The organism is Microbacterium sp. Soil_C_42 (assembly GCF_057656735.1).
Window position 1 is genome coordinate 57,672 of sequence record NZ_JBDGJU010000011.1, and the last position, 57,671, is coordinate 115,342.

A 57,671-nucleotide genomic window follows, 5' to 3' on the forward strand; every position below is an offset into this window, starting at 1 on the left:
CAGCGCGGCTGCGGCCGTTCCACCCCGCACGCGAGCGAGCCGGACGCCGACCTCCGCCACAACACGACCTGGCACCTCGTCGCCGACATCGAGCTGCTGCGCAAGAACCTCGGCATCGAGAGGTGGCAGGTGTTCGGCGGCTCGTGGGGGAGTGCGCTCGCTCTCGCCTACGCCGAAGCGCACCCGCAGGCCGTCACCGAGATCGTGCTGCGCGGTATCTTCACGTTGCGCCGCCACGAGCTGGAGTGGTTCTACGAGGGGGGCGCAGCATCCATCGTCCCGGATCTGTGGGAGGACTTCATCGCTCCCATCCCGATCCTCGAACGCTCGCAGCTCATGCAGGCCTACCACCGCCGCCTCGCGGATCCCGACCCCGCCGTGCACGTTCCCGCCGCGGTCGCGTGGTCGCGCTGGGAGGCCGCCAACCTCACGCTGCTCCCTGACGCCGAGCTCATCGAGGCGATGACGGAACCGCGCGCGGCGGTGGCGTTCGCCCGCATCGAGAACCACTACTTCCTTCACGGCGGCTGGTTCGAACCCGAGCAGCTGATCGCGAACGTCGGCCGCATCCGCGATATCCCCGCCGTCATCGTGCAGGGCCGATACGACGTCTGCACGCCCGCCATGACCGCGTGGGATCTTCACCGCGCGTGGCCCGAGGCCGACTTCGTCATGATCCCGGATGCTGCGCACGCCGCGTCCGAGCCGGGCATCGCGTCGGCCCTGCGCGCCGCGACCGACCGCTTCGCGGACCGGGCGCCGGAGGCGGCGGAAGCGCCCGCGGAAGAAGCGGAAGCGCCCGCGCAGGGGCACGAGGGTTCGGTGGACGAGCCTGAGTCGGACGCGGAGTCCTCCGTGCCCGAGGGTGACCTCGAGGCCGACGACCCCGAAGGCGACCCCGAAGGCGACCCCGATCCCGGGGCCGTCCCGCACGCCGAGCCGGAACTCCGCCGGGAGCGTGTCCGCAAGCGGTCGAAGAAGCGCAAGGACACCGCCGACCTCTGACCGCGGATGCAGAGGCGCTGGAACTCTCCCGCACCCACGAGGCGTTTCGTGCGCCTGACCTGTTCTCCGGTCGTTGAGCGAGCCTGCGGGTCGAAACGCCCCGGACCCCCCGACGACTCCGGCCGGGCAACGCCCAGGCACCCACTGGTAGGGTGGAAACCCTTGCAGCGCATTCTTGCGCTTCTCGCGTCGTAGAACGCTTCCCTCGCCGGCATCCGGACCCCGATCCGAAGAACCGCGCTGACATCTTTCGTACGGCGACCCGCGGGCGAGATACGCCCCGGCCACCGACAGGGCACTCGCGTGCCTGGAGAACATCCCTCATGACCGAAACCTCGTTCGGCGCGCTCGGCGTGCCGCAGCCCCTCGTCGACGTGCTCGCCGCGAACGGCAAGACCACCGCGTTCCCGATCCAGGTCGACACGCTCCCCGACACGCTCGCCGGCCGCGACGTGCTGGGCCGCGGCAAGACCGGCTCGGGCAAGACGCTCGCCTTCTCGATCCCCATGGCCGCGCGCCTGGGCGGCAAGCTCGCCGGCGGCACCCGCCGCAAGGGTCGTCCGCTCGGCCTCGTGCTCGCGCCGACGCGCGAGCTCGCGACGCAGATCGACGCGACCCTCGCCCCGCTCGCCAAGGCCTATGGCCTCACCACCACCACGATCTTCGGCGGCGTGAACCAGAACCGTCAGGTCAACGCCCTCAACGCGGGCGTCGACATCGTCGTGGCGTGCCCGGGCCGCCTCGAGGACCTCATGAAGCAGGGCTTCGTGCACCTCGACGCCGTCGAGGTCACCGTCATCGACGAGGCCGACCACATGGCCGACCTCGGCTTCCTGCCGGGCGTCACGCGCATCCTGAACGCGACGCCGGCCGGCGGTCAGCGCCTGCTCTTCAGCGCGACCCTCGACAACGGGGTCGACAAGCTCGTGAACCGCTTCCTGCAGAACGAGGTGCTGCACTCCGTCGACGAGGCGCACTCGCCCGTCGCGGCCATGACGCACCACGTCTTCACGCTCGCCGACGCCGACGCCAAGAAGGACGTCGTCACGGCCCTCGCCTCGGGTATGGGCCGCCGCATCCTGTTCATGCGCACCAAGCACCAGGCGAAGAAGCTCGCGAAGCAGCTCACCGGCCAGGGGATCCCGGCCGTCGACCTGCATGGCAACCTGTCGCAGGCGGCCCGTGACCGCAACCTCGCGGCGTTCTCGTCCGGCGCCGTCAAGGTGCTCGTGGCGACCGACGTCGCCGCCCGCGGCGTGCACGTCGACGACGTCGAGCTCGTCATCCACGTCGACCCGCCCATGGAGCACAAGGCGTACCTGCACCGCTCCGGCCGCACCGCTCGCGCGGGCGCCGAGGGTGCGGTCGTCACCCTCGTGCTCCCCGAGCAGCGCCGCGACGTGTCGCAGCTGCTGCGCAAGGCCGCCATCTCCGTCGAGCCGGTCGCCGTCACGGCGACCTCGCCCGAGGTCGTCGAGCTCGTCGGCAAGGTCGCCCCTTACGTCAAGCCGGTCCCCGTGGCCGAGACGCCGCGCGGCACCAGCCAGGGCGCGAATGCCCAGCGCAAGCGCGCGGCGCGTGACGCACGCGAGACGGATGCTGCCGCCACCGCGGGCCGCTCCGGCGGCGGCCGTCGCCGTCGCGGTTCGGGCCAGGGTGGTTCGGGCCAGGGTTCGGCGCAGGGCGCCGGGCGTCAGCAGGCCGCGGGCGGTCAGCGTCGCGACGCCGCCACCACGCACGACAAGGCCTCGCACCAGCGTCACGACCAGAGCGCGGGCCACTCGCGTTCGGCCCAGCCCGCCGGCAACCCCCGCACCCCGGGCCGTCGCGCCTCGTCGGGCGGCACCGGCAAGCTCATGGTCGGCTCGGTCGTCCGCCCCAACGGCACCAACCGCCGCGGCGGCCGCTGAGTCTGCGCACGTTCGAACCCCCTCCGCCCTCACCCGAGGGTGCGAGGGGGTTCGTCTTTCCGCGCGACACGTCCGTCACCCGACCGCCGGCCTCCCCGTCAACGCTGCGAAGTCCGGACTTCGCGGGTCTTGGAGCGTGGGATGCTGCGATACCCGGACGGGCGGGTGGGCGGGCCGCGACTGTTGCTGCGAAGTCCGGACTTCGCAGGTCTTGGAACGTGGGATGCTGCGATACCCGGACGGGTGCGCGTGGGCGGGTGGGCGGGCTGCGACTGTTTCTGCGAAGTCCGGACTTTGCAGGTCCTGGAGCGTGGGATGCTGCGAAACCCGGACGGGTGCGGGTGGGCGGGCTGCGACTGTTGCTGCGAAGTCCGGACTTCGCGTGTCTTGGAGCGTGGGATGCTGCGAAACCCGGACCTGAGACGACACCCGCGCCGACAGGACCGGCCGGAGGGGTGAGGTCAGACCCGGCGGCCGAGGATGAGGTCGGCCGCGACCTCGCCGATCACGATCGCGGGGGCGTTGGTGTGGCCGCGGATGACCGTGGGCATGATGGATGCGTCGGCCACGCGGAGTCCGGCGACCCCGCGGACGCGCAGCTCGGGATCGACGACCGACGCGGCATCCGTCCCCATCCGCGCCGTGCCGACCGGGTGATAGAGGGTGTGCGAGTAGCGGCGGAGCGACACCTCCGCGCGTTCGGCCGGGGTCATGCGCTCCCCGCCGTCGGGCTGCACCCAGCCGCCGGTCGTGAGGGCGCGGAGCGCCTCGGTGTCGATGAGGCGCTCGCACTCGGCGAGCCCCGCGAGCATGGTCTCGGCGTCGACGCCCTCGGGGTCCGACAGGTACGCGGGGTCGATGAGCGGCGCCGCCGAGGGGTCCGCCGACGCGAGCCGGATCGTGCCGCGGCTGCGTGGGCGCAGGAGGATCGCACCCACCGTCAGTCCGTGCGCCGGCGTCGGCACCAGCCCCTCGCCGACGTAGGGGACGGGCGCGAAGATGATCTCGATGTCGGGGAGCCCCGCCGGCGCGCCCGCGCGCTCGGCGACCTCGGTGCGCACGAACCCGTAGGCCTCGGCGACGTTGGAGGTCAGCATCCCCTTTCGGGTGGTGAGGTACCTCGCGAGCTCGGCGGGCTTCTCGGCGTCGAACAGCGTGCCGCCCTTCGCGGCCGGCGCGAGGCCTGCGACGAGATGATCCTGCAGGTTCGCGCCGACGTCGGGGGCATCGACGACGACACCGATCCCGTGCTCGGCGAGGTGGGCGGCGGGGCCGATGCCGCTGAGCATGAGCAGCTGCGGGGTGTTGATCGCGCCGCCCGACAGCACGATCTCGCGGCGTGCGCGCAGGTGCCGGGTGATCCCGTCGATATCGACGTACACGCCGGTGGCGCGGGGCTCCGCCCCGTCCTCGTCGGCAGCGGTGAACGTGATCCGGCGCACGTGAGCACCGGTCATCACGCGCAGGTTGCGCCGGCCTTTCGCGGGACGCAGGTACGCGTCGGCCGTCGAGGCGCGCGCGCCGCGGTGCTCGCTCACCATCGTCTGGGAGAAGCCCTGGCCCGTGGGCAGGTTCGCGGGGGTCACCGGGTGCCCCGCCTCCCGCGCCGCCGCCAGGAACGCGGCGGTGTGCGGCCGGGGGTCGCGCTGGTGCTCGACCGACTGGGGGCCGTGCGCGCCCTGTGTCGCGTCCGCCGGGTCGGACGTGCGCTCCACACGCCGGAAGTAGGGGACCAGGGCGTCCCACGACCACGTCGGGCCCGCGGCATCCGCCCATTCGTCGTAGTCGGCGGCGAAGCCGCGCACCCACATCATCGCGTTGAGCGACGACGATCCGCCCAGGGTCTTGCCGCGCGGCCAGTACACGGTGCGGCCCTCGAGGCCCGGTTGGGGGACGGTGTCGTAGTTCCAGTCATAGGCGCCGCGGAACAGCTTCGAGAAGGCCGCAGGCACGTGCAGCTCGAGCGCCTTGTCGGGGCCGCCGGCCTCGAGCAGCAGCACCGAGACGTCGGGGTCGTCGCTCAGCCGCGCCGCGAGAGCCGCTCCCGCCGAGCCCGCGCCGACCACGATGAGATCGGCTTCGAGCCCGTCGGAGCCGAAGCCGGCGGTCACGCCTGCATGGCCTTCGTGAGCGTCTTCACGAGCCCAGGAAGCCTGCCGTCGACGAGATAGCGCGTGAGCCCGGCGCTGACCTCGGCGCCGGTGCGGGAGCTCACGAACCACGGCGGCGTGGGCAGGATCGTGGATTTCGACCGGCTCAATCGCCGAAGCTGGTCGCCCACCGACCGGGGGAAGGGGCGGAACGGACCGCGCCCGACCGACCGCTCGACGCGATCCAGCAGCAGGGCGTTGTGCACGACGCCGATGCCGCTCGACACGTCGTCGAGCGTCGCCCCGGGGAACCCGCCCCACGTGAGGCGTGCGGTGAGGAAGTTGAAGGCCGTCCACGTGTTGATCGCGATGGCGCCGTAACGCAGGTCGGCGATCGCGCGCTCGAACCCTTCGCCGAGCGCCTCCTCGGTGGCGGGGTCGATGATCACGTTGGCGCCGAGGGTGCCGGTGAGCCTGTCGTTCGCGTGCGCGACGGCCGCGTCGAGGAACTCCTGGCCGGTGCCGCCCACCAGGGCGACCCCGAGGATGGGCGCGAAGTACTCCACCGTCTCGACAGGGTCGGTGTCGTCACCCTCACCGACCCCGACGATCGCGCGGGTGCGGTCGGCGCTCCACACGGCATCGGGATAGGCGGATGCTGCGGCCTCCAGCCGCTCTGCGCTGTGGGGGTACCAGACCGGGCGCTCCGGGGCCGCGGCGTACGCCGCGTGCAGCTCGCGCAGGAACTCGGCGCGCTGCGGCCAGTCCGAGCTGACGATGACGACCTGGCCCGCGATGCAGTTGTGTCCGGCGTTCACGAGGCGCATCGTCGCGACGTGCTCCGCCTGGTACTTCAGGTCGGCCGCCGACCACCTGCCCGGCACGACGATGATGGGCGAGACGCCGCCGAGCTCGGCGGTGATCGGAACCTGCAGCTTCGGGCTTCCCGACGCGCGTGCTGTCGCGGCATCCTCTCCGGTGCCCCACACGATCGCGTCGAACGTGACCGCCGACCCGGTGATGTGCACGTGCGCGAAGCGCGGGTGCGAGGTCAGGTAGGCGCCGGTCGCGGCTCCGCCGCGCACGATGCGCAGGAAGCCGGGCTCGATCAGCGGGGCGAGCGCGCGCTCGAACACCGGCACGAGCGCGTCCTGCGTCGGGTTGACCTTGAGCAGCGCCACGCGATTGTGCGCGAAGAGCTCGTACAGCACGTCGGCGACCGGGATGGAGCTCACGTTGCCCGCGCCCAGCACGAGGCCGACGCCACCGGACACGGTCGGGGTCAGCTGGGCGAGGCCCGCGGTGCGGGTCGCTTCGACCGCGGAGACACCCGGCTCGAACCACACCTCGCCGGTGAAGCCCGACAGCAGGAACTTCTCGGTGCCGTTCAGGGGGAAGGCGTTGGCGCGCAGGCGCCCGCCCGGAGCCTCGTCGAGCGTGACGCCGTCGAGCGGGCTGCGGCCCTTCGCGAGCGCCGCGAGCGTCTCGCGCAGCGCGTCGAGCAGTCCGATGACGGCGTAGGGCCCGCCGAGCCACTCTTCGCCCGACAACGGGTGCCCGGGCGCCAGGTCCTTCGACATCGTCGCCGCGTCGGCCCACTCCTGTGCGACGGCGCCGACGGCGTCGCGGACGCGGCCGATGAGGCGGGCCCGCTGGTCGAGGGTGAGCGCCACCCACACCTTCGCGCCCACCTCGAGCCGATCGATGTCGGCGTCGAGCGCCGCGCGCTCGTCGGCGGGAAGGTCCGACTTCGCCGCGCGCTTCGCCGGCGCCTTGCGCGGCTTCGCCGGCGCTGCGGACGAGGTGGGGGACATGTGTTCTCCTTCGAACTCGCGCGCGACTCCCGCTCGTGAGCACGTCACCGGGCATCCTATGTCACCGCGCCTGTGCGGCGGCACTCGGTCTCAGACGAGCTGCGACTCGGTGTCGTGGCGATCGATGTCGGCGCGGCGCAGCGGGTAGCGGGCGAGCGTGAGAAGGCTCAGCGCGATCAGCACGGCCGGTGCGAGGCTGAAGCTCAGGACGATGCCCGTGATCGCAGCATCCGGCTGCTCCACCACCTGTGTGCCCGTCGACGAGACGTATCCCGTCACGGCCAGGATCACCGCCAGCGTCGTCGCGCCGAGCGCGAAGCCCACCGTCTCACCGGCGGTCCACACGCCGCTGAACGACCCGGCGCGGCCGGGTCCGTGCGTGCGCTCGTCGTGGGAGATGACGTCGGGGAGCATCGCCATCGGCAGTGACTGCATGCCGGCGTACGCGACGCCCGCGATGCCGACCGGCACGTAGATCCAGTCGCCCGGCGCCCACAGCATGCCGAGGATCGACACCGCCGCGATCGCGAAGACGACGCTCGCGATCGTGAACGTCCGCTCCTTGCCGATGCGCCGCGCGACCACTCCCCACGCGGGGGCGGCGAGCAGTGCCGGCGCGATGAGGGCGACGAACAGAAGCTCGACCGCCGCCTGCGAGTGCAGCACCCAGGTCGCGACGTACTGGGCGCCCGCGAGCATCAGCCCGGTGGCCAGCGCCTGCAGCACGAACGTGCCCAGCAGCAACCGGAACGCCCTGCTGCGCCGGAGCGCACCGATCCCCTCGGCGAAGTGCTCCCGGATCCCGGCGGCCGTCGCATCCGTCGCTCCGTCCTCCGGCGAGAGTACAGCGGGTCGCCGAGACGCTGGTTCGTTCCCTGCCTCTCGGCGACCAGGTGCACTCTCGCGGATCGGCTGGGGGTGACGGATGCTGCGCGCTTGGCCACACCCGTGGCCACCAGCATCCCCAGTCCGATGACCACACCGCAGACCACGCCCATCACGACGTACTGGACGAACGGGTCCTCCGATACGCGACGCAGCGCCGGGCCCCCGGCGCCGAACAGCAGGATCGCGAGCGTGAGCACGACGACGCGCCACGTCAGCAGGCGCGTGCGCTCGTCGTAGCGCGGCGTGAGTTCGGCGGGAAGCGCGATGTAGGGCACCTGGAAGAGGCTGAACGCCGTCGCCGTGAGCGTGAACGTGAGCAGCACCCAGATGCCGGCGACCACCGGCCCGAGCGACGGCGGCACCGCGAACGTCAGCGCGAACAGCACCGGCAGTGCGAGCGCGCCGATCACCATCAGGCGCCGGCGGCTGCCGTGGCGGGCGAGGTCGCGGTCGGTGAGCGCGCCGATGATCGGGTCGATGACGACGTCCCACACCTTCGCGACCGTGATGACCGCGCCGGCCGCGAGCGCGGCGACCCCGAGCGAGTCGGTGAGGTAGTAGGTCAGCACCAGGCCGGGCAGGGTCGCGAACCCGCCCGTGCCGAGCGAACCGGTCGCGTAGCGCGCGATCGTGCCTCGGCTGAGACGGGCGGGGGAGACGGATGCCGGCGCCCCAACGGCCGGCGGAGCCTCGTTGCTCATCGCGCCAGTGTAGGTCAGGACTCGGCGCGGACTGCGGCCTCGACCGCCCGGAGGCCGGCGAGGGTCTCGGCGAAGGAGGTGGAGAGCGGGGAGAGGCCGATGCGGAGTCCGCCCGGATCGCGGTAGTCGGGGATGACGTCCTCGGTCCAGAGGCGAGCGGTGACCGCGCGCATCGACGGGTGCGACAGCGTCACGTGCCCGCCACGCTCGGCGGGATCCCGCGGCGACGCGACCGTGACCCCGAGCGGGGCGAGCAGCTCGTCGGCCACTCGCACGGCGAACTCCGTGAGTGCGATCGACTTCGCGCGCACGGCCTCGATGCCGACCTCCTCGAGCAGGTCGAGGGTGTCCTGCATCGCGAGCATGCCGACGATGGGCGGCGTGCCCGACAGGAAGCGCCGCATGCCGTCGGCCGGCCGGTACTCCGGACCCATCGCGAAGACGTCGGCCGTGCCCATCCACCCCTGGATGGGCTGGGCCAGCCGATCCTGCAGCCGCGCAGCGACGTAGGCGAACGCCGGCGAACCGGGACCGCCGCCCAGGTACTTGTACGTGCAGCCGACCGCGAGGTCGACGTCCCACGCGTCGGCCTCCACCGGCACGGAGCCCACGGAGTGGCACAGATCCCAGAGGATGAGAGCGCCGGCGTCGTGCGCGATGCGGGTGAGGGCCGCGGCATCCGTCAGATATCCCGACCGGTACGCCACGTGCGACAGCAGCACGACCGCCGTCTCGGGGCCGACCGCCGCGCGGAGCGCGTCAGCGGACACACCGCCGTCGAGCTCGACGTCGATCCACCTGATGCGTCCGCCCCGCTCCGCGGCGATGCCCTCGACCAGGTACCGGTCGGTGGGGAAGTTGTCACGGTCGACGACGATCTCGACGCGTGCCGGATCCGCGGCGGCGGCGGCGTCGAACGCCGCGCGCAGCAGCTTGTACAGCAGCACCGTGGTCGAGTCGCCGATCACCGTCTGGCTTGCCGCGGCGCCGATCGCCGCGCGCCCGACGGCGTCGCCGATGTCGAACGGCAGCTGCATCCACGACTCGTCCCAGCCGCGGATGAGGCGACCGCCCCATTCGTCCCGCACGAACGTGGCAAGCCTCTCGACGCTCGCGCGCAGGGGGCGCCCGAGCGAGTTCCCGTCGAAGTACACGAGCGGGCTCTGCGCTCCCACGAACGCGTCGCGGTGTGCGGCGAGGGGGTCGGCGGCATCGAGAGCGGATGCGGTGTCCTCGAGTGCGTGGGCCACCGGCGCCTCGGTCGGGTCAGTGGTCGTCATGGATGAGCTCCTCGGTGGGGACGACGGTCGCGCCCCGCAGCCACTCGGCGACCTCGTCGAGTGCGGTCGGCGGCGGGCCGGGGACGAACGTGCAGACCCCCGAGGGCGGGTCGGCGAGCGGCCACGGATCGGCCAGTGCCGAGATGAGCGCCGCGCCGCGGACGCCCGCGCGGTCGAGCGCCGCGACCTCGTCGGGGTTGACGCCCACCGGCTGCTCGCCGTTGCCGAGGTCCGTGCCGTAGAGCACGCGTCCGCCCGCGGCGACGAAGCCCGCGAGGTTCACCCGCGCGAACTCGGCGGCCTGGTCGTCGTCGCGGTGGATCGCGAGCGTCGAGATCCACACCTGGCCGGCGGCGACCGCGTGCGCGGTGAAGGTGCGTCCGACGAACTCGGTGAACGGCGTGTGGGCGAAGCCGTCGACGCCCGCGTCGAGCGCGAGCCGCGGCATCCCTTGGCCCTCCGCATGTGCGACGACGGGCAGCCCGCGCTCGCGCGCGACCTCCACGATCGCGGCCAGCGCCTGCGCGTCGAGCACGGGACCCGCGACGCTGTTGAGCGAGGCCTTGATGACGGATGCCCCGAACGAGGCCTGCTCGTCGACCGCGGTCGCCGCGCCGCCGGCGACGCCCGGGTGGGTCGACGCGTCCGCGATCTCGCGGGCGATCTCCGCGGGTGCCCAGGGGCGTCCGACCGGGTACCCGCCGACCGCGGTGAGGAACGCGCCGGCATATGCCACGCGCGGAATGCTGTGGTTCCCCCGTCGTGCCAGTGCCACCGGGTCGCCGCCGAGATCGACGACGCCGGCGATGCCGCCTGCGGCCAGACCGCTCTCGTCGATGAGGTGCAGGTGCACGTGGTGGTCGGTGAACGGGGGCAGCGAGACCCCGTGCTCGCCGGTGATCGCCCGGCGGCAGAGAGCCGCATCGGTGCCGAGGAGTTCGCGCAGCGCGTCGGGATCGTTCGACATCACAGCTCCGTCCGCACGGCGTACAGCTCGGGGAAGAACGTGAGCTCCAGCGCGCGCTGCAGGAACGGCACGCCGCTCGAGCCGCCGGTGCCCGTCTTCAGACCGATGATGCGCTCGACCGTCTTGAGATGGCGGAAGCGCCAGAGCTGGAAGTTGTCCTCGAGGTCGACGAGCTCCTCGCAGGTCTCATACGCCGCCCAGTGGGCCTCCGGGTCGCGGTAGATCTCGGTGAGCACCGGCACGAGCTCCGGAGTGTAGGTCCACGCCTTCGTGACATCGCGCTCGAGCACCTCGGCGGGGATCGGGTAGCCCGAGCGGGCCAGCATCGCGAGGAACTCGTCGTAGAGGCTCGGCGCCTCCAGCGCCGCCGCGACGAGGGCGTGAGCGGCGGGGTCGGAGGCGAACACCCGCAGCATGGCGGCGTTCTTGTTGCCGAGCGTGAACTCGACGGCGCGGTACTGCGCCGACTGGAAGCCGCTGGCGTTGCCCAGCACGCCGCGGAACTGCCCGTACTCGGCAGGGGTCAGCGTCGCGAGCACCGACCACTGCTCGGTGAGGGTCTTCTGGATGTGCTTGACACGCGCGATGCACTTGAGCGCGGGGGCCAGCTGGTCCTCGCGCAGCAGCCGGCAGGCGGCGCCGAGCTCGTGCAGCACGAGCTTCAGCCACAGCTCCGTGGTCTGGTGCTGCACGATGAACAGCAGCTCGTCGTGGTGCTCGGGGTCGCTGAGCGGCCGCTGGGCCGACAGCAAGGTGGCGAGATCGAGGTAGCCGCCATAGCTCATGCGGTCCTCGAAGTCGGTGACGACAGATCCCTCGATCGCCCGGGTATTGCGTTCGACGCTCACGGGCTCAGCCTAATGAGCAGGCACGGTGCGGCGTCAGGCCCGAGACGCGATCAGCGGCGCCTCAGATGAGGGAGAGCTCCCGCAGCTTCGACTCGACGTCGGCGTTCGACGGCTCGACGTGGTGCGAGGCATCCGGGTACACGACGACCGGGATGTTGGTGCGACCCGAGATGTCGCGGGCGACGTCCGCGGCGGCGGGGTCGGCGACGAGATCGACGTAGGTGTACGAGATGCCGAGCTCGTCGAGCTGCTTCTTGGTGCGGATGCAGTCGCGGCACCAGTCAGCGCCGAACATCGTGATGGTGGAGGGGGAGGAGGCCGGGAAAGTCACCATTCCATTCTCAGCGATGGATCCTGGGTGGGCGCCGCACGCGGCGCCCACCCAGCTCCACCCTCACCAGCTGGTCGGCTTCGGCGGCTGGTAGGCCCACACGTCGAAGAACGTGGCGAGGTCCTGATCGGAGACCTCTTCCGAGAGTGCGATGAAGTCCGCGGTGGTTGCGGTGCCACCGCCGAAGCGCGCCACCCACTCCTTCGCGATGTCGAAGAACACGTCGTCGCCGACCTTCACGCGCAGCGCGTGCAGCAGCGCCGCGCCGCGGTTGTACACCGGCCTGTCGAACAGTCCGAACGGGCCGGGATCGGCGAGCACGGTGTTCCACGCGGCCTGCGAGGGCGAGTTCATCAGTGCGTTGAATCGCGCGGCGGCGGTCTGGCCACCGTCGTGCTCGGTCCACATCCACTCGGAGTAGGTCGCCCAGCCCTCGTTGAGCCAGATGTCGGCCCAGCGGCCCGGGCTGACCTGGTTGCCCATCCACTGGTGTGCGAGCTCGTGGGCGACGGTGCCCAGCGACGCCTGGCCCGAGAAGAACGACCGGGTCTGCGTCTCGAGCGCGTACGACACGGAGTCGTTGTCGACGATGGCGCCGTACGAGACGAAGGGATAGTCGCCGTACAGGCCCTCGAAGAAGGTGAGCATCTCGCCGGTCCTGGCGAGGTTCGAGTACTGGCCCGGCTGCCGCGACTTGTCGATCGCGTCGATGATCGGTGTCCCGTTGGCGGCCGTGTACTGCTCGAGCCGGAAGTCGCCGACCGTCGCGGTCGCGAGGTACGCCGCCATCGGGTCGGGCGCGTTCCAACGCCACGTGATCCTGCCGTCCGCGGTCTCCGACCCCTCGAGGAGCCCGTTGGCGACGGCGACGCGCCCTTCGGGCACGGTGATCTCGTAGGAGTAGGTCGCCTTGTCGGTCGGGTGGTCGCTCACCGGGAACCAGGTCGACGATCCATCGGGCTCGCTGACCACCATGGCGCCATCGCGCGTGGTCACCCACCCGTAGAGGGCGTCGTCGATGTCGGTCGGACGGCCGGTGGTGCCGCCGTATGTCACGACCACGGTCGCGGACTGCCCGGTCTTGAGCTTCGGGCGCGGGGTCACGACGAGCTCTCCGCCGCCCTGCGTGAACGCCATGCTCTTTCCGTCCACCACGACGGACGACGCGCTCAGTCCGCGCAGGTCCAGGTTGAATCGGTCGATGTCGGCCGTCGCGATGAGGTCGATGGTCGCCACGCCCGCCAGCTGCCCTTCCAGGAGAGCGGGCGCGGGCGCCGGCGGCGTGTAGTCGAGATCGAGGTCGTAATGCTGCACGTCGATGCCGCCGTTGCCGGCGAGTGGGAAGTACGGGTCGCCTGCGCCTTCCGACCCCGGTGCGTAGCGGGGGCCGGGCGTGCCGCCGGGTGACGCGTTCGCCCCGGCGGCGCCGGCGAGCGAGGCGACGATGAGTCCGGTGGCGAGCGAGCCGAGGGCTATCGACCTCGCGGTCCTCGTTGACGGGCGATGGGACGGACGTGCGGGCATGGCAGCCTCCGGGTCGGCGAGGGTCTTCGCCCAGCATCCTCGGCTTCCGCACGCGTGTCGAGAGGAGAATCGCCCCCGTGCGTTGACCGAGGGTCTCCCCTGCGTCCGCTGAGCCGACGCAAACGGATTCTCCGGCCCGTGGGAGGATAGCCCGCGATGCAGTTGTCGATCGTGGTTCCGACGTACAACGAGGCTCCGAACATCGCGGAGCTCGTCCGGCGTATCACCGCCGCCGTACAGAACCGTCTCGATGCCGAGATCGTCTTCGTCGACGACAGCACGGATGCCACTGCCGACGTCATCCGCGAGGTCGCGGCATCCGCTTCCCTGCCGGTCCGGCTGATCCATCGGGATCGACCCGTGGGCGGCCTCGGGGGAGCGGTCATGGAGGGCTTCGCCGCTGCCGAGGCGGACGCGTGCCTCGTCATGGACGCCGATCTGCAGCATCCGCCCGAAGAGATCCCGGAGCTCTGGCACCGCTACTCGCGCGGCGACGTGGATGTCGTGATCGCCTCGCGCTACGCCGGCGGAGGCACCGCGGGCGGCCTCGCCGACCGCACCCGGGTGATGGTGTCGAAGGCGTCGACTGCGGTGACGCGCGCGATGTTCCCCATCCGGCTGAAGGACGTCTCCGACCCGATGACGGGGTTCTTCCTCATCGATCGCCGCGCGATCGACGCCGAGCAGCTGCGGCCGCAGGGCTTCAAGATCCTCCTCGAGATCCTCGCGCGCCGCCCGATGCGCGTGGCAGAGATCCCCTTCGACTTCGCCGACCGCCACGCGGGCGAGTCGAAGGCGTCGGTGCGCCAGGGGCTGCACTTCCTCACGCAGCTGACCGCGCTGCGGTTCGGCAAGATGTCGCTGTTCGCCGTGATCGGTGCATTCGGCGCCGTCGCCAACGTCGCGATCGTCTGGGCTCTCACCCACTGGGGCGTCGACTACATCGTCGCCGCGATCGTCGCCGCCGAGGTCACGATCATCGGCAACTTCCTGCTGCAGGAGCGCTTCGTCTTCCAGGACATGCGCGAGAGCGCCTCCGGCGTGTGGCTGCGCTTCGCGAAGTCGTTCACGTTCAACAACGCCGAGGCCGTGATCCGCATCCCGATCGTCGCGATGATGGTATCGACCGGGCACATCTCGGCGGTCGTGGCGACGGCGATCACCCTCGTGGTCGCGTTCTTCGTCCGCTTCCTCTTCCACTCGCTGGTCGTCTACGCGCCCCGCAAGCCCGGCGCCGAGGTCAGCCCCGCCCGCCGCTTCGTCGAGGAGCTCGACCGCGAGGCGATGCAGCCGGGCGAGCTGTAGGGAAGCGGATGCTGCGGCCCGCGGCATCCGCTATCCGACAGGCGTGAGGCGCTCGCCGTCCTGCGAGTAGCGCTCACCGGTGTCGGGGCACACCCACTGGTCGCCCTCGGGCCGCAGGGGCTTGCCCGCGCGCCCCACCCAGCCGACCCGGTGCGCCGGCACGCCGACGACGAGGGCGTAGGGCACGACGTCCTTCGTGACCACGGCGCCCGCGGCGACGAGCGCCCATTCGCCGATCGTGACCGGGGCGATGCAGACGGCCCGGGCGCCGATCGACGCTCCGGTGCCGATGGTGACGCCCACCCGATGCCAGTCGTCCTCGGTCTTCGGAGTGAGGTCGGGATTGACCGCCCGCGGGAACTCGTCGTTGGTGAGCACGGCGGCGGGGCCGATGAAGACGCCGTCGCCGAGATGCGCCGGCTCGTACACGAGGGCGTGGTTCTGGATCTTGCACCCGTCGCCGAGCACGACGCCCGGCCCGATGTAGGCGCCGCGGCCGATGTTGCAGTCGGCGCCGAGCACCGCGTGCTCGCGGATCTGCGCGAGGTGCCAGACGCGTGTTCTGGCGCCCAGCAGGGCGCTGCCGGCCACGTCGGCGGATGCCTGGATCGTCGTGGAATCGCCCATCGTCCTCTTCCCCGCTTCGCCGCTCGGGTTCCATTGTGCGTCGTGATGCAGTTATACTGCGCGCGGGACCCTCCGCGGGCACTGGGGAAGTATCGCACGCGGATGTCTTCTCAGCCGGTCACCCGAAGGCCGACGGGAAGGCAGCACCGACGAGGGCGTCGGGAATTGGGAAGCTCATGGGGATCAACCAGCCTCTGGCGACGGTTCCGCCCGGATCACGGACGTACCGCAGGAAGGCGATCACCTTCGCTGCGCTCGCAGCGCTCGTGACCGCACTGCTGATCGCGGTTCCGGCAGGCCCGCAGGCACGCGCAGCGAGCCCGTGCGGGGCGAACATCAACCCGATCACGTGCGAGAACCAGAAACCGGGGACCGACCCCTCGGTGTGGGACATCGACGGGGCGGGGGAGCCGTCGATCCAGGGCTTCGCCACGGACATCTCCGTCAACGCCGGGCAGCGCATCGACTTCAAGATCGACACGGACGCGCGCTCATACCGCATCGACGTCTACCGGACGGGTTGGTACCAGGGGCTCGGTGCGCGCTTCATCACGTCCGTGCCCGTCACCGCGACGCTGCCGCAGGGGCAGCCGCAGTGCATCTCGGATGTGGCCACCGGACTCTACGACTGCGGCAACTGGGGGGTCTCGGCAGCCTGGAATGTGCCGGCGGACGCCGTCTCGGGCGTATACATCGCCAAGCTCACGCGGACGGACAACGCCGACTCGAGCCACATCATCTTCATCGTGCGCAACGACGGCAACCACTCCGAGGTGCTGTTCCAGACCTCCGACCCGACGTGGCAGGCGTACAACAAGTACGGAGGGTCCGACTTCTATCAGGGCGCGACCAATGGGCGTGCTTACAAGATCAGCTACAACCGGCCCTTCGCCACGCGCGGCAACAGCTCGGGCCGCGACTTCTACTTCAGCTCCGAGTACGCGACGGTGCGGTTCATGGAGCGCAACGGCTACGACGTGAGCTACCTCGCGGGCGTCGACACCGACCGGCGGGGCGGTGAGCTGCTCAATCACAAGGTGTTCATGTCAGTCGGCCACGACGAGTACTGGTCGGGAGCGCAGCGCGCCAATATCGAGGCGGCACGCGACGCAGGGGTGAATCTGCAGTTCCTCGCCGGCAATGAGGGGTACTGGCGAACGCGCTACGAGAACTCCGCCGACGGCTCCAATACCGGGTACCGCACGCTCGTGTCTTACAAGGAGACGTGGAGCAACGCCAAGATCGACCCGAGCTCACAGTGGACGGGAACGTGGCGGGACCCGCGCTTCGCGCCCCCTGCGCAAGGCGGCGGTCTGCCCGAGAACCGCCTGACCGGCACGATGTACATGGTCAACGACGTGGATCTCGCGGTGCAGGTCAGCAGCGAGGAGGGCAGGACGCGGTTGTGGCGCAACACCTCGCTCGCGTCTTTGGCATCCGGCACCAGCGCCTCGCTCGCGGCGCACACCATCGGGTACGAGGCGAACGAAGACGTCGACAACGGCTCGCGCCCGCACGGACTCATCCGCCTGTCAACGACGACCGGACCGACGCCGCAGTATCTGACCGACTACGGCAGCACGGTGGTGGCGGGGACGACGACGCATCACGTCACCCTGTATCGGGCACAGAGCGGAGCGCTCGTGTTCTCCGCGGCGAGCATCCAGTGGGGCTGGGGCCTCGACCAGACCCATGACGGCAATGGGGCCGCGGCCGACGTGCGCATGCAGCAGGCCCAGGTGAACCTGCTTGCCGACATGGGCGCTCAGCCCGGGTCGCTCATGTCCGGCCTCGTGGCCGCCACGAAGAGCACCGACACGACGGCACCTGTCGTCGCGATCAGCACGCCCACCGCGGGTCAGTCCATCGCCAACGGCACTCAGGTCACCGCGACTGGCACGGCGAGCGATGTCGGTGGCCGGGTCGCCGGTGTCGAGGCCTCCACGGATGGCGGCACGACCTGGCACCCGGCCCAGGGCACCACGAGCTGGACGTTCACGTACATCCAGTCCGGCACGGGCACCACGCCGCTCATCGTCCGCGCGATCGATGACAGCGCGAACTACTCCACGGCGGGGACGACCCGGAGCCTCAACATCACTGGCCCCGCGAGTGTCTTCGGGAACGCCGTCCCCGCCGTGGCCTCGACCTCCGATGTGGGCGCCTACGAGCTCGGGCTGCGCTTCACTCCGACAACGGACGGGTTCGTCACGGGAGTCCGCTTCTACAAGGGCGCGGGCAACGGCGGCACCCATGTCGGGTCGCTGTGGGACGCGACCGGCGCCAGAATCGCCACGGTCACCTTCACGAATGAGACGGCTGCCGGCTGGCAGACAGCCGAGTTCGTCAGCCCTGTCGAGGTCATCGCGGGCACGCCGTACACGGTGTCGTACACCGCACCGCAGGGCCGGTACGCGACGACTGATCTGTACTGGCCGTACAAGTCCGTCACGTCGCCACCGCTGAGCGTCAACAACGTCGCGGGCACAGACTCCCCGGGCGTGTACGCGAGCGCCGGCGCCTTCCCGACGGCGACCTACAAAGAGGGCAACTACTTCGTCGACGTCATGTTCACGAAGTCGGACTCGTCGCCGCTCCGCATCAGCGCCCGCACCCCGCTGCCCGGAGCATCCAGCGTGCCGCTCAGCGCCACGATCACGGCCACGTTCACGCGCCCTGCGGATCCCGCCACGGTGGGGATCACGATGAAGGATGCTGCGGGCGCCTCGGTCGAGGGAACCGTCTCGTACGACGCGTCGACCAGGACGGCGCGCTTCGCCCCGGTGAGCCCGCTCACCGCATCGACGACGTACACGGTCACGCCGACGGCGAAGGACGCCAACGGCATCGGGCTGGACGCGGCGTCTTCGTGGAGCTTCACCACACAGGGTGTCGATCTCCCCGAGGGCCAGTGCCCCTGCTCGCTCTACCCCGAGAGCACGACGCCGACCGTCGGGTCGGATGCCGACCGTGACTCGGTCACGGTCGGAGTGAGGTTCAGCGTCCAGATGGCCGGCAAGATCACGGCGATCAAGTTCTACAAGGGCGCCGGCAATGCCGGAACGCACGTCGGTGCGCTGTGGGCGGCCAACGGCACCCAGCTCTCGGCGGCCACCTTCCAGAACGAATCGTCGACGGGATGGCAGACGGTCACCCTTCCGACGCCGATCAGCGTCGTGCCGGGGCAGACCTACACCGCTTCCTACCTGGCGCCCGCTGGCGGATACGCCGTCACGGCCGGGCAGTTCGGCGCCGGCTACGCGCGAGGGCCACTGACCGTTCCTGCCAACGGCGGGGCATTCACGTACAGCGGCGGCTATCCGTCGCAGACATCTACGGCGAGCTACGGAGTGGACGTCGTCTTCATCCCCGCGGCCGTCGCACCCACGCTCGTGTCGGTGTCGCCTCAGCACGCTGCGCTCGACGCGGCTCCGACGACGACAGTCTCTGCGGTCTTCAGCGGCGCGATGGCCGGAGGCTACCAGGGCACGGTGAAGGCCGACGGCGCCGTCGTCTCCGGGACGTGGGCCTTGTCATCGGACGCGAAGACGATCACCTTCACCCCGTCGTCCGCCTTCGCCCGTGGCGCTTCCGTCTCGGTCGTGATCACGGGGCTGGCCGGTGCGAACGGATCCTCCGGCTCGGATGTCTCGTGGTCCTTCGTCGTCGCGCCCCCAGAAGGGCAGACCATCACGACCTTCTTCGCCGCGGCGACCCCGACCGTCGAGGCGGAGATGGGCGACACGGCGTCGGTCGAGCTCGGCCTCGCGTTCACGACCTCGGTCGTCGGCGAGATCCGGGCGATCCGGTACTACAAGGGTGCAGCGACCTCCGGGGTACACGTGGGATCGCTCTGGGCTCAGGACGGAACACGACTCGCGCAGGTGACATTCGTCGACGAGACATCGTCCGGCTGGCAGCGCGCGGTGCTGTCGAGTCCGGTGGTGGTGGGCCCCGGCCAGACGTACACCGTCTCGTACCTCGCTCCGGCCGGGCGATACGCCTACACGCCGGCCGCGCTGGCGGCCGAAGTGTCGAGCGGGCCGCTCAAGACCATCGCGGGCGCAAACGGCCGATACCGCTACGGCTCGGGTGGGGTGGCGCCGACCAACACGTACAACTCGACGAACTACTTCGTGGACGTCGAGTTCGTCGTGCAGACGACGCTGGCGGTGACGGGTCCGAGTCCCGCGCGAGGGGCGGACGGCGTCGCGGTCGACTCCGCGGTGTCGGCGACGGTCAACGGGGTGAGCGTGTCGCAGACGCCGTCCCTCACGGTGACGGGCCCCGGTGGCGCCGTCGCCGGAGCCTCCTCGTTCACCCGCGCGACCGGCGTGGTGCGGTTCGTGCCGTCGACGGCGCTGGTCTCCTCCGGCAACTACACGGCGGCTGTGGTCCTCGATGGCGCAACGCTCGACTCCTGGGTCTTCCGTGTGGCCGAGGCGGCCGCCGGGACGATGCAGACGCTCTTCGGAGCCGACCTGCCGCAGTTGGCGTCCGTCGCCGAGACCGCGCCGGTCGAGCTGGGCACCGCCTTCACCGTCGCTAAGGTCGGCAAGGTCACCGCGATCCGTTTCTACAAGGGCGAGGGGAACACCGGCGTCCATCGCGGCACGTTGTGGGACAGCACCGGGGCCATCCTGTCGCGGGTGACATTCCTCGCCGAGTCGGCCTCGGGGTGGCAGTCGGCCGCCCTGGCGACGCCCATCAGCGTCGCGCCTGGTCAGACGTACGTCGTGTCGTATCTGGCGCCGAACGGCGGCTACTCCTACACAGGCGGCTACTTCGCGGCCCCGAAGGTGTCCGGCGACATCACCGCGCCCGCCACCGCAAACGGCCGCTTCCGCTACGGCGTCAACGGAGGATTCCCCGACCAGTCGTCCGGCGCATCCGGCTACTTCGTCGATCCGCTGATCGACTTCCGGCCGGCGCTCACATCGGTGTCTCCCGCCGCGGGGGCGACCCACGTGACGGTCACCGCACCGATCACGGCGACGCTGTCCAATGCGACCACGGCAACGCTCGGCCTCACGCTGGGAGGGACACCGGTCGGCGGCGCGTCCGCCTTCGACACGGCGACGGGGGTGGTGGCGTTCACACCGAGCGCTCCGCTGCAACGCGGGAAGTCGTACACTGCGACGGTCACCGCCAACTCGGCGGCAGTCGCTGGCGGGACGTGGTCGTTCTCGACGGTGCCGGAAGCCGCGGTGATCTCGACGACGCCGGCAGCCTCCGCCACGAACGTGGATCCGACGACCGTGTCGATCACCGCGAAGCTCAGCAACGCCGAGTCGGCCTCGCTCGCGGTCACGACCGGTGGCACGAGCGTCCCTGGCACGTCGGCGTTCAACGCCCTCACCGGCGTGGTGACCTTCACACCGAGCGCGGCGCTCGCGAACGCCAAGACGTACACGGTCACGGTTACCGCGAACGGCGCCGCCGTGGCCGGAGGCGCCTGGTCCTTCACGACAGTCGCCGCGGCGACCCTCACTGCGACGTCGCCTGCGGCGGCGGCCGCGAACGTGGAGCCTGCGACGACGAAGATCACCGCAACGCTGGCCGGGGCCGTGTCTGCGTCCCTCGTCGTGAGAGCGGGGTCAGCCACCGTCGCGGGAACCAGCAGCTTTGACGCCTCGACCGGTGTCGTCACCTTCACTCCGACGGCGACGCTGGGGTGGACGACCGTGTACACCGCGACGGTCACCGCCAACGGCACGGCGGTCGCGAACGGGACGTGGTCCTTCACGACGATGGCCAAACCTGATCAGGTCAGCCTCTTTACCAGCGGCACCCCGACCAATGCGAACGCCAATGCCGGGCTCGCTTATCAGACCGGCACCCGGATCCGCGTGAGCGCCCCAGGCGTCGTCACGACCATCCGGTACTACAAGGGCACCCAGAACGGTGGGACGCACACGGGTTACCTGAGGAGCGCGAACGGAACGGTGCTGGCCCAGGTCACCTTCCGGAACGAGACCGCGTCCGGCTGGCAGACGGCGGTGCTCGCGACGCCGGTGCGCTTGACCGTCGGCACGGAGTACCGCGTGACTCTGCTTAGCTCCGGCCGCTATGCCGTCACCAACGGCGCGCTCGCGTCTGCTGTAACCGTGGGCCCACTGTCCACGATCGCCAGCGGCGGTGTCGCGGGGTTCGGCTCGGGGAATCCGATCACGGTCAACAGCAACAAGTACTGGGTCGACGTCGTCTTCGATCCCGACTGAACGAAGAGCTGATGGGGTGAACGCTTTGTAACGAGCTGAACGCTCCGGTTGGGGACCGGAGGGGAAGGGATTGGGGGTGCTCGAGATGGCGAAGAGACTGAGGGCGGCGGTGATCGGTGCGGGCTACTGGGGTCCGAACCTCGCGAGGAACTTCCGCGCATCCGGTGATTGGGAGCTGGCCGCGATCTGCGACCTCGATGTCGCGCGCGCACTGCGGGTGTCGGACAGTATCGGCGGGGTGTCGGTGACGGCCGAGTTAGAGGACGTGCTCGCCGATCCCACCATCGACGCGGTTGCGATAGCAACACCTGCGCGCACCCATCACACGGTGGTGCTCGCCGCCCTTGACGCAGGCAAACATGTCCTCGTCGAGAAGCCGGTCGCCGACACACGCCAACGCGGCCTCGAGATGGTCGCGCGGGCGCATCGGAACGGCCGCGTGCTCATGGCCGACCACACGTACTGCTACACACCGGCCGTGCTGAAGATCCGCGACCTCATAGACGAGGGGGCGCTCGGCCAGATCCTCTTCGTGGACAGCGTGCGCATCAACCTGGGGCTCATCCAGCCCGACGTGGACGTGTTCTGGGATCTCGCTCCCCACGACCTCTCGATAATGGACTACGTCCTGCCCGGCGGGCTCGACGTCAGTTCGGTCTCGGCGCACGGCTCCGACCCGCTCGCAACGGGCAAGGCGTGCATCGGATACCTGGCGATGCCGCTCGTGGCCGGCGGGATCGCCCATGTGCACGTGAACTGGCTGAGCCCCACGAAGATTCGTCAGATGGTCATCGGCGGCACCAAGCGCACGCTCGTATGGGATGACCTCAATCCCCAGCAGCGCGTCAGTGTCTACGACCGTGGAGTGGACCTCGCGCTGCAGTCCAAGGCGATGGCCGACACCCGGGCCGCGAACATCTCCTACCGGCTGGGCGACACCTGGGCGCCCGCCCTCCCGGAGCGCGAGGCGCTGGCCGCGGTGGTCGCAGAGTTCGCCAGCGCGATCCGCGAGGGACGGCCCGCGCGGACGAGCGGCGACGCCGGCCTTCGCGTCCTCTCGGTGCTCGAAGGCGCGTCGGCCAGCCTGCGCGCGTTCGGCGCACCGCGCCCGGTCGAGACCCAGGTCGACACCCGTGAGAAGGAAGTCCAGCGAGCATGACCGACCTCGAAGGCACCCGCATCCTGGTCACCGGCGGTGCGGGCACGATCGGCTCGACCCTCGTTGACCAGCTCCTGGAGGCCGGCGTCGCCCACGTCGACGTGCTCGACAACCTCGCCCGGGGGCGTCGCGCCAACCTCGACGGCGCCTTGGCGAGCGGGCGTGTCGAACTCATCGACGGCGACATCCGCGACGCCCGGCTCGTCGACGACCTGACCGCCGACAAGGACGTCGTCTTCCACCAGGCGGCGATCAGGATCACCCAGTGCGCCGAAGAGCCCCGCCTCGCGCTCGAGGTGCTGGTCGACGGCACCTTCAACGTCGTCGAGTCCGCGGCGCGGCATAGCGTGAAGAAGCTCGTCTCCGCCTCCAGTGCGTCGGTGTACGGCATGGCGGAGGAGTTCCCCACGACCGAGCGTCACCACCATGAGAACAACGACACGCTCTACGGCGCGGCGAAGACCTTCGATGAGGGGCTCATTCGCAGCTTCCGTGCGATGCAGGGCCTGGACTACGTGCTGCTGCGCTACTTCAACGTGTACGGCCCCCGCATGGACGTCCACGGCCTGTACACCGAGGTGCTCGTGCGCTGGATGGAGCGCATCGCCGACGGTCGGCCGCCGCTCATCTTCGGCGACGGCAGGCAGACGATGGACTTCGTCTGCGTGCCCGACATCGCGGCCGCCAACATCCTCGCGGCCCGAAGCGATGTCGCGGAGGGGACGTACAACATCGCCAGCGGCACCGAGACGAGCCTCCTCGAACTCGCTGAGGCGCTGCTGAGGGCGATGGGCTCGGACCTCGGCGTCGAGCACGGTCCCGAGCGCGCGGTGAACGGCGTCGCGCGTCGCCTCGCGGACACCTCCGCGGCCTGGCGCGATCTCGGCTTCGCGGCGACGATCGGCCTCGACGACGGACTCCGGCTGCTGGTCGAATGGTGGCGGCCGCTCCGCGGCGAGATCGCCGCGGGACGGGCGGTGACGGTGCCATGAGCGGGCGGATCAACGTCATGGTCCCGTGGCTCGGTCAGGAGGAGACGGATGCTGCGGCCGAGGTGATCGCGAGCGGCTGGATTGCGCAGGGGCCCCGGGTCGCACGCTTCGAGCAGGCGTTCGCGAACGCGATGGACGCGCGTTCCGCCGTCGCCACCAGCAGCTGCACGACCGCGCTGCACCTGTCGCTCCTCGTGGCGGGGGTCGGACGAGGAGATGACGTCGTGGTGCCGTCCTTCTCCTTCATCGCCACCACGAACGCGGTGCGGTACGTGGGCGCCAACCCGGTGTTCGCCGACGTCGACCCGGCGACCGGCAACGTCACCGGTCACACGGTCGCCGATGCGCTGACACCGCGCACGCGCGCCGTCATCGCCGTCGATCAAGGCGGTGTGCCCGTCGACATCGACGACATCCGCTCGTTCACCGACCAGCTCAACATCGTGGTCGTCGAAGACGCCGCGTGCGGCGCGGGATCGACCTACAAGGGGAGACCGGTCGGCGCGGGGGCCGACATCGCCGCGTGGTCGTTTCATCCCCGCAAACTGCTCACCACCGGCGAGGGGGGAATGCTCACCACCGCGAACCCCGACTGGGCGGATCGCGCCCGGCATCTCCGCGAACACGCGATGAGCGCCTCAGCCGCAGACCGGCATGCGTCGGTCCTCGCCCCCGCGGAGGAGTACACCGAGGTGGGTTTCAACTACCGCATGACCGACCTGCAGGCGGCCGTGGGACTCGTCCAGCTCGCCAGGCTGCCGCAGATCGTCGCCCGCCGGCGGGAGATCGCCGGTCGTTACCAGGTGGCGATCGACGGCATCGCCGGCCTCCGCTCCGTCGCCGACCCGCCGTACGGTGCGGGCAACTTCCAGTCGTTCTGGGTCGAGATCGGCGAGGACTACCCGACCGATCGCGACGGCCTGCTCGAGGCGCTCGCCGACGAGGACATTTCCGCGCGGCGCGGGATCATGGCGGCGCATCGCCAGCCGCCCTATCGGGAGCTCACGCCTGAGGCCGGGTTGCCCGCCACCGAGCGCCTCACCGATCGCACGCTCATCCTGCCCGTCTACCACCAGTTGACCGAGGAGGATCAGGACCGCGTCATCGCCGTCCTGCGCCTGTCAGGCGGAGCGGCGTGATGGCTGACAGCGTCCTTCTCATCGGCGCGAGCGGACTCGCGCGGGAGGTACTCGCCGCGGGCATGCCCGGAGTGGTTGGAATTCTGGACGACGACCCGGACCTGCGTGCCACCGAGGTCGGAGGGGTCCCCGTGCTCGGGCCGGTGATGGATGCCGCGTCTCGGGCCGAGGCGCTGCTGGTGTGCGTCGGGCGCGGTCAGGGCCGTCGCAGCGTGGTGCGACGGCTGCGCGACGCCGGCATCGGCGAGCGGCGGTACGCCACATTCATCGCGGGGACCGTGCGGATGGGCCGCTCGAGCCACGTCCTGCCCGGAACGATCCTGCTGGACGGCGTCGTCCTCACGGCTGACGTGGCGATCGGCCGGCACGTCGTCGTTATGCCGAACTGCACCGTCACGCACGACGACGTGCTGGAGGACTTCGCCACACTCGCGGCGGGCGTGTCCCTCGGCGGGTCCGTGCGCGTCGGCGAGGCAGCGTACGTCGGGATGAACGCGTCCGTACGCCAGGGACTCCGCGTCGGCATCGCTGCGACCGTCGGGATGGGCGCCGTCGTCCTGGACGACGTACCGGACGAGGCGACCTGGGCCGGCGTCCCCGCACGCGAGATCGGGCGGCTGGCATGAGCATCCCGGTCCCCTTCGTCGACCTCGCGGCGCAGCAAGCCGAGATCGCCGACGAGGTCGTCGCGACCTGGCGGGATCAACTCTCGTCGGCCTCGTTCATCGGGGGCCCCGAGGTCGCGGCATTCGAGCAGGAGTACGCCGAGTACGTCGGCGTGGAGCACGTGGTGGGGGTCTCCAACGGCACCGACGCCCTCGAACTCGCCTACCGCGCGATCGGCATCGGCCCCGGTGACGAGATCATCATGCCGGCGAACACCTTCATCGCGACGGCGGAGGCGGCGTCGCGCGTGGGGGCGATCCCCGTGTTCGTGGACGTGGACGCCGAACACCTCCTCATCGACCCGGCGGCGGCGGAGGCGGCGATCACGTCTCGCACCGCGGCCATCACGCCGGTGCACCTCTTCGGACAGGTCGCGCCGATGAATCCGGTCATCGCGGTGGCCGAGCGCCACGGCCTGGCGGTGGTGGAGGATGCCGCGCAGGCGCAGGGCGCATCGGGCCCGATGGGACGCGCGGGGGCGCTCGGCGTCGTCGCCGCGACCAGCTTCTATCCCGGCAAGAATCTCGGAGCTGCCGGCGACGCGGGGGCCGTCATGACGAACGACGCGCACATCGCCGAACTGGCACGCAATCTCAGCGCCCACGGCAGCTCGGTCAAGTACGTCCACGACCGCATCGGCTTCAATGCCCGGCTGGATGCGGTGCAGGCCACCGTCCTCCGTGCGAAGCTGCGCCGCCTCGAGGGGTGGAACGACGCGAGGCGGGCTGCGGCTCACCGCTACGCCGACCTTCTCGGTGGAATCGACGGCGTCCGCCGTCCGGTGTCCCGGACGGGCAACGCGGACGTCTGGCATCTCTATGTCGTTCGAGTCGCCGACCGGGACTGCGTGAGTGCCCGCTTGCACGCGGCGGGCGTCGGAGTCGGCGTCCACTACCCGACGCCGCTGCACCTGACCGACGCGTATGCCCATCTCGGAGAACGACGCGGCGAGCTCCCGGTGGCAGAGGCCGCCGCCGACCGCATCCTCTCCCTGCCGATGTTCCCCCATTTGACGCAGACCCAGCAGGAGGTCGTCGCCGACGCGCTGCGCGCCGCCACCCGGGAGACGGAAGGCTAGGGCGGCGCGATGGTCGGATCAGAGCGCAGAGAACCGGGCGCCACGCGAGCGCTGGGATGGAGCTTCGCCAACACCGCGTTCGGCAAGCTCGGCACTCTGCTGATCTCCATCATCATCGCGCGCGTCCTCGGGCCTGATGACTTCGGCACGTACGCCGTCGCCCTGGTCGCCCTCGCAGCAGTGCTGAGCTTCAACGAGCTGGGCGTGAGTCTCGCCATCGTTCGCTGGGAGGGCGATCCACGGCGGATCGCCCCCACCGTGACGACGGTCTCCGTGGCCGCGAGCCTGCTCTTCTTCGCAGTCGCCTACGTCGCCACCCCCGCCTTCGCGGCCGCCATGGGCGACGAGTCGGCGACGGACGTCGTCCGCGTCATGCTGCTGTGCGTACCGCTGAACGGCCTGGTCGCCACTTCTGCCGCCATCATGCAGCGGGAGTATCAACAGGGCCGACGCACCATCGCCGACCAGGTGAACATTTGGCTCGGTGCGGGGATCTCGGTGCTGCTGGCCCTCCTGGGATGGGGCGCGATGAGCCTCGCGATCGGCCGTGTCGCAGCATCCGTCGTCTTCAGCGTCATGCTGATCGCATTCAGCCCCATCCGGCTGCGATTCGGGTGGGATCGCCGGCTCATCGGTCCTCTCCTGCGCTTCGGCATCCCGCTCGCCGGAGCGAGCATGATCGTGTTCGCCGTCGGCTACGCCGATCAGATCGTGGTCGGCGCTGTCCTCGGCCCGCAGGCGCTCGGCTTCTATCTCCTGGCCTTCAATCTCGCGAGCTGGCCGGTCAGCATGCTGTCGCAGCCGATCCGCGCGGTCGCACCGGCCGCCTTCGCCCGCATGCAGCAGGACGACGCACGCATGGCGGTGAACTTCCGCGCCGGATTCCGGCTGATACTCGCCGTCGCCCTGCCGGCCTGCGCCTTTCTCTCGGGTGCGGCGGTCCCGATCGTGACCTTCGTGTACGGGGAGGTGTGGGCGCCGGCGGCGCTCGCTCTGCAGTGGCTCGCGCTGCAGGCCGCGGTGCGAATCGTCTTCGAGTTGGCCTACGACTTCCTCGCCGTGAGGAAGCGGTCCGCGACGCTGATGACGATTCAGATCGTATGGCTGGTCTCGCTGGTGCCTGCGCTGCTGATCGGCGCCCACTCCGGCGGGATCGAGGGAGTGGCGATCGCGCAGTTCGTCGTCGCCACGCTCGTCCTCGTCGTCTGCTACGGATGGGCCCTCGCTCGTGCCGGGATCGACATCGTCGTCCTGGCCCGAGCGGCTGTGGTCCCGCTGATGGCGGCCGTCGTGGCGGGGGTGGGCGGCCGGCTCTTGTCGGTCGCCTTCGTCAGTGATCTCCTGGCCGCGCTCGCCGCCGGGGTGCTGGCGGTCCTGATCATCGGTGCGCTGCTGTGGCTCTCCCGCGGCTCCATCGGCACGTTGCGCCGTGTCGAAGAGGCGGCCACGCGATGAGGATCCTGGTCTACCCGCACGATCTGGGCATGGGTGGCAGTCAGCTGAACGCCATCGAGCTCGCCGCAGCCGTGCGGGACCTCGGCCACGAGGTCTGCATGTTCGGGCGGGCGGGGACGCTGAACTCCCGGATCGAAGACCTGGGCCTGGAATTCATCGCGGCGCCGCCCCAAGGCAGGCGGCCGTCCCCGGTCACCGCCGCTGCGCTGCGCCGGCTCGCTCGCGACCGCGCCCTCGACATCCTCCACGGGTACGAGTGGCCGCCGGTGCTCGACTCCGCGCTGGCCATGGGTGTCCCTGGGAGTGCGACCGTCGTGGGGACCGTCATGTCGATGTCCGTGGCGCCGTTCATCCCCCGCAACATTCTGCTCGTGGTCGGAACGGCGGAGATCGCGTCCCATGAGCGCGCGGCGGGGCGGGTGCGGACCGTCGTCATCGAGCCTCCCGTCGACCTCGCTCACAACGACATCGACGCCCCACCGGGCGATCTCGAGCGGTTCCGGCGCACGTACGGGGTCGATGCCCGTCGTATCAACATCGTGGCGGTCACGCGCTTCGCACACGAGCTCAAGCTCGAAGGCCTCGTGACCGCCATCGACGTGGTGGGTCGCCTCTCGCGATCCACCCCGGTGCGGCTGGTCCTCGTGGGTGACGGTCCGGCGCGCGACGTGGTGGCGGAGCGCGCCGGGGCCGTCAACGAGGAGTTCGGTGCCGGGACGATCGTGATGACGGGACAGGTCGCAGATCCGCGCGCGGCGTACGCGTCGGCCGACATCTCCATCGGGATGGGAGGATCGGCTCTGCGCGCGCTCGCCTATGGCGTTCCGCTGATCGTCCAGGGTGAGAACGGCTTCTGGAGAACACTCCGGCCGGGTACGGCGGACCAGTTCCTGTGGACCGGGTGGTACGGCGTCGGAGCCGGGCGGGACGCGGGTCCGCAGCAGCTCGAGGCAGAGCTCCTCCCCCTGCTGGGCGACACGGAGGAGCGGGGGAGGCTCGGGAGGTTCGGGCTGGAGCTGGTGCGGCGCCGGTTCTCGCTCGCGCGCGCAGCGCACCTGCAGGTCGAGGTCTACCGACGAGCGCTCGGCAGACCCAGCCGCCTTCCGCACGCCCATGAGGCAGCCGCACTCGCGCGATATTCGCGCTACTACGTCGGCAAGCGCGTACGGCGTGCCCTCGGCACCGAGGCGACAGACGACTTCAATTCCCGAACGGTCACGGCCAGCGGAGCGGCTCCGCCCAGGATCCTGCCCGCCCGTCCAGGTGACCCCGAACCCTCTGGGAGCGATCATGGGCAATGAACCACCGATCCTGTGGATCGCCGGCGTGGGCTGGGATGACATGGTCGGCACCGATCGCCGGATGGTGACCGCGATCGCCGCTCACCGCGGGGTGCTGTGGGTGGACTCGCCGCACCGCCGTCAATGGCGGGGATGGATCGGCGGTGCAGCGCCCGCGGTCGATGTGGTGGCTGACTCCGTCGTCAGGCTGCGGGTGCCCGCTCCTCCCGGGTTCAGCCGTCGGCCGATCCGCCCGCTCACTGAGGTGCTGCAGCACATCACTGAGCGGCGCATCACAGGACGACGGTTCTCCGGGCCGGTGATCGTGGCCAGCCCGGTGGCGAGTTTCCCGCACCTCCCGTCCTCTCGGCGCATCCTCTACCTGACGGACGACTGGATCGGCGGCAGTGGTCTGATGGGTCTCGAACGCTCGTGGGTGCGCGAGACGGTTCACGCGAACGCCGCGAAGTCCGACGCGGTGGTGGCGATCTCGCCTCCGCTGCTGGACGGGTTGCGCGCGGATGGTGTGCTGCCACAGGTGACAGCGGTCATCCCCAACGGGGCGCCGGTTCTCGCTGCCCACCACACTCAGAGGGAACGTGTCGCCGGCGTCGTGGGCCAGCTCAACGAGCGGCTCGACCTGGGTCTGCTGGAAGCCGTCCTGCACCGTGGTGTTGCGCTGCGCCTGGTCGGGCCGAGGACCGACAGCGACCCCCGGTTCTCGCAGAGGCTGACCGCGCTCCTCGATCGGCCGGACGTCGAGTGGGCCGGCGAGGTCGAGCCCGATCGCCTGCCAGCGGAGCTGTCGCGGCTCGGAGTCGGGCTGACGCCCTATGCACCGAGCGACTTCAACCGCTCCAGCTTCCCCCTGAAGACGCTCGAGTACCTCGCAGCGGGAGTGCCGGTGGTCTCGAGCGATCTCGCCGCCTCTCGCTGGCTTGCCACCGACCACGTCAGCATCGCGTCGGACGGCGAAGACTTCGCCCGGCTGGTCGTCAGGGAGCTCGACCGCGTCGAGTCCGACGATGCGGGAGCCGAGCGGCGGCGATTCGCACAGCAGCACAGCTGGGAGCACCGCGCACAGGACTTCCTGGCGCTGTTGGACGAGGCGAGTTAGAGCGGGGGCAGGCGAAATGAAGAGAGCGAACAGTCGTCGTCGGGTACTGATCATCGTGGAGAACCTGCCGGTACCCCTTGACCGGCGCGTGTGGCTCGAGTGCCAGGCCCTGACTGCTCAGGGATACAGCGTCACGGTCATCTGCCCCAAAGGGCCCGGTGACCCCGCCTTCCATGTGATCGACGGCGTGAAGATCTACAAGTACGACCCGGCGCCGGAGGCGAAACGGGCCTTCGGATTCGCCTACGAGTTCGCGTACTCGTGGATCCGCACCGCCCGGCTCTCACTGCGGGCCTGGCGGCGCGAGCGATTCGACGTCATCCAGGCGTGCAATCCGCCGGACACCTATTGGCTCCTGGCGCTGCTCTGGCGAGTGCGGGGTGTCAGGTTTGTCTTCGACCAGCACGACCTCAACCCGGAACTGTACCTCTCGCGATTCGGTCGACCGACGAGCGTTCCGGGCCGGCTGCAGCTCAGTGGTCTCTTGTGGCTGGAACGGATGACGTATCGCGTGGCCGACCGGGTGATCTCGACGAACGGCTCGTACAAGCGCGTCGCCCTTTCTCGCGGTCGCGTCCGCGCCGGTCATGTCACCGTCGTCCGCAGCGGACCGGATACGACGGTCATGCGACCGGTCCACCCTGGTCCCGTCCGCGACGGAGCGACCGGCGTCCTGGCGTACATCGGCATCATGGGGCCGCAGGACGGCGTCGAGAATGCTCTGGCGGTGATAGATGAACTGGTCCATGCCCGTGGCCGTATACATCTCCGCGCCATCCTGATGGGGTTCGGCGACTGTTTCGAGGATCTGAAGCGGGAATGCCACCAGCGGGGTCTGGATAACAACGTCGTCTTCACCGGCCGGGTGGGGCCTCGAGAGATCGCACGCAACCTCAGCGCCGCCGACATCGGGCTGGGGCCGGATCCGGACACACCGCTCAACAACATCTCCACGATGAACAAGACCATGGAGTACATGGCTTTCGGCCTTCCCTCCGTCTCCTTCGACCTCGAGGAGACTCGCGTCTCCGCGGGCGACACCGGCCTGTTCGTCCGATCAGGCGACATCCAGGCCTTCGCTGACGCGGTCGAAGCGCTCCTTGACGACGACGACCGTCGCGCCGGGTTGGGCCTCGCCGCGCGTGAGCGGGTGACGCGCGAGCTCGATTGGCGGCCGCAGGCGCTGGCCTACGTCGGAGTCTTCGACGAGCTATTGGGCAATCAACCCGATGAGGAGCGACGATCCGCGTGGCCGTTCGCCCCCGCCAACGCGGATCGACCCGAGATACACGGGATGAAGACCGTCGATCTGGACGATCTCGACGGGCTGCGTCGGTTCATCCGCGACCGTGACGCCGAGCAAGCCGCCGGGGATGAACGCTTGATGAGAAAGGTCAGTCATCGATGAGGATGTCCTCACTGTCCAGGGTTCCCCCGGGCGCGTCGGGTTAGCCTTGCCGGGTTTACCCCGACCCCCCACGTCCGGAGCAGTTGATGTCCCTCCCCCCCACCACCCGATCTGCCGTGCGCCATCGTAAGCGCCCTGGCGTCCTTCACCGCTGGGCGATCGCGACGATCGCCGCCGCCACCGTCGCCGCGGGTGCGCTGGCAGCCGCGCCCGCGCTCGCTGAGACCACCGCCACCGGCATCTTCGCCGATGACCTGCAGCCGACGGTGGCGGTCGACCCCGACCGTGTGCCTGTGGAGCTCGGCGTGAAATTCACGCCCGAGCGTGACGGATCCGTCACCGCACTGCAGTACTACCAGGGCCGCGACGCTGATGGCGTTCGCAGTGCCACGCTCTGGTCGGCCGACGGACGCCGCCTCGCCTCCGCCACCTTCTCACCGACCACCCAGGTGGGGTGGCGCACGATCGAGCTCACCGAGCCCGTCGCGCTGGAAGCGGGACGGAAGTACGTCGTCTCCTACTTCGCCCCGCAGGGCGGGTACCCCGTCATAGAGAACGACCTCACCCAGCAGCGGACCCAGAACGGCTTCACGCTCGATCGGGGTGCTGGTGTGTTCCGTTACGGCACGTCGTCGGGCTTCCCGACCAGCTCGTACAGCGGCTCAAACTACCTGGTGGATGTCGTCTACGAGCGTCACGCGAGCGGTGAGGGGCCGGTGACGACACCCAGCCCGACTTCGTCGCCGAACCCGACGAACACGACCTCCCCGACGAAGCCGTCGCCCCCACCCACGACGTCGCCCACGCCGACTCCGACTGTCGTGCCGAGCCCGACTCCGACGGTGACAGCCACCCCGACTCCGACTCCCACCCCGACTGAGCCCGCAGGCTCCAGCTCGGGCCCGGGTTGGACCGTGAACGCGTCGACCGTGGGCCTCGCGCCGCTCGGCCTGTCGTGCTCGAACCTCCCGCTCTACAGCGGCCCGTCGGCCGTTGCCGCCGGTACCGTGATCTCCGGCAAGCGCATCACGACCAACCTCGATCTCTCGGCCGGGAACATCGTGGTCGAGCGCAGCTGCGTCCAGCCGACCAGCGCCTGGCGTGGCCTCCCCATCTTGAGCACGCAGAACAACGACACCTTCAAGATTGCTCCCCAGACGGTGACGATCCGCGACAGCGAACTCGACGGATCGAAGCTCGACCGCGAGTCGGCCGCCTGGGCTACCGGGATCATGGGCAACGCCAGCGTCATCAGCACCTACATCCACGGGTTCGGCAGCGGGATCGCGATCATGAACTCCGGCAAGGAGCTCGACGTGCTCATCGAGCGGAACTATGTGACGAACCTCATCGCATGGGGCGATCCCGCAACGACCGGGAACCACACCGATGGATTCACCATCCGCGACTTCACGGACGCGAGCCGGGCCGACCGCACCCTCACCGTGCTCAACAACCGCTTCGGCTCTGATTCCGGGAATGACACCGGCGCGTTCTTCGTGCAGGCCTACTCCGGTAGGATCGACAACGTGCGCGTGGAGGGCAATCTCCTCGAGGGTGCCGGCTACCAGCTCGCGCTCGAATACAAGAACTACGGCTACAGCAACATGACGGCCGTCAACAACCGTATGACCGGGACCGGATGGGGCGCGAGCTACGTCATCGGCGGTCCGGGCTGGCAGACCTGGTCGGAGAACTACATCTACGACCCGAGTCAGCCGGACGGCAAGGGTCGCACCGTTCGACCGTAGCGGTCCAACCGCGGCGAGGCGCCCCACGTGCACGTGGGGCGCCTCATTTCCTTTCCACGGGCATGATCTCCGGGACGATGTGGGCGCTACCATCATGAAATGTGCGGGATCGTGGGGAGCATCCGCTTCCAACAGGCGCGCGCGGACCGGCATGTCGTCGAGGAAATGACCGGGACGCTTCGACATCGCGGTCCCGACGATGAGGGTTGCTGGCTCGAGGGTCCGGTCGGCTTCGGCCACCGGCGGCTCTCGATCATCGACGTGGGTGGATCTCGCCAGCCTATGCAGAGCCACGATGGCCGGTGGACCATCGTGTTCAACGGCGAGATCTTCAACTACCGGGAGCTGCGCAGATCCCTGCGCTACCCGTTCCAGACGGACGGAGACACCGAGACCATCCTGGCCGGACTCGCAACGCACGGCATCACCTATGTGGATCGCCTCGTCGGGCAATTCGCTTTCGCCGCTTATGACCGCGAGGCCGGTGTCGTTCATCTCGTCCGCGACCGCCTCGGTGTGCTGCCGCTGTATCACCGGACCACGAGCACTGGGATGCTTTTCGCGTCCGAGGTCAAAGCGATCCTGGCCGGTATGGAATCCGGCCCGTCCGTCGACTACGAGAGCCTCGATTCCTACCTTTCGGGGAGGTCGGTCACGGCGCCTCACACGATGTTCGAGGGCATCAAGAAACTCCGTGCGGCGCACCGCATGGAGGTTCGCCTCGACGGGTCCGTCCGCGAGCACCGGTACTGGACCCCTCCCGAGCCCGACGGTTCATCGTGGACCCCGGAGAGCGCGATCGACGCGGTCGACGCTGCGATAACGGATGCGGTGGACGCCGCGCTCGTCGCGGATGTGCCGGTGGGTGCCTACCTCAGTGGAGGCGTCGACAGCAGCCTGATCGTCGCCAAGGCGGCGCGCCATCGCACCGGAGAGCCGCTCAAGACCTTCTCCGCCGGTTTCGGCGACCCACGCAACGACGAGCTGCCGTACGCTCTCGCCGTCAGTCGTCACGTCGGCACGGAGCACCACGAGGTCCACGTTGACGCGGCAGATTTCGAGGCGCTCTGGCCGGAGCTGACCTGGCACCGAGATGCGCCCATGTCGGAGCCGGCGGACTTCGCCGTGTACCGGCTGGCGCAGGCGGCGCGCGAGCACGTCACCGTGGTGCTGTCGGGAGAGGGAGGAGACGAGCTCTTCGCGGGCTATCCCAAGTACAAGGCCGCCCGCGCCATGCAGCTGCTCTCCCTTCCCCCGCGAAGCCTGCGACGGGCTGTCGGCGACTCTCTGGATCGACGCCTCCCGGAGCGGTTCTCGAAAGCCAGGATCGGGCTTCGCGTGTGGGCCGCTCCAACACCCGTCGATCAGTACCGCGCGTGGTTCTCACCCTTTTCGCAGGCCGAGCGGCGTGTGTTGCTGGCGGGCGTCAGCACTCGCGTCGCCACACCGGTGGGGCCTTTTGGCGGTGACCCCATCCGCGCGATGCTTCTCTCGGATCTCGCCGGATGGCTGCCGGACAACCTCCTCGAGCGCGGCGACCGGATGTCCATGGCGGCGTCGTTGGAGCTTCGCCCTCCGCTGCTGGATCACCGCCTCGTCGACCTCGCCTTCCGTCTGCCATCCGTGTTGAAAGTGCGGCGAGGAGCGACGAAGTGGGTGCTCAAAGAGGTGGCGCGCCGATATGTGCCCGATGAGATCGTCGATCGCCGCAAGGTGGGGTTCAGAGTGCCACTCGATGCCTGGTTCCGAACCTCACTGCGCGAGAGCGTCAGAGAACGCCTGCTGGGCTACGGATTCGTCTCGCAGACGCTGAACCGATCAGCCGTGGCCGACGTTGTGGCGCGGCACGAGAGCGGTGTCTTCAATGAGGACATCCGCATCTGGACGCTGATGTCTCTCGCCGTCTGGCATGAGACCTTCTTCGAGTCACACGCCGACGGCTCCGGCTCAGCCCCCTGCACGTGAGCTGAGATCCCGTTCCCAGCGTGGTCGGTCCCGGCGGAAGCGAGCCTGCACCCGCGCGATCACGATCACGGTGGCGTAGGTGGCGACGTCCACGATTCGCCCGGGCGATGTGCGCAACACCTGAGCGAGGTCGATGAGCTGACTCTTCTGGCCACCTGTGAGGCCCCTCGCATCCGGCATGACCTCGCTCTGAGAACGGTAGCTGCGGCGGAGTATGCGAAGCAGGTCGGACGTGCGGCGGGGCGTCGTGACGACCACCGGGTCCGTCGCCACGATCAGGATCTCGTCGGGGGAGACCAGCTCATGGATGAACAGGTCGTCCGAGATGAGGTCCGGAAACTCGTCGAACCGCGCCCGCGCCTCAGTCGAGAGCCCGTAGCAGCCGGCCCCCCAGAGCGCGGAGTTTATCGACGGCAGCCGCTGACGTGTGCGATACCAGCGACGCACCACCCAGGACGCCGCGCTGGTGTCGAATCGGTGAGGCGGCCGTCCGGCGATCGCTCCACCGTCCAATGCGGCGAGGACATCGCGCGCAGCACGCGCGGTCAGCACGACGTCGGCATCGAGGTAGATGCGTGGACCCGGAGCAGCGCGCCGATCCCCCTCGCGCAGCGCCGCGGTCTTGGAGGGGATGTCCAGTTCCGCGAGATCGACGTCCGGGAAGCCTTTCACGATGTCCGCCGTCCTGTCGGTGCACCCGTTGCAGACGACGACGATGCGAATCGTTCCTTCGCGAGCGACGGCGGAGAGTGCCGAGAGGGTTCGGCCGACCACCCTCTCCTCATTGTGAGCGGCGATGACGATGGTGCCGCGGCTCATCGTGGGCCCCCGGGCAGCGCCGCGCGTGCGGCTGGGGACAGCAGAGCGGCGAGCGCCGCACGTGCGCCGGCGCGGTGCGGGCGAACGAGGTTGCGCAGCACCAGGATGGCCCCGAACGCACCGGAGGACATCCGGCCATGCCACTTCCGGTAATAGCGGAGCTTGTTCACCTCGAGGAGGGCGTCGAGCTGAGGCGAGCGGCCCGATCCGCCGCCGCGGTGCACGACGACGGCATCCGGCACGAACATGATCTGCCCACCGGCGTTCCGGATGCGCCGGGCGTAGTCGGTCTCCTCGGAGTACATGAAGAACCGCGCTTCGTCCCACGCCCCGAGCGTCGCCGCTGTCTCCGCCCGGATCGCCAGAGCGGCGCCCGTCGCCCAGTCCACCGGGTGCGGAAGGGAGTAGGCGCCGGGATCGCGCTGGGTCTCGGACAGCACGGCTGGTCTGCGAGGCCACCTGGACCCGAAGAGCGAATCGCCCAATGCCCCGGCGAGCGTCGGTTCCCGTCGGATGGAGTCCTGGCGGTGGCCGGCCTCGTCGACGATGGCGGGTACCGCCGCGGCCGCGCCGGCGTCGAGCGCCCGCGCCAACGCGGCCATGCTTCCCGCCGTCGCCGTCAGGTCCGGGTTGAGGACGACGGTGACCCGCGCTGCAGGGGCGACACGCGTGCCGAGGTTGATCCCACCGGAGTAGCCGAGGTTCCCTGGCGCGGTGACGACGCGGACCGGGTGTCCGGCGTCTATCAGCGACGAGAGGTCGTCGTCCGGCGCATTGTTCACGACGATGGCGCACCAGGATTCCCCGGACACGGCGTCCGGAAGGGACTGGAGAAGGCGTTCGACGTCGGCGCGGCTCCGGTACGAGACGATGATGAACGAGAAATCCAGCACGTCTGCCCCTCGGCACGCGATCGATGGATGGTGAGAAGACGTTAGCGGATGCCGCTTCCGCACGCACTCCCGCCACAGCAGGAAAACACCAGACCTCCGGAATAGACTCCTCACGCGGAAGGCAGAGCTGCACTTCCGCATATATCACGGGAGGCCGGATGATCACGCGCGACATCCTGGGCAGCCTGCGCAGGCGCTGGTACGTTCCCGCCCTGACGATCCTCGTCGTGGCAGCTCTGGCGGTCATGTTCTACCGGGACGGCGGCAGCTTCGTCGCTAAGACCGCGGTGACCTTCGCGCTTCCGGCGACGACCGGTCTTGCGCCTGACAACGGCACCACCGACGAGAGCGTGATCGCATTCGCGGGTGCGGTTGCGGCAGAGGTGAACGACGGCAAACCGCCGATGCGATACGCCGCGTCAGATGCGCCGTACTACGGTGCGGGCGTGCGCCAAGGAGTTTCGGTCGGGCTTCCGAACGCTGGCGGTCAATGGGGCTCGGACTATCGGACAGCGACCATCGAGATCCAGATCGTGGGCCGCACGGAAGAATGGGTGGCGCTCACGCAGAAGCGCCTGCTCGATGAGATCCTCGAGGCGGCCTCGGTCCAGCAGGCGACCACCGCCCCCTCCGAGGCCATCACCGCGCACGTCGAGCCGCTGACCATGGAGATCGTGCCGGTGACCCCGGGGCGCCTGAGTACCGTCGCCGCCCTCGCGGCGCTGGGGGCGGCGGCGACGATCGTCGGGGTGTCGGTCGCAGTGTGGCTCGACCGGCTCTTCCTCCGTGCGCGGCATCGGCGTACGCTGAGGGCTGTTCTGCATGCCGGAGGGGGCACCGCATGAACGTCGCCGATATCGGACGCGGCCTTCTGCGCCGCTGGTACATCGTCGTGCCTGGGCTGATCGTCGCCGTGGCAGTCTCGTTCGGGGTGTGGAACGTGGTGAAGCCTGGATACGAGCGCTCGGCCGTCCAGTTGCTGTTGCCGGGGCCCGGAACCCTCCCCGAGACGACGTCGAACCCCTACCTGTTCATCGGCGGCCTTTCTCAGGCGGCCGACGTCATCGTCCGCGCCGTGGGATCCGATGCGGTTCTCGATGAGATCCTGGACGACTACCCCGACACCGACATCGCTGTCTCGCGGGACCCCACCACTCCGGGCCCGGTCATCCTCATCTCGGTCACAGCTCAGAGTGATGCAGCAGCAGCAGAAGTCGTGGACCTGCTGGTGACTTCGACGGCAGGAGAGCTAGAGCGCCTGCAGTCGGAACAGGGGGTGCCCGAGGCCGACCGGGTGACGGCTTCGATCCTCGCTATCGACGAAAGAAGCGAGCTGCAGCAGCGCGAGCGCTTGGTCCTGAGCGCCGGTGCAGGAATGGCGATCGTCCTTCTGACGCTCGTTGTTGCGAGTGTCATAGACGGCCTCACCCGACGGGTCCATACCGGAGGTCGCACCGGACGTGCCGTGAGCACGAGAGGCCGTCGCGAGGCGGGTTCCACCGACGACCAGTTCCACGGTCGGCAGCAGACCCAGCAACCGGAGCCCGCGTCGCGCGACGGGGAGGAGGCCGCGACAGACACGGTCGCCATCGGCCTGAGCCGACTCCTTGCTGATGAGGCGAAACCCGTCGAGGCGACGACACCTCCGAAGTCGGCCAAGCGTGTCAGACCCTCCTGAGCCTGCACCTCCGGTTCCCGTCTGGCGGCACCAGCTCGCTCGGCGGGGCAAAGGTGGCGCAGCCGTCAACATGCTGGTCGCCTACATCGTTCTGCTGTTCGCCGTGCCCTCGGGAATCGGCCTCGGTGGGCTGGGGTCCCTCGGCAAGCCGGCCCTGTGGTGGGGCCTGTTCCTCCTGATCTGGTGGTTCTTACACCGCCTGCAGGCCCGCGGTGCGGATGTCTCGCCGGTGAGGCAGCCGGTGCTGCTCGCGATCGGGATGTTCGTCGTGGTGGTGCTCATCGCATTCGCCGCCGCGATGCTGCGCGGTCAGCCCGGTGACCAGATCAGTCCAGCGATCACCGCGCTGCTCCGACTCGCCTCGTGGATCGGCGTGCTTCTCGTGACGATGGACGGCGTGCGCACGCACACCGACGCCCGCCGGCTCATCCGAGCGCTCGCGGTGGTCGGCGGCGCGCTGGCGGCACTCGGTCTTGCGCAGTTCTTGAGCGGCCAGTCTTTCCTCGAATGGATGCTCACGCTGCCGGGCGTCTCCGCCGACGGCGCGGCGATCGACACACGCGGCGGATTCTCACGTGCGTCCGGAACCGCCACCCACCCCCTGGAGTACGCCACAGCGCTGACGGCCATACTGCCACTTGCGCTCGTGACGGCGATCGCCGGCGGCTTCTCGCCCGCAAAGCGCCACTTCGCGCGGTGGTGGATCCCCGTCGCCCTGATCACGACCGCTTCCCTCGTGTCGGTGTCGCGGTCGGCGATCGTCGGTCTCGTCGTGGCGATCGTCACCTCGTTGCCGGCGCTGCCCGTGCGATACCGCTGGGGCGTAGGCGTGGGCGCCAGCGTCCTGGCGCTCGGAGTCGCGGTCGTGGTGCCGGGGATCTTCACCACGATGGTCTCTCTGTTCGCGGGCGCGGCGGAGGATCCGAGCACGCAGTCGCGCACCACCGCCCTCGCCCGCGTGCCCGAGTTCATCGCCTCGTCCCCGGTGATCGGCCAGGGGTTCGGGGTCTTTCTCCCTCGGTACTACATCTTCGACAACCAGTGGGTGCTGCTGACGGTCGAGACCGGGGTGATGGGTGTCGCTGCCTTCGCGCTCGTGGTGGTCATCTCCATGACGAGCGCGATACGCGCCCGGACGCGATCGCCCTTCGAGGACACGAAGGCGATCAGCACGGCGCTTGCCGCCTCGTTGACGACGATCACGGTGCTGTTCTTCTTCTTCGACGGACTGTCGTTTCCGATCTCCGCCGGCTTGTTCTTCATGATCGCCGGGATGTGCGCGTCGGTACGCACGATCAGCGAGGCCGACGCCAGCGTCGCCACGGCACGGAGCAGAGTTCGCGCCGCACCCCGGACCCGGACGATCGCGGAGAATAGCGAATGAGCGCTCGACGGCGGCCGGCCTGGCCGTTGATCGGCCTCGCGGTCTACGGCGCTGCGGTGGCCCTCATCCTCGTCCTGCCGGTCAGTTACGGCGAGATGATCCAGCGGATCGCGGAAGGTCTCCAGGGCGCCGGCGTGCGCGGGTTCGGCGCGGGGTGGATCGAGTTCTTCGCGAACGTACTGATGTTCGTCCCGCTGGGATTCCTCCTTGCGATGGTGTTCAGCCGCGCGTGGCAGGGCGTCGCCCTCGCATTGGCGCTGTCGGTGCTCGCGGAGACCGCGCAGATGGTCCTCCCCGGACGGCAGCCCAGTCTGCGAGATGTCATCGCCAACCTCGTGGGCGCGGGGCTGGGGGCGGCGGCGGCCCTCGTCTGGTCCGCGGGTCGTCACCGGCGACGGACGGCCCCCGACCCCGGAACGGCGGCGCATGCCGACGATCCTCAGCGCTAGCGATCATGCCCAGGTCTGAAGCCACCGCTTGACGACCACCCGCGTGTTGTAGCGGTCGATGTCGCGCTGCCGGGAACGCGGGATGGCCCCGATGAGGGCCGCGGCGACCGAGAAGGTGGAGTGCCGCGAGTGGACTAGCCAGTCGCATGTCGAGAGCGCCCACATGTCGATCAGCGCGTTCTCGGCTTCGCGCAGCGGGTCGTCGGCCACGACGTGTTCGTGCAGGGAGTTGTCGTCGTCCCCGAGGACCTTCTCGATGACCACGACGCGGTCGAAGGCGAGACGGAACTTCGCCTGAACCCCCTCGTTGTCGGTCGCGAGGAAGATCGTCGCTTCGGGCTCCTGCTGCCGAAGCCTTTCTACCTCTCGGAAGATGCGGCTCAGGGACACCTTCCGATCGGTGTAGCGGATATGGACGCCGATCACTCCCGCCTCTCGGTCGGGGAGGAGATTCGCGACGGCGGTGCGTATCCGGGCATTCGGCCGGAAGTGGCGCTGCAGCGCCCACCGTGTGAGTTCGTCGCTGGTCATGCCACGGAGCACCGGGAGCCGGACCGCGCGGCGCCTGATTCGCGCCATCTTCGGGAGATACGACCAGAAGACGGCGACGGGCGCCGGCGTCTGCGGATGGGTCAGATCGATGGACAGCTTGCGATAGATGAACGGGTTGCTGTGATCCTCGGGGAACAGATCCGAGATGACGTCCGTGGGGTGCTCTCCCATGCGACCGCGCCAGAGCGCGGGATCGACGTCCGCGCAATCATCGAAGCGATCCGGCGTCGTCGCGACGGGGCTGTCGAAGAGACGCGGGTAGGCGTCCTCGCCCTTCGCGAGGTACTCCCCGTCACGCCAATCGATCACGGGCGTGCGACGCGTCAGCTCTGCGAGCACGATGGCCGTGGCCGCTGACAGGATCCTGTTGCCGAATCCACCCTTGGCCTTGACCACCAGGAAACGCGCGTCCGTCGTCTTGTGGGCAGGCACGTCCCCGTCCATCGGGCTCATCTGCCTCACCTCCCTTGATCTCGCAGGTGCTCGAAACTACGGACACTCAGCCACGCACCACGGACGGTGACCAGGCGTGCGGGATGAACAACTCGGGACCGCCGGAGCCGTCGGCGGTGAGCGACCACACATCGGTATCGCCCACCGCGTCGTCTCGTGGGAGGCCGTAGAGGATCGTGTCGTCGTCCAGCCAGGCGATCTGATCGTCGACATTGCGAGTTTCGGCATCCAGAACCCACACGTCACCGGTCGCGAGATCCATGATCGCCGGCGTCCAGTGCGCGGTCGGACCGGAGCCGGCGGTGAGCTGCTTGAAAGCGACGCGCGTTCGGTCGGGGGATGCCGACGGGCACTCGACGTCCTCCGCGATCGCGGTGAGCGTGCGCGCTCGCAGATCGCCGCGCACCAGATAGGTGCGGCCGCTCGTCGTGAGTCCCGCAGTTGCGTAGAACGTCGTGTCATCGACGAACGTCACGCCCCAGTAGTTGCGATCCGTGGGAGCGGTGATCTCGCCGTCGATGCGGAGCTGATAATCCTCGAGGTTGCCCATTTCCTCTCCACCGCTGGTGTGCACAACCGTCTCGGTGGAGAACCCGACCGTCGCGTAGGAGTGGCCCGTCACGAAGGCTGTCGTGGCGACGAGAGTGCCGTCCGCCGAGATCCGGCTGCGGCTTGGTATTCCCGCCAGCGACCATTTCGCCATCTCTGTTCCGTCGGTTCTGAAGAGAGTCGCGGTGAAGCCGGGAACGATCCCGCGTTCGGTCCGAAGGCAGACGAACTCCTCCTCGGTCGCCGCCACGCGGTCGCACGCGTGGTCCGTCAGAGCACGAGCACCGCCGGGATCGTCGAGGGCGACGCTGGCGAGTTGCCCATAGCCCTGTCCGACGGCGGTGTTGCGGAACACGACGCGGTCGCCGTCCCCCCAGTCGCGCGAACCCCCGATGTGGATCGCGCTGGGTGCGGTCCGGCCGGCCTCGTACTTCTGCCACGCGACGACGCCGAACATCAGCGCACCGCCGAGCAGCGCCACGGAGACGACGCTCACGAGCAGCCACCTCGCCCGATCCGTCACGACGCGCCTCGTGCCGTCAGGAAGGGGCGCAGCAGCAGCGCCACCAGCGGAAGCGCGATCGCGAGAAGACCTGCCGCGACGAGCATCGAGTTCTCCGGCCCGATTCCGAACCAGAGGATGCCGAACGCCACGGCCGACAGGAACCGGGTCAGCGCCACCACGGTCTGCGCGGCGGCGATTCCGGTGCCGTGGGTCTCGGGCGTCGTCAACTGGGCCGCGAGGGCGGAAAGCACGCCGTCGGTGGCCGCATAGAAGGCCCCCAGGAACACCAGGCACAGGACGGTCGCCGCGATTTCAGCGACCGGAAGGGCGGCGGTCACATAGGTGGCGAGGAGCCCGACATGACCGAAGACGAAGACGCGCGCCCGCCCGACGCGGTCGGCCAGCTTGCCGAGTGGGATCGCGAACGCCAGAAAGGCGAGGTTCGTCCCGACGTAGAAGAGCGGGAACCACTGTGCGGCGAAGTCGCTGCGTGCCTGCAGCACCAGATAGACGAATCCATCCCCGATCGTCAGCAAGCCCAGGATGCCGCACGCGGCGAGGACGCGCCGCATCGGGCCCGTCGTGATCGCGCCCCAGTCGAACCGCGCCCGCGGTGGCGGTGGGTCTCCGGCGGCGTCCGGGGCGGTCGCGCGTGTGTGGGTGCGGACGTTCGGCACCAGCACGCCGAGGATCAGGACACCGATCGCCGCGCAGGCGAACGAGACCGCGAAGACCGTCTTGTAGCCGTCCGGGATCAGCAGCAGGATGAAGAACGCGAGCAGCGGGCCGACGGCTGCACCGACATTGTCGAGCGTGCGGTGCACGCCGAACGACGTCCCGAGGGCCCCAGATCTCGAGGCGGCCGTGATGAGTGCGTCGCGCGGTGCGGTCCGGATCCCCTTTCCGATGCGGTCCGCCGTGATGACTGCCGTGATGGCGACGAAACCCGACGCTAACACCAGCCCGAGGCGTGCGACGGCAGCGAGCGCATATCCCGTGAAGGCGACCCACTTCGGCTGATCAGCTCGGTCCGAGGCGTAGCCGGCGGCGATCCGTACCAGGGCGCTCACCCCCTGGTAGAGGCCGTCCAAGATTCCGAAGGCGATCGTCGAGAGGCCGAGGACGCCGGTGATGTACAGCGGAAGGATCGCCGACACCGATTCGGACGAGATGTCGGTGAGCATGGACACGACGCCCAGGGTCACGACGGTCGACGAGACGGTGCGAACTCCCCCCGGCGCTGCGGCTGCGTCGTGCCGCCCGGGCTCGTCCGAAGTCGGGGTGTTGGAGAGGGAGATGTACATGCCGTGACTCAGGTGGTCCGGAAGACGCCGTGCACGGTGTAGACCGTCCCCGTCCCCGCGGCGGACGTGAAGGCCAGCGTGAGCGATTCGAACGTGCTCGTGTAGCCGAGCGAGCCGTCCGCGCTCGCGGACTGGGGCGCGAGGCCTTTGGACGCCCAGAGCTGCGCGTAGTGCGCGCTGACCTCGGCAGGAGAGGCATCAGTCCGCGCGACGAGCGAGACCTGCATGACATCGCCTTCCGTCGCGATCGTGTTCTGGACCACTTGCGCGTCGGGGGCCGGTCCGGCAATCTCCGTCGGGAATCCCTCGACGAGTTCTCCGTCGCCGGAGGCGGATGCCGGAAGCGGCGGCGCGATCAACGGCGCGGTCGACGGGAGGCTGGGCAGTCGATCGCTGCCCGGCACGGAGGGCGGCGGCACCTCGCTGCCGGTCGTCGGCGTTGCGACGGGTAGCGGGCCCGGCGTCGTCGGCACGGGCGAAGACGTCTGCGGCGTTGCTGCGGTCTGGTCCGGGTCCGCGTCGGGGGCGGCCATGAACCACACCGCGCCGGCGACCACGAGGGCGGCGACGACGCCGACGATGATCAGCACGCGCCACATCATCGGCGTCAGGCCGCCGGCGCGTGCTGTCGATCTCTGCTGGTCCTCCATGCTCGGCCCCCAAGCCCTGATTGCGGTCTCCCTGCTCGCGGCAGGCGTCAATGTCGTCGCGCGCCTGGACACCTCGTCCCAGGGACCCGCGGCCACGCCCAGTTGGGGGAATGGGCAACCGCCGCGCGCATGACCGCCAGTGTGCACCTGACGGAGCGCCACGGCTCGTGACCGCGGATCCGGTTGTTGGCGGCCGGCGACGCCGTTGTCGCCGGCCTGGTCTGCTGCGGGAGCATCAGTACGCCCCCTTCGGTGCGATCATGACCCGGGCCGTGCGCCACATGATCATGAGGTCCGTCGCGATCGACCAGTTCTCCACATAGCGAAGGTCCAGTCGCACGCTCTCCTCCCAGGACAGGTCGCTGCGGCCGCTGATCTGCCAGAGCCCGGTGATGCCGGGCTTGATGTACAGGCGCCGGTAGACCGTGCCGTCGTACCTCGTCACCTCCGCCGGAAGGGGCGGCCGCGGCCCGACGATGCTCATGTCGCCGCGCAGCACGTTCACGAACTGCGGCAGCTCGTCGATCGAGAACTTCCGGAGCACGGCTCCTACGCGCGTCACCCGCGGGTCCCGCTTCAGCTTGAACAGCGGGCCCGCCCCCTGGTTCTGGGCGTGCAGCTCATCGCGCCGGGTCTCGGCGTCGACGCCCATCGTGCGGAACTTCATCATCAGGAACTGCCGGCCATCGCGGCCCACCCGCAGTTGGTGGAAGAGCACCGGGCCTGGGGAATCGAGCTTGATCGCGATGGCGATGACCGGCGTCACGAGCAGGATCGGCACCAGGGCGAGCAGCGACAGCACGACGTCCATGCCGCGCTTGATCGCGTGGATTCCGCCTTCGAACTCCGGGATCTTCACCTGCACGAGCGGCAGTCCGTCCAAGGGACGCAGCGAGAGTCGCGGCCCGGCGACGTCGGTGAGCCGGTTGCACAGCACGAGCTCGGCCGCCGTCCCCTCCAGCTCCCAGCCGAGGCGCCGCACGAAGTCGCGGTCGTCGTCGGGCGTGCTCGCGACGACGATCGCGTCGGCGCCGGAGGTGCGGCCGAAGGCTGCGGTCGAGCGGATCGATCCGATGACGGGGTACTGGCGGCCGTCGATGTCGATGGGCTCGGTCAGCGCCTCGGTGGTCGTCGCGCCGATGACGTGATACGCGTGGTGGGGGTCGTTGACGAGCTTCTCGATGACGTACTCGACATCGTCCCGGGATCCCGCCACGATGACGCGCGAGACGCACTCGCCCCGCTCCCGCTCGTGGATGAGCCACTTGCGCCACATCCAGCGGCTGAACACCAATGTGACCAGCCCGAACGGCAGGGCGACGATCACCTGCGCGCGCAGCCCGGGCAGCTGAGCGAGGATGAAGACGGTCGACAGGACGCCGAAGGCGAGGCCCGTCGCGTGACCGACGCGCTTGTACTCCGCGGAGCCGGCTCCGAGCACCGCGGGTTCCCGCGTTCGCGCGAGCCACAGCAGGACCATCCACGCGGCGATGACGAACGCGCCGATGCGCGCCGGCCCCGCGAGATCCGCGAGGTCGGCGTGAGGGCCAGCCTCGACGACGGTCGCCGCGACGACCGCGACCGTGACACTGACCGTGTCGGTGAAGTCCAGCCGCCGCCGGAATCGCCGCTCCCAGAGATGGCGGCGCTCCAGCGACGGCTGGACCCTTGGGGCTACTGCAGCGGGAAGGGTCTCGAAGAGGGGGCGCGGGAGGATCGGGCGTCGGCGGAGTGTTCGGGTCACTCCGCCGGCGCCCGCGGGCGCCGCGTCGATCGCGGCCGGATTCAGACCGCGGTCCACCGCGCGCACGATGACGCGTCCTCAGCAGACATCAACTTCTCACTGGTCGGCGCGACGTCGTCGTCGGGTGCCGTCGTCGGCTGACCACTTCCCCAGTGCGCGACCCGGCCGGGTTGTCGGGTCTCAGGGATCCCCAGATCCCCTGCGCGTTGTCACTGTACGCCCGCTGGACCACGACCGGAAGAGTTTTCTTCGGAAAACTTGACACACCTTAAGGGAAACCGCTAATAGGTCTCAGGCGCGGTCGGCAGGCGTCATCCGATGAGGTCGACCAAGGCGTCCAGTCCCATGCCGTAATTGATGCGCACCGTCGGCAGAGCGAGCTTGTCGGTGCCGATCGTGACGTAGCCGGGCTCGATGGTGCGGGCCATCTCCCAGCCCGCCTGGCGCAGGCCGTCCTTCGCGGTGTCGTTGTGGTGCCCGAACGGGTAAGCCATGATCTCCTTGACCCCGAGAACGCCGTACGACGCCTCCATGTCGGCCACGATCTCGGGCGCCGAGAGGTTCGTGATGAGCCCGTCTCCGTTCGCGCCCGCGCGATGCATGTCGTGCGTGTGCGACCGTCGCAGCACGTAGGCGTTCGGGGGTGGGTCCTGCCGGTAAGCCGTGATCATGAACGAGGTGGTGAGCACCTTGTGGGTGGAGACGACCGGCGCTGCGAGGTCGAACCAGGTCTGGTCGGCGTCGTCGTCGGTGACGATCACCGAGTGGTTCGGCAGGAAGAGGCGCCCGTCGATGAAGGCCGACAGCTCGTCCCACGTGGGCAGATAGAAACCTGTCGTCGCGATGTGGTTCATGTGCGCGTCGAAGTCGCCGATGTAGGCGTAGTTGCCGCGCAGCCAGCCGCTTTCACCGCCGGGATTCGCGGTGAACTGGTGGTACATGAGGATCGGGATGCGGGCGTCCTCGGCCGCGTTCTGCTCGGGGCTCATCCACGCGCCGTGCAGCGTGACACGCTGGTCCGTGCAGACGACGGGTTCGGAGCCGTTCACGCGTCCGGGGATCGCGAACGCCGCGGCGTCCGCCGGCGTCGCATACCAGCCGGCGAACACGAACCCGTCGCGCGAAGGGATCGGCAGGCCGGCGTACAGCGCGCCCTGCGTCTGCAGCATGGGCGCGTCGGCGATGCCGTCGCCCGTGAAGCTCACCGCGCACGCCGCAGGGTCGGTGACGGACGCGAGCAGCTGCTCTTCGGGCGTCAGCGGGGTCGGGGTCGGGGTCGGGGTCGGGGTCGCCGCCGCGGTCGCGGTGGGAGCGGCATCCGTCCCCTGATCGTCGGCGCCTGCGCCTGCGCGTGCGAAGCCGATCGCCGCGGCCGTGCCGCCGATCACGGCGAGCAGCACGGCAGCGCCCGCGATGCCCGCGAACAGGCGCCGGCGACGCACCCGCGCCGACGGCCGTCGGGCGGGAGGTGTGCCGAAGGTGGCCATGAGACTCCCCGCGTCGGGACCGCGCATCCCCACGTGCGATCTCTGGAGGGGATGCTACCCGGATGCCGCGGCCACCTGCCCGACCGCGGCGCGGGTTGTGGATGATCAGCGTCGCCTTGCGGCGTCGGTGTCGCTACGCTCGTTTCCCATGCTGCCTGCGGACTGGATCGAGCACCGTCGCGCCGACGGCGAGATCCTGGGATGGATGCTCGCCTCGGGCGATGGTTTCCGCGTCTTCGACCTGCTCGGCCGCGACCGCACGCCCGAAGGCGTCGCGCGCCTCGAGTGGCTCGCCGCCGAGGAGCTGCTCGAAGAGCTCGGCATCGGCTACCTCGCCGACGGGTGGACCCTTCGCCTCCCGGACGGCACCGAGCGACCCGTGCGGATCGCCGAGGCGAGCGCCCGGGGCGTCACGGTGGTGGCGGACGAATTCGGCGCGGCATCCGCCGTCGGCGCCGATCCCGAGCGCTTCCTCCTGCCCTTCCCGGTCACCTCCGAGCTCGTCCCGCGCTGAGACTGCCGCCGCAGACGCGTCCGCCGAGCATCTGCGCGACGACCGGTGCCCGACGGTCCGAAGACCGCCGGGCACCGGCGCTGCGATCGGCGTCGTGTCAGCTGTACAGCGCCCTGAGTGCCGCGATCGACTCAGCCACGTCGGAGCCCGGCGCGGAACCCGACTTGCGAGCGGCGTTGTCGAGCTGCGCGGCGACCGCGCGGTTCGCGCTGCCGTCGCCCGAGAGCACCTCGGCCTCCGCCAGGTGCTTGCGCACCTGCTCGATCGCCTTCGGCGTCAGCGACCCGGCGCGCTCCGCCTGATCGACGTACGCCCCGACCACCGCGAAGCTCGGCGCATGTTCGAGCTTCGTCTGCAGCTGGGCGTTGAACTCGGCCTGCTGGATCTCTCCGGCGGCTTCGATCTCGTTGGCCGACATCCACGGGCTCGGCGTGAGGCCGAGGGTCTCGAAGCCGCGCGCGATCTCACTGCCGAGGACGTTGCCGTTGTACCAGTACGTCGACCAGTACCCGCCGAGGTTGAGGCCGGTCGGGGTGGGCGTGTTGATCGGGCCCCGGTCGAGATACGCGATCTCCTTCGGGTTCTTCGTGTCGGTGAAGTCGATCACCGACAGCCCGCCCTGGTACCAGGCCTGCACCATGACGTCACGACCGGGCACCGGCACGATCGAGCCGTTGTGGGCGACGCAGTTCTCCTGCGCGGTCTGCACCGCGGGCAGCTTGTAGTAGCTCGCGAACTGCAGCTTGCCGCCGACGATGTCGAACAGGGCGTCAGCACCCCACTCGGGCTTGTCCGTCGCGCGGCAGCGGGCCGACGTGCCGCCGCCCCACTCGTCGGTGAAGATCACCTTCGTGCCGTCGTTGTTGAACGTCGCGGAGTGCCAGTACGAGAAGTTCGGGTCGGAGACAGCGTCCAGTCGCACCGGATTCGCCGGGTCCTTGATGTCGAGCAGGATGCCGTTGCCCTGGCAGGCGCCGGCGGCCAGGCCGATCTCGGGGTACGCCGTGATGTCGTGGCACGTGTTCGTGTTCGGCAGCGGGCCGTACGGGGCGCCCGAGGGGTGCAAGGTGCCCGGGGGCGTGTTCTGCAATCCGTTGTAGGCGCCCGTCGCGGCGTCGGTGAAGATGCGCGGCTGGCTCACGACCTTTGCCGTCCCGGGCGCCGCGAGCGGCACCTTGATGACGTCGATGCGCCACTGCGCGGGGTTGCCCGTGGTCACCGGGCTCTGCGTGAGCGAGGCACTCTCGCACCCGGCGAGCTCGGCGGGTGGGCGGACACCCGACGTCCCTGAGTTGTAGATATAGATGTTCGCCGGGTCGTCGGGGTCGGTGACCAGGGTGTGCGTGTGCGATCCGCGGCACGTCTGCACACCGGGCAGCTGCACCGGGTGGTCGATGTCGCTGATGTCGAAGATGCGCACGCCGCGGAACCGCTCGGGGTTCACGCTTCCTGGGGCGCCCTGCGTGCCGCAGTCGATGCGGCCGCGCGTCTCCTCGACCGACATGAACAACAGGTTCCCGTAGACCGATACGTCGCCCTGACCGCCGGGGCACACGTACGAACCGCGCAGCGTGGGGGCCGCGGGATCCGAGATGTCGTAGACCTGGAAGCCGTTGAAGTTGCCGACGATGGCGTTGTCGCCGGTGAAGGCGAGATCGGAGTTCACGAAGCCGAAGTTGCCCGGAGGGGCGTCGAACGGCGCGACGCGCTCGAGGCTCTCGAGCAGCTCGATGTTGCTCGCGGCGTACGGCGAGTCGATGTAGCCGGGAGGCAGCCCTTCGCGGGGGTCCCCCTCGGCGGAGGCGGCGGTGGCGGTCAGCACCGAAGCGCCGAGCAGGAGGACTCCTGCTGCGGCGAGCGTGCGCCTGCGCCATCGCGCGGATCGGGAGTTCTTCATCGGACGTGCCCCTCTCACTGCGCTGGAAACAATCGCCTCCGGCAGGCGCCCGCACACGACTGCGTGCACGAACGTGGCCCTGGGGGAGGCCGATGCTCGGAATCTATCGGTTCTCTCCGTCTCCTGGCTAGGATCGATTCGGGCACTTCGGGCCCCGCCATCGGTGTCGGAGGAGCGTTCTGTGACCCCAGTCGTCGCTCGGATGAGCGTTGTGCTCGTCATCGCGCTCGCACTCACCGGGTGCACAGCGACGCCGCCCCCGCCTCGCCCGACCTCGACAGCCCCCGTCGTGCAGCTGGGCGCTCCCGGTGAGGAGGGCCGCACGCTCGCGCCGGGCGAGCAGCTCGAGGTGACGCCGGCGGTGCACACCCAGACCGACGTGGTCTTCGTCCGCGACATGCTGCACCACCACGCACAGGCGCTCGAGATGACGGGTCGCGTCGAGGACCGCACCTCTGACCGCGACATCCGTCTCCTCGCGGAGCGCATGCGGATCAGCCAGGAAGACGAGATGGTCCAGCTCGAGACGTGGCTTCAGAACCGCGGCGAGCCGGTGAGGGATCCGGATGCTGGGCACGACGAGCACACGCTCATGCCCGGGATGCTGACCCCCCAGCAGATGGAAGCGCTCGCGGCCGCCGAGGGGGAGGACTTCGACACGCTGTTCCTGCAGTCGATGATCCAGCACCACCAGGGTGCCCTCGTGATGATCGCGGAGCTCTTCGGCAGCGCCGACGGTGCGGAGGCGGAGCTCGCGCAGCTCGCCAACCACTTCGACTCCGATCAGCGCATCGAGATCTCGCGCATGACGTCCATGCTCGCCGAGCGATCCGACTGAACCCGCCGGCGCCCGGTGGGTACGCTGTGAGCCATGACGATCCTCGTGCTCACGCTTGTCGGAGGCGATCGAGCCGGTCTCGTCGCGGCCGTCGCCGATGTGGTCGACCGCCACGGCGGCAACTGGGAGAACAGCCAGCTCGCCGAGCTGTCGGGGGTGTTCGCCGGCGTCGTGGAGGTCTCGGTCGTCCCGGCGCGCGCGGACGAGCTCCGTGAGTCCCTGTCGGTGCTCGACGGGCTGCTGTCCGTCACGGTCAGCACCGGCTCCGAGCCCTCCGCGGAGGCTGCCGCCATGCGCCCGCTCACCCTCCAGGTGATCGGCAACGACCATCCGGGCATCGTCAAGGAGATGACGACGGTCCTGCGCTCCCACGACATCAGCATCGACCGCATGACCACCGAGACGCGGGAGGCGGCCATGTACGGCGGCCGGCTGTTCGAGGCGACGGTGACGGCGCGGATCCCGGCATCCGTCGATCTCGCCGCCCTCACCCGGGAGCTCGAGCGGCTCGCGACCGAGATACAGGTCGACGTCACCTTCGAGTCCTGAGCCGCGCGGTCAGGCGAGGTCGCGGAGCCGCGCCGCGAGTCCGGTGCCGTCGCCGGCTCTGCGTTCGTAGCCGATGGCGATGATGAGCAGCACCGCCCCCACCACCGACAGCGTGATCCACCACGGCATCGCCTCGATGCCCCGGCCGATCTGCACCATGAACGCCAGCACGTTCTCGACAGGCAGCACGACGATCCCGATGAGAAAGGGTGCGGCGAGGCGCCGGGTGGCGCCCACCAGGATCGCGACCAGGGCGATCGCCATCACGAGGATCGCGCGCCACGTGCGCGGGTCGGTGTAGGTCGCCGCGACCGACGCGCTCAGCATCGTCACGAGCCCGGGCGCGAGCAGCGGCCACGACCCCGTCCAGCCGGCGGGCCACGCCTCGAACGACCTCCTGGGCGCGAACGGTGCGGGCCTTCGCAGCGCGAGCGCCCCGGCCGCGAGGAGGAAGAGCCCGAGCGGCAGCGAGAACCACTCGACGCGCAGGTCGCGAGGACTCCACGCGACCACCGCGGTCGCGAACGACACCGCGAACAGGAACCACACCGGGGGCAGTGCGGTCGGCGCGCGCAGGCCGCGCGCGGCGACGGCCACCATGAGAGTGAGCAGCGCCAGCAGCAGCGCCCACATCGTCCAGATGACGGACCAGTCCCGCTCGATCGCCGGCCACGCCGCGACCCCGACGATCAGCACGGCGGGGGCGCCGAGCCAGCGCGTCCGGGAGAGCAGCGTCCCCGGTGTCGCCCCGACGTGCAGCGATCGTGCGGCGCTCGCCGCCGCGCCGGCGCCGACGAGTCCGAACGCGAGCGCCGCGACGATGAGCGGATCCGTGGGCGCGGCATCCAGCCCCATGCCCCACCGCACCCCCTGCACCGCAGCGGCCGCGGCCGCGGTGATCGCGACCACGAGCGTCGGCGCGCTGAGCAGCCGCAGGCGGCGCACGCGGGGCGCGGACGCGCGGGACACGATGACGGATGCTGCCACCAGCGTCCACGCCGCGCCCACCAGCGCAGAGGCCCGGGCGGGAGAGCCGGCGTCGATCGCGAGCGCGGGCATCGCCGCATCCGTGCCGTCCAGCGTGAGCGCGATCAGCACGGGGACCACCGCGCCGGCCAGGCCGACGGAGTACAGCCCGACGGCCGGACGCCCGCGCGCGGTCAGCCAGGCCGCGACGATCGCGATGCCCAGGGCGGGGGGCAGCAGGTACGGCTCGAGGCCCGTGACGCCGAGGATGCCCCATGCGCTCCACAGAGCACCCGTGAACGCCGTGCCGGCGAGCGGCCACGCGTAGCGGCGCGGCGAGAAGAGTGCGGTCGCGACGAACCCGATGCCCAGGATCACGAGCACGAGCAGCGTGGTCGGCAGCCCCGCCGATGTGCGAACGAGGGAGAGTCCGACGGCGATCACGGCAGTGAGGAGAGCGGATGCCTCGACCGCGAGCCCTGCAGCCCGCACGTGTGCCGCCGGCAGGCGTCGCGAAAGTGCGCCGGCGAGGAGGTCCGCCGACGCCAGCACGCCGGCGACGATAGCCGCGATGACGGGGAGCACGATCGGCGAGCCGCTCATCGGCAGCAGCTGCGCGCCGAGGCACACCGCGACCACCGCGACGGCGGGCACCAGGGTCGCCGCGGCGAGCGTGCGCACGACGATGCCGAGCCCCGGTCGTGTCGTCGTGACGAGTGTCAGGGCGAGGCAGAAGATCACCGCGGTCGACAAGGCGGTCCAGCCGCTGCGCTCGACCACGACCTGCAGCACGCCGATGGCGAAGGGCAGGGCCGTCACGCCGAGCACGGCGTACCACTCGCGCGACCGGACCCGGCGGGCGAACGTGACCGCGATGGCGACGACGCCTGCGGCGCAGGTGGTGAGGCAGACCACCACGAGCGGGTCGGCGCCCGCACGGGCGAGCGCCGTCGCGAGCACCACCAGCGCGTAGGCGAAGCCGACTCCCACGTGCACGAAGCGCGCCGCGCGCGGCACCGTGAGCGCGAGCACGCCGAGGGCCGCGACGACGGCAGCGCCCGCCCACACCGTGAGGTCGTCATCGCGCCACGACAGCACCGCGGCGAAGGCGACGGCCGCGTGCGCACCCACCACGAGCGGCAGGCGGACCGCGGCCGAGGCATCCCGCAGCCGTGTCGTCGAGACGGCGCCGGCCACGACCGCCGCGACGAGCCCGATCGCGACGCGCGCCCACACCTCCAGGTCCGGCAGCGCGAGCACCGTGAGGAACGCGAGCACCGCGTACCACGCGCCGAGGAATCCGAGCCATCGGGTCCCGCTGGCCGGCGGCGTCCAGGATTCGATCGGTCCGGGCTCGAGAACGGGGGTGCGGGGCGCATCGGCCGCACCGGCGAGTGGGACGCCGTGCGGGGTCGTGATCGCCGCGAACGACGCGAGCGACAGGGCCAGCGCCGCCAGGCCCACCGTGAGTGCGAGTCCGGTCGCCGACGGCAGCACGGTGCTCGGGCCGCCGATCACGCCCGCCAGCGTCAGGAAGGCCGTGAGCGTCGGGATCACGGCGACGGCCGCGACGATCGCGACGGCTCCGGCGAAGAACGCACCGCGCGCGACCACGCGATGCAAGGGGCTGAGCGCGCCCGCGATGACGAGCCCGAGTCCGGCGGCGACGGGGATCGCCGCGAGCCAGTTGCCGAGGCCCGCCGTGGCGAGCGGCACCACCGACGCGGCGGCCACGATCGCCGCACCGGCGACACCGCTCCACAGCGCTCCTGCGAGGTGCCGGGCGGAAGCGGCGGCGAGGGCGGCGATCGCGACCAGGGTCGCGCTGGCGAGGTACGCGGGGGAGACGCCGGTGGAGGCATCCGTTCCCCATACCGTCGCGAGCGCGGCGGCCACGAAGCCGGACTGGACGACGGTGAGGGTCACGGTCTCCGCGGTCAGCGGGCGCCCGAAGCCGCTCGACCCGCGGGACGCGAAGGCGACCAGCGCGCTCGCCGCGGCTGCCGAGGCCAGGCAGCCGGCCGTCGCCGCGAGTGCCGAGGGAGTCGCGAGGCCGAGCATCAGGGGGACGAACGCCAGGGCCACGAGGCCGCTCCACAGCCACGCGCGGATGCCGGCTCGCGGGCCGAGCCCGGCGAGGGCGCCACCGGCGACCAGCGTCGTCAGAGCGGTGAAGACCCATCCGTCCAGGCCGGACGGAAGCAGCGCGAGCGTCGTCGCGATGGTCAGGGCGAGGAAGACCACGCCGAGGGCGCCGATCGCCTCGGCGGAGAAGCGCAGTCCGCGGCGCGCGAGGAAGGCCGATCCGCCCAGGAACGCGGCTGCGATGGCTCCGACGATCGCCGCGCGCGCCAGCGGGTCGGCGAGGTCGGGGTTGAAGAACGTGAACACCACGGCCGCCACCGCGACGAGCCCCGCTCCCGCGACCGCGAGCACGGACTGCACGGTCGCGGAGGGGACCGCCGGGGGAGCGGGTGTCGCCGATGGAGACGGAGCCGGAGGGCGGTGGGCGACGACCGGTTCGGCAACGGCAGCGCCGCTCGGCGCCTCCAGCGGGACGATCGGCACGCGCTCGAGCACGAGCTGTCGTGCCGTGAGCGCGTCGACGGCATCCTGCGACGCCGCCCACAGATCGCGGCCGATCGCGCCGCGGAAGTCGGCGCCACAGGCCGGGCAGCGCCGCTCGGCGACGATGCCCGAGCCGCATACCGGGCAGCGCACGACGTCGAGGAGCTCGGCGATCGCCGTCGAGCTCCACGCCGGCGCCGGCCTGCCATGCGCGGTCGTCGCGGTCATGCCTCGCCCTCCGCCGCGGCGATCGCCGCCGGATGGTCGTCGGGCACCCACTCGAGGATGTCGCCGGGCTGACACTCGAGCACCCGGCAGATCGCGTCGAGCGTCGTGAAGCGCACGGCCTTCGCGCGCCCGTTCTTCAGCACCGAGACGTTCGCGGGGGTGATGTCGATCGCGGCGGCGAAGTCGGTGACCGACATCTTCTTCTTCGCCAGCTGCACGTCGAGATTGATGATGATCGGCATCACACCACCTCCGAGAGGTCGTGCTCGAGCTGCGAGGCCTTCCGCAGCAGACCCCGCAGCACCACGATCAACAGCGACAGCCCGGCGCCGACCACGACGCCGAGCAGCAGCAGCAGCGTGATGGACGGCGTCATGAACCCCGTGAGGCTCAGTGCGATGAGCGCGACGAGCACCAGGAACGTCGCGAAAGCGACCGCGGCCAGACTGACGTCGACATCGGGGAACGCGCTCTCGCTGAAGATGCTGTCTTCGCGGACGAGCGACAGCAGACGCCACACGCACACGAGCACCACCTGCACGCACAGGAGGAAGAGAATGCCGACGACCGCGCCCGGGATCTCGAAGTACGCGATCTCTGAGTAGCGCACCGCCGACTGGGCGGCGACGGCCGGGACCACGAGCACCTGGCAGCACAGCAGCAGCGCGAGCAGCGCCGCGATGAGGACTTTCAGGACGACGATCGTGGTGCGCTGCATGCGAGTCTGCCTATCGATAAACGGTATGAACCTATCGAGAAACAATAGCCTTCGCTGTTGCCCCCACCGCAAGTGGTCGTGGCTGACCATTCGCTGGCAACGCGAAGGCGCTGGCCCGTGAGCGCCGCGCCGGGTAGCCTGCCGACGCATGGGCTCGCTCGTCTACTTCAACTCCGCCTCGCTCGACGGCTACATCGCCGGGCCGGACGGCCGCTGGGACTGGGCCACGCCCGACGCCGAGGTGCACTCGTTCGTCAACGACCTGATGGCGCCCGCGCACACCCACCTCTACGGGCGTCGCGTCTACGAGGTCATGAAGGTCTGGGAGGACTTCCGGCTCGACGACCTTTCGCCGGCCGAGCGCGAGTTCGCGCTGCAGTGGCGCGACGTCGAGAAGGTCGTCTACTCCGCGACCCTCGATGCTGTGACGACCCGCCGTACCGAGCTGCGCACCACCTTCGACCCAGATGACGTGAGACGGATGACGGATGCCTCAGCCACCCCGATCGCGATCGGCGGCGGTCGGCTCGCCTCCGTTGCGGCGCGCGCCGGCATCCTCGATGAGGTGCACACCGTGATCGCGCCCGCGGTCGTCGGGGGCGGCACCCGCTTCCTCGACGAAGGCCTGCGTCTCGACCTGGAACTCATCGACGAGCGCCGCTTCGCGAAGGGGTCCGTGTACCTCGCATACCGCGTCAGGCGCTGAAGAAAGACGAAACCCCCACGATGTAGAAGCTACGCGGGGGTTCCTGGGGTGACTGTAACGATCACCCTTGTGGCTCCGACCGGCATCGATCCGGTGACCTTTCGATTTTCAGTCGAACGCTCTACCAACTGAGCTACAGAGCCGCACGGCATCTCTCATACAAGACCTGCCGCGTCCTAGACGAAAGGCCCTCTTCGAAAAAAGGGCCCGTCGCTTGGAGCGACCCTGACGGGACTTGAACCCGCGACCTCCGCCGTGACAGGGCGGCACGCTAACCAACTGCGCTACAGGGCCATGCGTATTTAATTGTGGAGTGACCCCAACGGGATTCGAACCCGTGCTACCGCCGTGAAAGGGCGGCGTCCTAGGCCGCTAAACGATGGGGCCGGGTGAACCTTTGGGGCTCACTGCCGAGGACCAAGCATACGTAACTCCTCACGAAAACGCGAATCGAGCGCGCGCCGCCCTTGTGCAACGCGTTCGCGAGGCGCACACTGACCGGGTGACCGCTTCCCGAGGCGGCGGTCGCCGTGCACCTCTGGGGGGTTGCACATGTTACTGATGTTGCTAGTGTGAAACGAGTTGACGCCGTGAGGGAGGGATCCGGTGCAGCCCGAAAACGTCACTGATCAGGCCGTGTCCGACGACGCCTCCGTGGACTGCGGGTGCGCGCCGACTGCCCGCGAGCAGCGGCGGCTC

Annotated in this window: 45 protein-coding genes, 3 tRNA genes and 1 pseudogene (2 of these 49 cut by a window edge); 24 read left to right on the plus strand and 25 right to left on the minus strand. The window is 69.9% G+C overall.

Annotation, left to right across the window (positions count from 1 at the left end):
- Nucleotides 1-759 (plus strand): annotated as a pseudogene (gene pip / locus AC3A46_RS09095) (prolyl aminopeptidase); its annotated part reaches 216 nt to the left of the window's first position; the annotation flags it as partial.
- A gap of 569 nt (nucleotides 760-1,328) precedes the next feature.
- Complete coding sequence (locus tag AC3A46_RS09100) at nucleotides 1,329-2,915, plus strand: DEAD/DEAH box helicase (protein WP_487664881.1); 1,587 nt, start codon at nucleotides 1,329-1,331, stop codon at nucleotides 2,913-2,915.
- A gap of 461 nt (nucleotides 2,916-3,376) precedes the next feature.
- Here the strand turns inward: AC3A46_RS09100 and AC3A46_RS09105 are convergent, their stop codons facing one another.
- From AC3A46_RS09105 to AC3A46_RS09145, 9 genes are all read right to left on the minus strand, one after another.
- On the minus strand, nucleotides 3,377-5,026 hold the full coding sequence (locus tag AC3A46_RS09105) for a GMC family oxidoreductase (RefSeq protein WP_487664882.1): 1,650 nt from the start codon (nucleotides 5,024-5,026) through the stop codon (nucleotides 3,377-3,379).
- Complete coding sequence (locus AC3A46_RS09110; protein WP_487664883.1) at nucleotides 5,023-6,819, minus strand: aldehyde dehydrogenase family protein; 1,797 nt, start codon at nucleotides 6,817-6,819, stop codon at nucleotides 5,023-5,025. The genes AC3A46_RS09105 and AC3A46_RS09110 overlap by 4 nt, the downstream gene beginning before the upstream one ends.
- Nucleotides 6,820-6,909: 90 nt before the next feature.
- Complete coding sequence (locus tag AC3A46_RS09115; protein ID WP_487664884.1) at nucleotides 6,910-7,563, minus strand: MFS transporter; 654 nt, start codon at nucleotides 7,561-7,563, stop codon at nucleotides 6,910-6,912.
- Complete coding sequence (locus AC3A46_RS09120; RefSeq protein WP_487664885.1) at nucleotides 7,518-8,408, minus strand: MFS transporter; 891 nt, start codon at nucleotides 8,406-8,408, stop codon at nucleotides 7,518-7,520. Before AC3A46_RS09120 ends, AC3A46_RS09115 begins: the two co-directional genes overlap by 46 nt.
- Before the next feature lie 14 nt (nucleotides 8,409-8,422).
- Nucleotides 8,423-9,688: a kynureninase gene (locus AC3A46_RS09125; RefSeq protein ID WP_487664886.1), complete on the minus strand. Its 1,266-nt coding sequence runs from the start codon at nucleotides 9,686-9,688 to the stop codon at nucleotides 8,423-8,425.
- Nucleotides 9,675-10,655: a hypothetical protein gene (locus tag AC3A46_RS09130; RefSeq protein ID WP_487664887.1), complete on the minus strand. Its 981-nt coding sequence runs from the start codon at nucleotides 10,653-10,655 to the stop codon at nucleotides 9,675-9,677. The genes AC3A46_RS09125 and AC3A46_RS09130 overlap by 14 nt, the downstream gene beginning before the upstream one ends.
- Nucleotides 10,655-11,503 carry a tryptophan 2,3-dioxygenase gene (kynA, locus tag AC3A46_RS09135; protein ID WP_487664888.1) on the minus strand — a complete coding sequence of 283 codons (849 nt, stop codon included), beginning with the start codon at nucleotides 11,501-11,503 and terminating at the stop codon, nucleotides 10,655-10,657. Before kynA ends, AC3A46_RS09130 begins: the two co-directional genes overlap by 1 nt.
- A 61-nt stretch (nucleotides 11,504-11,564) precedes the next feature.
- Complete coding sequence (locus AC3A46_RS09140) at nucleotides 11,565-11,798, minus strand: glutaredoxin domain-containing protein (protein ID WP_045297699.1); 234 nt, start codon at nucleotides 11,796-11,798, stop codon at nucleotides 11,565-11,567.
- A 99-nt stretch (nucleotides 11,799-11,897) separates the two neighbouring features.
- Nucleotides 11,898-13,358 carry a M1 family metallopeptidase gene (locus AC3A46_RS09145; RefSeq protein ID WP_487664889.1) on the minus strand — a complete coding sequence of 487 codons (1,461 nt, stop codon included), beginning with the start codon at nucleotides 13,356-13,358 and terminating at the stop codon, nucleotides 11,898-11,900.
- Nucleotides 13,359-13,514: 156 nt separating this feature from the next.
- Between AC3A46_RS09145 and AC3A46_RS09150 the strand changes: the two genes are divergently transcribed.
- Nucleotides 13,515-14,663: a glycosyltransferase gene (locus AC3A46_RS09150; protein ID WP_487664890.1), complete on the plus strand. Its 1,149-nt coding sequence runs from the start codon at nucleotides 13,515-13,517 to the stop codon at nucleotides 14,661-14,663.
- 30 nt (nucleotides 14,664-14,693) lie between these two features.
- Here the strand turns inward: AC3A46_RS09150 and AC3A46_RS09155 are convergent, their stop codons facing one another.
- A complete protein-coding gene (locus AC3A46_RS09155) occupies nucleotides 14,694-15,290 on the minus strand; it encodes an acyltransferase (protein ID WP_487664891.1) in 597 nt (198 codons plus the stop codon).
- A 176-nt stretch (nucleotides 15,291-15,466) separates the two neighbouring features.
- On the opposite strand from AC3A46_RS09155, the gene AC3A46_RS09160 reads away from it, so the two are divergent.
- From AC3A46_RS09160 to asnB, 12 genes are all read left to right on the plus strand, one after another.
- Nucleotides 15,467-21,511 carry a DUF4082 domain-containing protein gene (locus AC3A46_RS09160; RefSeq protein WP_487664892.1) on the plus strand — a complete coding sequence of 2,015 codons (6,045 nt, stop codon included), beginning with the start codon at nucleotides 15,467-15,469 and terminating at the stop codon, nucleotides 21,509-21,511.
- A gap of 85 nt (nucleotides 21,512-21,596) precedes the next feature.
- A complete protein-coding gene (locus AC3A46_RS09165; RefSeq protein ID WP_487664893.1) occupies nucleotides 21,597-22,670 on the plus strand; it encodes a Gfo/Idh/MocA family protein in 1,074 nt (357 codons plus the stop codon).
- The gene (locus AC3A46_RS09170) at nucleotides 22,667-23,662 is read left to right on the plus strand and encodes an NAD-dependent epimerase/dehydratase family protein (RefSeq protein WP_487664894.1); all 996 of its coding nucleotides are present in this window, start codon (nucleotides 22,667-22,669) and stop codon (nucleotides 23,660-23,662) included. Before AC3A46_RS09165 ends, AC3A46_RS09170 begins: the two co-directional genes overlap by 4 nt.
- Entirely contained in the window at nucleotides 23,659-24,801 is a 1,143-nt protein-coding gene (locus AC3A46_RS09175; RefSeq protein ID WP_487664895.1) for a DegT/DnrJ/EryC1/StrS family aminotransferase, read from the plus strand. Before AC3A46_RS09170 ends, AC3A46_RS09175 begins: the two co-directional genes overlap by 4 nt.
- The gene (locus tag AC3A46_RS09180; RefSeq protein ID WP_487664896.1) at nucleotides 24,801-25,427 is read left to right on the plus strand and encodes a NeuD/PglB/VioB family sugar acetyltransferase; all 627 of its coding nucleotides are present in this window, start codon (nucleotides 24,801-24,803) and stop codon (nucleotides 25,425-25,427) included. Before AC3A46_RS09175 ends, AC3A46_RS09180 begins: the two co-directional genes overlap by 1 nt.
- Nucleotides 25,424-26,545 carry a DegT/DnrJ/EryC1/StrS family aminotransferase gene (locus AC3A46_RS09185; RefSeq protein ID WP_487664897.1) on the plus strand — a complete coding sequence of 374 codons (1,122 nt, stop codon included), beginning with the start codon at nucleotides 25,424-25,426 and terminating at the stop codon, nucleotides 26,543-26,545. The genes AC3A46_RS09180 and AC3A46_RS09185 overlap by 4 nt, the downstream gene beginning before the upstream one ends.
- A 9-nt stretch (nucleotides 26,546-26,554) precedes the next feature.
- Nucleotides 26,555-28,000, plus strand: coding sequence for an oligosaccharide flippase family protein (locus AC3A46_RS09190; RefSeq protein ID WP_487664898.1), 1,446 nt, complete (start codon nucleotides 26,555-26,557; stop codon nucleotides 27,998-28,000).
- Nucleotides 27,997-29,301, plus strand: a complete 1,305-nt coding sequence (locus AC3A46_RS09195) for a glycosyltransferase family 4 protein (RefSeq protein WP_487664899.1) — start codon at nucleotides 27,997-27,999, stop codon at nucleotides 29,299-29,301. Before AC3A46_RS09190 ends, AC3A46_RS09195 begins: the two co-directional genes overlap by 4 nt.
- A complete protein-coding gene (locus tag AC3A46_RS09200; protein ID WP_487664900.1) occupies nucleotides 29,291-30,397 on the plus strand; it encodes a glycosyltransferase family protein in 1,107 nt (368 codons plus the stop codon). The genes AC3A46_RS09195 and AC3A46_RS09200 overlap by 11 nt, the downstream gene beginning before the upstream one ends.
- 16 nt (nucleotides 30,398-30,413) lie before the next feature.
- Nucleotides 30,414-31,805, plus strand: coding sequence for a glycosyltransferase family 4 protein (locus AC3A46_RS09205; RefSeq protein WP_487664901.1), 1,392 nt, complete (start codon nucleotides 30,414-30,416; stop codon nucleotides 31,803-31,805).
- Between the two features lie 86 nt (nucleotides 31,806-31,891).
- Nucleotides 31,892-33,556 (plus strand): DUF4082 domain-containing protein, encoded by a 1,665-nt coding sequence (locus tag AC3A46_RS09210; protein ID WP_487664902.1) that lies wholly within the window; start codon nucleotides 31,892-31,894, stop codon nucleotides 33,554-33,556.
- Nucleotides 33,557-33,655: 99 nt separating this feature from the next.
- The gene (gene asnB, locus AC3A46_RS09215) at nucleotides 33,656-35,521 is read left to right on the plus strand and encodes an asparagine synthase (glutamine-hydrolyzing) (RefSeq protein ID WP_487664903.1); all 1,866 of its coding nucleotides are present in this window, start codon (nucleotides 33,656-33,658) and stop codon (nucleotides 35,519-35,521) included.
- On the opposite strand, the gene AC3A46_RS09220 is transcribed toward asnB, so the two are convergent.
- Together AC3A46_RS09220 and AC3A46_RS09225 are read right to left on the minus strand one after the other, a co-directional pair.
- Entirely contained in the window at nucleotides 35,504-36,340 is an 837-nt protein-coding gene (locus AC3A46_RS09220; protein ID WP_487664904.1) for a glycosyltransferase, read from the minus strand. The two genes, asnB and AC3A46_RS09220, sit on opposite strands and share 18 nt — an antisense overlap.
- On the minus strand, nucleotides 36,337-37,233 hold the full coding sequence (locus AC3A46_RS09225) for a glycosyltransferase family 2 protein (protein ID WP_487664905.1): 897 nt from the start codon (nucleotides 37,231-37,233) through the stop codon (nucleotides 36,337-36,339). Before AC3A46_RS09225 ends, AC3A46_RS09220 begins: the two co-directional genes overlap by 4 nt.
- Before the next feature lie 158 nt (nucleotides 37,234-37,391).
- Between AC3A46_RS09225 and AC3A46_RS09230 the strand changes: the two genes are divergently transcribed.
- The 4 genes from AC3A46_RS09230 to AC3A46_RS09245 are packed head-to-tail and all read left to right on the plus strand — an operon-like array spanning nucleotide 37,392 to nucleotide 40,744.
- On the plus strand, nucleotides 37,392-38,078 hold the full coding sequence (locus AC3A46_RS09230) for a hypothetical protein (RefSeq protein ID WP_487664906.1): 687 nt from the start codon (nucleotides 37,392-37,394) through the stop codon (nucleotides 38,076-38,078).
- Nucleotides 38,075-38,911, plus strand: coding sequence for a hypothetical protein (locus AC3A46_RS09235; RefSeq protein WP_487664907.1), 837 nt, complete (start codon nucleotides 38,075-38,077; stop codon nucleotides 38,909-38,911). The genes AC3A46_RS09230 and AC3A46_RS09235 overlap by 4 nt, the downstream gene beginning before the upstream one ends.
- Nucleotides 38,895-40,295: an O-antigen ligase family protein gene (locus tag AC3A46_RS09240; protein ID WP_487664908.1), complete on the plus strand. Its 1,401-nt coding sequence runs from the start codon at nucleotides 38,895-38,897 to the stop codon at nucleotides 40,293-40,295. Before AC3A46_RS09235 ends, AC3A46_RS09240 begins: the two co-directional genes overlap by 17 nt.
- On the plus strand, nucleotides 40,292-40,744 hold the full coding sequence (locus AC3A46_RS09245) for a VanZ family protein (RefSeq protein ID WP_487664909.1): 453 nt from the start codon (nucleotides 40,292-40,294) through the stop codon (nucleotides 40,742-40,744). The genes AC3A46_RS09240 and AC3A46_RS09245 overlap by 4 nt, the downstream gene beginning before the upstream one ends.
- 3 nt (nucleotides 40,745-40,747) lie before the next feature.
- On the opposite strand, the gene AC3A46_RS09250 is transcribed toward AC3A46_RS09245, so the two are convergent.
- From AC3A46_RS09250 to AC3A46_RS09275, 6 genes are all read right to left on the minus strand, one after another.
- A complete protein-coding gene (locus AC3A46_RS09250; protein WP_487664910.1) occupies nucleotides 40,748-41,749 on the minus strand; it encodes an O-fucosyltransferase family protein in 1,002 nt (333 codons plus the stop codon).
- A 46-nt stretch (nucleotides 41,750-41,795) separates the two neighbouring features.
- Nucleotides 41,796-42,794 (minus strand): hypothetical protein, encoded by a 999-nt coding sequence (locus AC3A46_RS09255; protein ID WP_487664911.1) that lies wholly within the window; start codon nucleotides 42,792-42,794, stop codon nucleotides 41,796-41,798.
- 23 nt (nucleotides 42,795-42,817) lie between these two features.
- The gene (locus AC3A46_RS09260; RefSeq protein ID WP_487664912.1) at nucleotides 42,818-44,107 is read right to left on the minus strand and encodes an MFS transporter; all 1,290 of its coding nucleotides are present in this window, start codon (nucleotides 44,105-44,107) and stop codon (nucleotides 42,818-42,820) included.
- A gap of 8 nt (nucleotides 44,108-44,115) precedes the next feature.
- Complete coding sequence (locus AC3A46_RS09265) at nucleotides 44,116-44,757, minus strand: hypothetical protein (protein ID WP_487664913.1); 642 nt, start codon at nucleotides 44,755-44,757, stop codon at nucleotides 44,116-44,118.
- A gap of 235 nt (nucleotides 44,758-44,992) precedes the next feature.
- Nucleotides 44,993-46,558 carry a sugar transferase gene (locus tag AC3A46_RS09270; protein WP_487664914.1) on the minus strand — a complete coding sequence of 522 codons (1,566 nt, stop codon included), beginning with the start codon at nucleotides 46,556-46,558 and terminating at the stop codon, nucleotides 44,993-44,995.
- 254 nt (nucleotides 46,559-46,812) lie between these two features.
- Complete coding sequence (locus AC3A46_RS09275) at nucleotides 46,813-47,988, minus strand: polysaccharide deacetylase family protein (RefSeq protein ID WP_487664915.1); 1,176 nt, start codon at nucleotides 47,986-47,988, stop codon at nucleotides 46,813-46,815.
- A 148-nt stretch (nucleotides 47,989-48,136) separates the two neighbouring features.
- Here AC3A46_RS09275 and AC3A46_RS09280 point away from each other — a divergent pair, with 148 nt between their 5' ends.
- Entirely contained in the window at nucleotides 48,137-48,502 is a 366-nt protein-coding gene (locus tag AC3A46_RS09280) for a hypothetical protein (protein WP_487664916.1), read from the plus strand.
- 97 nt (nucleotides 48,503-48,599) lie between these two features.
- Here the strand turns inward: AC3A46_RS09280 and AC3A46_RS09285 are convergent, their stop codons facing one another.
- Nucleotides 48,600-50,399, minus strand: a complete 1,800-nt coding sequence (locus AC3A46_RS09285; protein WP_487664917.1) for an LVIVD repeat-containing protein — start codon at nucleotides 50,397-50,399, stop codon at nucleotides 48,600-48,602.
- A gap of 181 nt (nucleotides 50,400-50,580) precedes the next feature.
- Between AC3A46_RS09285 and AC3A46_RS09290 the strand changes: the two genes are divergently transcribed.
- Together AC3A46_RS09290 and AC3A46_RS09295 are read left to right on the plus strand one after the other, a co-directional pair.
- Complete coding sequence (locus AC3A46_RS09290; protein WP_487664918.1) at nucleotides 50,581-51,237, plus strand: DUF305 domain-containing protein; 657 nt, start codon at nucleotides 50,581-50,583, stop codon at nucleotides 51,235-51,237.
- A gap of 33 nt (nucleotides 51,238-51,270) precedes the next feature.
- Nucleotides 51,271-51,786 carry a glycine cleavage system transcriptional repressor gene (locus AC3A46_RS09295; protein ID WP_487664919.1) on the plus strand — a complete coding sequence of 172 codons (516 nt, stop codon included), beginning with the start codon at nucleotides 51,271-51,273 and terminating at the stop codon, nucleotides 51,784-51,786.
- 9 nt (nucleotides 51,787-51,795) lie between these two features.
- Here the strand turns inward: AC3A46_RS09295 and AC3A46_RS09300 are convergent, their stop codons facing one another.
- The 3 genes from AC3A46_RS09300 to AC3A46_RS09310 are packed head-to-tail and all read right to left on the minus strand — an operon-like array spanning nucleotide 51,796 to nucleotide 56,266.
- Nucleotides 51,796-55,548: an SCO7613 C-terminal domain-containing membrane protein gene (locus tag AC3A46_RS09300; RefSeq protein WP_487664920.1), complete on the minus strand. Its 3,753-nt coding sequence runs from the start codon at nucleotides 55,546-55,548 to the stop codon at nucleotides 51,796-51,798.
- A complete protein-coding gene (locus tag AC3A46_RS09305; RefSeq protein WP_056366551.1) occupies nucleotides 55,545-55,790 on the minus strand; it encodes a helix-turn-helix domain-containing protein in 246 nt (81 codons plus the stop codon). The genes AC3A46_RS09300 and AC3A46_RS09305 overlap by 4 nt, the downstream gene beginning before the upstream one ends.
- Nucleotides 55,790-56,266, minus strand: coding sequence for a DUF2975 domain-containing protein (locus AC3A46_RS09310; protein WP_487664921.1), 477 nt, complete (start codon nucleotides 56,264-56,266; stop codon nucleotides 55,790-55,792). The genes AC3A46_RS09305 and AC3A46_RS09310 overlap by 1 nt, the downstream gene beginning before the upstream one ends.
- Before the next feature lie 148 nt (nucleotides 56,267-56,414).
- Here AC3A46_RS09310 and AC3A46_RS09315 point away from each other — a divergent pair, with 148 nt between their 5' ends.
- Complete coding sequence (locus tag AC3A46_RS09315; protein WP_487664922.1) at nucleotides 56,415-56,972, plus strand: dihydrofolate reductase family protein; 558 nt, start codon at nucleotides 56,415-56,417, stop codon at nucleotides 56,970-56,972.
- A gap of 70 nt (nucleotides 56,973-57,042) precedes the next feature.
- On the opposite strand, the gene AC3A46_RS09320 is transcribed toward AC3A46_RS09315, so the two are convergent.
- The 3 genes from AC3A46_RS09320 to AC3A46_RS09330 all read right to left on the minus strand — a co-directional run bounded on the left by AC3A46_RS09320 (nucleotide 57,043) and on the right by AC3A46_RS09330 (nucleotide 57,359).
- Nucleotides 57,043-57,115 (minus strand) — tRNA-Phe (locus tag AC3A46_RS09320).
- A 77-nt stretch (nucleotides 57,116-57,192) separates the two neighbouring features.
- Nucleotides 57,193-57,266 (minus strand) — tRNA-Asp (locus AC3A46_RS09325).
- Nucleotides 57,267-57,286: 20 nt separating this feature from the next.
- Nucleotides 57,287-57,359: transfer RNA gene (locus tag AC3A46_RS09330), tRNA-Glu, on the minus strand.
- Between the two features lie 249 nt (nucleotides 57,360-57,608).
- On the opposite strand from AC3A46_RS09330, the gene AC3A46_RS09335 reads away from it, so the two are divergent.
- Nucleotides 57,609-57,671 carry part of the coding region annotated (locus AC3A46_RS09335) for a coiled-coil domain-containing protein (RefSeq protein WP_487664923.1) on the plus strand (this coding region is incomplete at its 3' end). 849 nt of the annotated region lie beyond the right edge of the window, so 63 of the 912 annotated nt are shown.

Bases quoted from the DNA above. Each gene is read 5' to 3' on its own strand.
- asnB (WP_487664903.1), top strand. From the start codon at position 33,656: ATGTGCGGGATCGTGGGGAGCATCCGCTTCCAACAGGCGCGCGCGGAC.
- AC3A46_RS09100 (WP_487664881.1), top strand. From the start codon at position 1,329: ATGACCGAAACCTCGTTCGGCGCGCTCGGCGTGCCGCAGCCCCTCGTC.
- AC3A46_RS09250 (WP_487664910.1), bottom strand. From the start codon at position 41,749: ATGAGCCCGATGGACGGGGACGTGCCTGCCCACAAGACGACGGACGCG.
- AC3A46_RS09230 (WP_487664906.1), top strand. From the start codon at position 37,392: ATGATCACGCGCGACATCCTGGGCAGCCTGCGCAGGCGCTGGTACGTT.
- AC3A46_RS09315 (WP_487664922.1), top strand. From the start codon at position 56,415: ATGGGCTCGCTCGTCTACTTCAACTCCGCCTCGCTCGACGGCTACATC.
- AC3A46_RS09185 (WP_487664897.1), top strand. From the start codon at position 25,424: ATGAGCATCCCGGTCCCCTTCGTCGACCTCGCGGCGCAGCAAGCCGAG.
- AC3A46_RS09175 (WP_487664895.1), top strand. From the start codon at position 23,659: ATGAGCGGGCGGATCAACGTCATGGTCCCGTGGCTCGGTCAGGAGGAG.
- AC3A46_RS09280 (WP_487664916.1), top strand. From the start codon at position 48,137: ATGCTGCCTGCGGACTGGATCGAGCACCGTCGCGCCGACGGCGAGATC.
- AC3A46_RS09120 (WP_487664885.1), bottom strand. From the start codon at position 8,408: ATGAGCAACGAGGCTCCGCCGGCCGTTGGGGCGCCGGCATCCGTCTCC.
- AC3A46_RS09190 (WP_487664898.1), top strand. From the start codon at position 26,555: ATGGTCGGATCAGAGCGCAGAGAACCGGGCGCCACGCGAGCGCTGGGA.
- AC3A46_RS09235 (WP_487664907.1), top strand. From the start codon at position 38,075: ATGAACGTCGCCGATATCGGACGCGGCCTTCTGCGCCGCTGGTACATC.
- AC3A46_RS09300 (WP_487664920.1), bottom strand. From the start codon at position 55,548: ATGACCGCGACGACCGCGCATGGCAGGCCGGCGCCGGCGTGGAGCTCG.
- AC3A46_RS09150 (WP_487664890.1), top strand. From the start codon at position 13,515: ATGCAGTTGTCGATCGTGGTTCCGACGTACAACGAGGCTCCGAACATC.
- AC3A46_RS09210 (WP_487664902.1), top strand. From the start codon at position 31,892: ATGTCCCTCCCCCCCACCACCCGATCTGCCGTGCGCCATCGTAAGCGC.
- AC3A46_RS09245 (WP_487664909.1), top strand. From the start codon at position 40,292: ATGAGCGCTCGACGGCGGCCGGCCTGGCCGTTGATCGGCCTCGCGGTC.
- AC3A46_RS09160 (WP_487664892.1), top strand. From the start codon at position 15,467: ATGGGGATCAACCAGCCTCTGGCGACGGTTCCGCCCGGATCACGGACG.
- AC3A46_RS09200 (WP_487664900.1), top strand. From the start codon at position 29,291: ATGGGCAATGAACCACCGATCCTGTGGATCGCCGGCGTGGGCTGGGAT.
- AC3A46_RS09305 (WP_056366551.1), bottom strand. From the start codon at position 55,790: ATGCCGATCATCATCAATCTCGACGTGCAGCTGGCGAAGAAGAAGATG.
- AC3A46_RS09110 (WP_487664883.1), bottom strand. From the start codon at position 6,819: ATGTCCCCCACCTCGTCCGCAGCGCCGGCGAAGCCGCGCAAGGCGCCG.
- AC3A46_RS09275 (WP_487664915.1), bottom strand. From the start codon at position 47,988: ATGGCCACCTTCGGCACACCTCCCGCCCGACGGCCGTCGGCGCGGGTG.
- AC3A46_RS09260 (WP_487664912.1), bottom strand. From the start codon at position 44,107: ATGTACATCTCCCTCTCCAACACCCCGACTTCGGACGAGCCCGGGCGG.
- AC3A46_RS09310 (WP_487664921.1), bottom strand. From the start codon at position 56,266: ATGCAGCGCACCACGATCGTCGTCCTGAAAGTCCTCATCGCGGCGCTG.
- AC3A46_RS09165 (WP_487664893.1), top strand. From the start codon at position 21,597: ATGGCGAAGAGACTGAGGGCGGCGGTGATCGGTGCGGGCTACTGGGGT.
- AC3A46_RS09155 (WP_487664891.1), bottom strand. From the start codon at position 15,290: ATGGGCGATTCCACGACGATCCAGGCATCCGCCGACGTGGCCGGCAGC.
- AC3A46_RS09130 (WP_487664887.1), bottom strand. From the start codon at position 10,655: ATGTCGAACGATCCCGACGCGCTGCGCGAACTCCTCGGCACCGATGCG.
- AC3A46_RS09145 (WP_487664889.1), bottom strand. From the start codon at position 13,358: ATGCCCGCACGTCCGTCCCATCGCCCGTCAACGAGGACCGCGAGGTCG.
- AC3A46_RS09265 (WP_487664913.1), bottom strand. From the start codon at position 44,757: ATGGAGGACCAGCAGAGATCGACAGCACGCGCCGGCGGCCTGACGCCG.
- AC3A46_RS09140 (WP_045297699.1), bottom strand. From the start codon at position 11,798: ATGTTCGGCGCTGACTGGTGCCGCGACTGCATCCGCACCAAGAAGCAG.
- AC3A46_RS09170 (WP_487664894.1), top strand. From the start codon at position 22,667: ATGACCGACCTCGAAGGCACCCGCATCCTGGTCACCGGCGGTGCGGGC.
- AC3A46_RS09195 (WP_487664899.1), top strand. From the start codon at position 27,997: ATGAGGATCCTGGTCTACCCGCACGATCTGGGCATGGGTGGCAGTCAG.
- AC3A46_RS09125 (WP_487664886.1), bottom strand. From the start codon at position 9,688: ATGACGACCACTGACCCGACCGAGGCGCCGGTGGCCCACGCACTCGAG.
- AC3A46_RS09220 (WP_487664904.1), bottom strand. From the start codon at position 36,340: ATGAGCCGCGGCACCATCGTCATCGCCGCTCACAATGAGGAGAGGGTG.
- AC3A46_RS09295 (WP_487664919.1), top strand. From the start codon at position 51,271: ATGACGATCCTCGTGCTCACGCTTGTCGGAGGCGATCGAGCCGGTCTC.
- AC3A46_RS09285 (WP_487664917.1), bottom strand. From the start codon at position 50,399: ATGAAGAACTCCCGATCCGCGCGATGGCGCAGGCGCACGCTCGCCGCA.
- AC3A46_RS09205 (WP_487664901.1), top strand. From the start codon at position 30,414: ATGAAGAGAGCGAACAGTCGTCGTCGGGTACTGATCATCGTGGAGAAC.
- AC3A46_RS09180 (WP_487664896.1), top strand. From the start codon at position 24,801: ATGGCTGACAGCGTCCTTCTCATCGGCGCGAGCGGACTCGCGCGGGAG.